Origin of the sequence: Legionella gresilensis (assembly GCF_900639865.1) — a bacterium.
GTDB classification, from domain to species: Bacteria; Pseudomonadota; Gammaproteobacteria; order Legionellales; family Legionellaceae; genus Legionella_C; species Legionella_C gresilensis.
This window is the reverse complement of record NZ_CAAAHX010000004.1, coordinates 57672-115342: the sequence shown is the minus strand read 5'-3', so window position 1 is coordinate 115342 and position 57671 is coordinate 57672. Positions and strand designations below refer to the sequence as shown.

Sequence of the window (57671 nt, the reverse complement as noted above, 5' to 3'; positions counted from 1 at the left end):
ACCATTGTTGCAGCTTTTTTAAGCGATGAATTAACTTTAGAAGCATTTAAAGAGCTATCGTCTTTAGAAGACTTTAGAAATTTACACTCAGTAAAATCTTATGGTAAGTTCTTCACATCTTCAGCCAATTCATCAGTAAATCAAACGGATGTAGCCATTCAAATTAATAAAACTAATAATTAAATTTACTATTACTGTCTAAGCCTAAATCGCTGGCTATTGAGCTCTAGCGGAGTCTGATAAAAATGACACAAAGCTAAACGAAATAGATTAGCTCGCTTAGCTAAACCTTGTTTGCAATAAATCATTACCTGATCATAAACTGCTTGTTTAAAATTCTCTATATCAACACAAACCCCATTTAAATTATCAATACTAAAATGAAATCGATAGCCCGCTGCTACTGATAAAATCCATTCAAGCGCTTGTGGTTTAACTTCAACTTGCTGAAAGAGCGCCTGTTGGTCAGGGGTACGGCCATCAGGAATATACCAATAGCCATAATCCACTAATGATCGCCGCTCTTTGCCAGCAATTAACCAGTGAGCACATTCATGGAGAGCACTACTAAAAAAGCCATGCGCAAAATAAATAGCATGATATGAGCGACTTTGATCAGCTGGAAGATAAATAGGCTCATCTATGCCCTTTATTAATTGAGTATTATACTTCTGTGCAAAACAGGCATTAAAGATGGTAATTAAGTCTTGATAATGATGCTCTTTCATGTTCAATGTTGTTACATTACCTTTAAGCAAAGCCCATTATAATTTGAAGACCTGCTGTAAAGGATTAAAATTTTAAAAGAAACTCAACTTTCTAGCTAGACAAGGTACCGCAGGTTACCTGCGGTAAATGATAAACACTATTTTTGTCTTTATTAATTTTTGTTTAATACCAATATTTTTCGAGTACCTGGCGTAGCTGGTAATTTAATGTTACTAAGCTTTTCATAAAGCTTGGTAAATAAAATAGGAAAAATACCATTCCCAGTTACATTAGCAGCTGTACCAAAGGGATCACATAGCAAATAAATAGCCGTAATTAAACCGATCATTTCATTAGAAAAGCCTAAGTGTGCTTCTAAAATAGGTGCTACTACAATAATTACCCCACCAGGCACAGCGGCAACTGCATATTTTGCTAGTGCTGTATAAAATGCAAAGATAACAAAGGTTGATAAAGATGGTAGCGGCATATGAAATGTTGATAAAGTCGCTAGCGCTAAAATAGGTATACCAATGGCACTGCCAATTGTGTGAATATTGATAATGGCAGGCACGAGCATTCTAGCTTTTTCTGCATTAAGATTTTTCTCTGTTGATAATAATAGTACTGGCATAGCCGCAGCACTAGATATTGTACTTAGTCCTGTTAAAGTAGCTGGTAAAACATTTTTTAAATAAAAAATGAATTGTTTAAATTTACCTTGGCTAGCCATAAGATACCAAAAACTTAAGTACAGCCAGTGCGTAAGTATAATTAAAATCAATATTGGACCATAGAGATGCAAAGAGGTATGTAAAACTTGCTCGTGTTCCAACTTAAATAGAAAACCTAAAATAAAGACAGGTAATAAAGGAATAAATACCTTTTTTAAGAAGTTATTGGCTAATCTATTTAATACGACTCCCATTTGCTTAGACCAAGTTGTTGGCCATAGTGAAAAGAAAATACCTGTAAAAAATCCAATTAAAAGAGCAATATCATTAGAAATTAGCTTTTTCAAATGAAGTTGCCAAGCTGGTAATAATTGGGTGGCTGTTGTTGTAGCTTGGGCTTTAAAATGAAAAAACTCAAGGCCTACAGATCCGGCAGTGTAACCAACCATTAACGCTGTAAAATTTGAAATAAATACACAAGTAATTAATAAACAAACAAAAAGGAACGCACCCTTTTGTAAGTTAGCTAAGCAAGAAAAAACAAAACTAAAAATAATGAAGGGCATGAAAAATTCAAGTATCGTTTTCATACTTAGACTAAGTGCATAACTGATTGATTTAATTTCAGTTGGTATGTATTGACCAGCTAACAATGGAAATAAAATTACAACCAGCAACACACAAAGTAATTTAAATTTCTTTAAGTCAAAAAGCATGTTACTCCTTTAATTTACCGTTAACAAAATGCCTAAAAACTACACGTATGTTTAATCTACGTCAATTAAAAATTAATCATCACTTATACATTGGCATTATTTTTAGAGCATGTTTAACTAGTGAAAAATAAGAAAATTAAGAATTAAGCGGTTGAATTTAAATAAAAATGATTAAAAATTTTGAGAAAATGCTAAATTATTCCCGTCTTTAAACGGGAATAACCAAATGGCTAAATTATTAACTATTACTTTCAATGAATGCACTTAACTGTGATTTAGATAAAAGGCCCATTTTAACGGCTTCAACTTGCCCATTTTTAAAAAGGATAAGAGTCGGTATACTCATAACCCCATATTGTGAGGGCATTCTAGGATTTTCATCGATATTAATTTTAGCGAAGGTAACATTTTCACCATGATTGGCGGCCACTTCTTCTAAAATTGGCGTCAAAGCGCGGCAAGGACCACACCATTCAGCCCAAAAATCAACAAGAACAGGCTTGCTTGATTTAAGAACCTCTTGCTCAAAATTTGCATCAGTAACAGTTTTAATATTATCACTCATAAAGAAACCCTCGCTAAATTAAAGTTGCTGTTAACCATTATAGATCACCACAAACCGCTTGCAACACACTTAATGCAACAATTGCTGCCGTTTCTGTCCGCAGGATACGAGGGCCTAGACTCATAGGTAGAAATTGCTGTTTAATAAGATAATCTAACTCAATAGTACTTAATCCACCTTCAGGCCCAATGATAAGCCCAATCTCAGGTATTTTTTGCTCTAAACCTTTCCAATTTTGCATAGCATCAGGAGTAAGAACAACATTTAATTTAGGCAGGGGCTGTCTTAAATATTGTTGCAAAGAAATGATTGGGTTAATTTTTGGTATTTTATTTCTGCCGGACTGTTCACAAGCAGAAATAGCGATAGCTTGCCATTGCAAACGCTTTTTCTCAAACCGCTCTGAATCGACCTTGACTGCACAATGCTCGGTAATCAAAGGAGTAATACTTGCCACGCCTAACTCAACAGCTTTTTGCACCACTATTTCCATACGTTCGCCTTTAGAAATAGCTTGCGCTAAATGAATTAAGCATGGCGATTCACGATTGACTTCTTGTTTAGATAAAATTTTTACTATAACTTTTTTCTTATGAACACTAACAATTTCCGTATTAAATTCGTAATTATTACCACAAAATAGAGTTAACCGTTCACCTGGCTGCATACGTAAGACAACCCCCACATGCTGTCCTGCTTCACTACTTAATTCAATTTGCTGACCTATTTCATATTCACCAGCTTGATAAACGCGTATTTTTCTCACCATTTAACCTACTTACATAATGCTAATAAAAAATAATGATGATTCAGTTTAATTACCATTTTCTGAGCTCATCACTTAGTATTTAATAACTTTAATAGATTTTGAGTTATCAACCATTAATAAAGAACTATGTTGTTTAATATTCCTAACTATTTTATCAGCACACGACCTAACTAATAATTCAATATCAGTCCAATAATCATGCTCTTTTCCTAAGCAAATTGCTCTAGCTCGCTGCATAACTAACTTATAGTTTTTAGGTAGATGTTGAATAGCCCACGTAGCTGCATCAGGTTTAGAGCGGATTGTAGCGGTGCTTACCGTACACCAAATACGGGCTAAAGTTAACAATACATTTCTTGTATCATGATTAAGTTCAACAATTAAAATATCTAATGCCTCTAGACTAGCCTTGATTACATCTGTATAAGGAACATAAGGTAATAATTGAGTGGGATTAGGTCCAAACAAGATATTACTGGCTAATATAACTTGGGTAATAATTAAAGCTAAATCTGGCATCTTGTTAGTTAACCAAGGCACATGATTACCAGATTCAAACTCTTTTCGTAACCACTCGCCATATTGAAAATCAAAAAGTGGCGGATAGCGCCATGGATTAATTTCAGATTTTACAACAATTGTTAGCTCAACAGAGCGCTTAATACCCTTTAAATATATACCTGAAATTTTCAGTAACTCAGTAATTAACTGAGCTTTATCTTTCGCAGTAGTAGAACGGCTAGCAACCACAAATAAATCAAGATCACTATATTTCTGCAAACCACCGATTATAGCTGACCCATATAAATAGACCCCAAGAAGATGGTCTTTTAATATACTTTCCAGTGCAGCTATGCATTGCTTAACTTGCTCTGCTGCGAGGTTATCGAGTGTCATAATCACATTTATTGCCTACCTCTTCTAAGTTAATAGTTAGTTAAGCCCTTTACCAAAGTAAGCTAATATTAATACAATTTCACTATCTCAGCATGTTATTTGCCTTAAATTAAATTTGTCTAATTTAATTCCCTATTTGACAAATTAAAGCTTACCAATTACCTTGAGCCCATTTATTTCATTCTTAAATGACGCTAAAACAAAAGCGCTGCAAAGCGTCAATGCTTTATGGGAGAATTAATGACATGAACACTACCCGTTTAGAATCTGATAGTATGGGCGAGATAGCTGTCCCCGCGGATCGCTATTGGGGAGCTCAAACTGAACGCTCGCTTCATCACTTTAATATTGGCCGTGATATTATGCCTATCGAGGTGATACATGCCTTTGGTATTTTAAAAAAAGCAGCAGCACTTACGAATGTTGAATTAGGAAAATTATCAGAGGATAAGGCTAAACTGATTATTCAAGCAGCGGAAGAAGTCAGCCAAGGTCTCTTAGATGATCATTTTCCACTGCATGTTTGGCAAACAGGTAGTGGGACTCAGTCAAATATGAATGTCAATGAAGTTATTGCCAATCGAGCAATTGAGTTGGCAGGTGGCGTTTTAGGTAGTAAGACACCTATTCACCCCAATGATATGGTCAACATGTCACAATCATCTAATGATACATTTCCGACTGCTATGCACATTGCAGCAGCTTTAGCTGTTTATCATAATTTATTACCAGAAGTCCGCCGCTTACGTGATGCATTAGTTCACAAGCAAGACGAGTTTAAAGATATTGTAAAAATTGGCCGCACCCATTTACAAGATGCAGTCCCTCTCACTTTAGGTCAGGAATTCTCCGGTTATGTTGCGCAACTTGATGCTTGCTTACATTGGATTGAAGCTGTTTTACCTCAATTATTTGAACTAGCAATTGGTGGTACTGCAGTAGGCACAGGACTTAATACTCATCCAAAATTCGCTACTAAAGTTGCAGATCATATTGCAACAATTACCGGCTTACCCTTTGTTTCTGCGCCTAACAAATTTGCTGCTTTAGCATCGCATGAGCCATTAGTTATTGCGCATAGTACTTTAAAAACACTTGCATGTGCATTAATGAAAATAGCTAATGATGTTCGCTGGCTTGGTTCAGGCCCTCGATGCGGAATCGGTGAATTAATTTTACCAGAAAATGAGCCTGGTTCTTCTATCATGCCAGGCAAAGTTAACCCTACCCAATGTGAAGCCATGACAATGGTCTGTGCTCAAGTAATAGGTAATGATACGACAGTTGGTGTTGCTGGTAGCCAAGGAAACTTTGAACTCAATGTATTTAAACCCGTTATTATTTTTAACTTCCTCCATTCTATCAATCTTTTAGTAGGTACTTGCCGCTCGTTTAGAGAATTTTGTGTAGAAGGATTGACTGCGCATCGCGAACAAATTAATTATTATTTAGAGAATTCTTTGATGCTTGTTACTGCTTTAAATCAGCATATTGGCTATGATAAAGCTGCAAAAATAGCAAAAACAGCCCATCATGAGAATACTTCTTTACTCGATGCAGCGGTTAAACTCGGTTTTCTAACTGAAGAACAATTTAAAGAATATGTTAAACCTGAGGAAATGATAGCGCCAAAATAAAAAATGTAATTGTTCACGGGGATATAATTAAGGAATATGACGACTTGGTCTTTCCGCGCAGGCGGGAATCCATTTATATGCAGGCCCAGTGCAAGTGTTAGGATGGATTTCCGCCTGCGCGGAAATGACAAAACTCTTAAGTTGACACCATTAGTTGTAATTCCTGTAAATAAACACTTACTTGCTCCACATTATTACTAAAAATCCACTCAATACCTCTATTTAATTCACGATATAAGCAATTTTTTGAATCAATAAATCCTACGCCTATTTTCTGGTGCGCTTTACGTAATTGATTAATTTGTGATTGCCTTAATAATAAATAATGAGGCAAAACACCTCCGTATCCTTTTTGTATGCTTAAATTGCAGAAATGAGCAACATTATTATGCAGAGGAACTAATAAGAGAGATTTTTTAGGAAAAGCGTGTTCAATTAGACTAAAGATAGCTTCATCTAGAGCAAGTAAATGATAATCTTGAATGGGAATAAGTGACTCTAACTCTTGAATAAGCGCTTCCACCTCAAAAAAAGGCGCTTTTATTTCGATAAATAAATGCATTTTTTTACCGTACTTTTCAATTACTTCCGTAAGTGTCGGTACTAAAGGTACTGCTTGCCTAAGTTCATTTAAGGATAAGTCATTAATTGTTAAATTCTTATTCCATAATCGCTTTAAAGTGGGGTCATGGTTAACAATAAGTTTTTTATCTGCTGTCGCTCGTATATCAAATTCAATACCCCAACAACCAAAGGTAAGTGCTTTCGCAAAAGCGATATCCGTATTCTCTAGACAAGACTGCCGATGATTATGAGCACCGCGGTGTGCAATTAACTTAGCCTTCTTTATTATATCGGCTTGTGGTTTAGTTTGTGGTTTACAAGCGAAGTAAGTATCAACACCCTTACAAAGCCAATCAAGCAGCATCATAAATTATTCCAATAAGCCATATTATATACTTAGCTTATTTATTATAAATATACTCTTTATAATAAGATATGCTGTTTACCCTAATATCTTTAGATCAGCTCAGAAATATTGATTCAGAGCTATACTTTAAAAAAGTTAGAATAGCGGTTGACAGTTTTATGGTTCTTCAGTAACTTACGCTGCATAAATGCCGAGGTGGTGAAATTGGTAGACACGCTAGCTTCAGGTGCTAGTGGAGGCAACTCCGTGGAGGTTCGAGTCCTCTTCTCGGTACCATTTTCTTATTAACTAAGCTTTATTTATTTTCCCCAAAGCCTGCCCATACTGAATAATACTGCCTGCTTTAATTGTATCAAGCCAGTCTACTTGTTGACCATTAGCAAACAGTAGCACCACTGTTGAGCCTAATTTAAAGTAGCCCATTTCATCCCCTTTATTGAGTATTTTAGGATGGCTACGATAATCAAAATGCTGTTGTTTTTTAGCACGTGCAAGTTCTCCATGCCAACTCGTTCCAATAGCGCCAACAATAGTTGCTCCAACTAAAACCATGGCCATTAAACCAACCTCTGTCTCGTAAAAAGTCACCAGTCGTTCATTGCGAGCAAACAATTTCCGAACTACCCGCGCCGTTGTTGGCTGCACAGAGAATAATTTGCCTGGAATATAAACCATACTAAGCAAGGTTGCTTTTAATGGCATATGCACTCGATGATAGTCTTTAGGTGACAAATATAAAGTAGCAAAACGCCCTTCAATAAATTGATCACTTAGATTCCGATCACAAGCTAAAAATTCCTGAACAGTATAATAACGACCTTTTGCTTGTAATATTTGGCCTTTATTAATTTTACCCAACTCACTTATAATACCATCAACAGGCGAAACAATATCAGCTGCAGCTAACGGTCTTTTTTCAGGTTTTAATTGCCGAATAAAAAAATCATTAAAACAGGCATAATTTAGAGGATTTTCTTCGCAAGCATCACTCATTACGATATTATATTTTTGCACAAACTGACGAATTAAGTGATTTTTAACTACAGGAATTTTTACACCAGCAAGCAAACCAGCAAAATTAGTTAAAGCATGCTTTGGTGTAAAATATTGAGGTAGGGTTTTTAAATAATCAGCAAGCATAATAAACATCAATTAAAGTATAGGGCATCATAACGGAAAAAAAAGCACTTTGTCATGTTTTATAAATATAAATCAGCAATTTCCTCTACATAGTTAGCATTAGATTAATTCTTACTCAGCAAGTTTACCTTACTTAAGCATTTACAACCGTAAAAATCTATGGCTAATTAATTATAGAATTAATTTTAAAATTAATGACAGTTCATAGGAATAATAATTAACATAGTCACATAATTTTTGCATATAAACCTATAAATAAGCATTATTTTATTAAATTTTAGTATCCCTGTTCATTTGTTTAGAGGAAAACCCGCATGTTTAATTAACATCATCAGGAGAGTCTTATGCATGAAGGACACTATAAGCTACCTTACCGCCCTATGCCTGCTCAATCAAGATTTGGCCTTTTTGGTTGGCCTCTTCATCATGAAAGTTGTTATCTACCAAATGAATTACTATTCAGACAACGTGTGCTTACAGCGCGAGCTACAAGCGGACTTGATGCAGATTTATTACAAACAAGCAGTAGCTGGTTTGCAGAAGATAAACAAGTTGCCTTTATTAATGAAAATGAGAACTCCTGGTTTCTAAATAATGAATTTCGACCGCGCCATGAACTTAGTTCGGATGATTTTCATATTGGCTTGATTGATAATCAACGTTTAAATTGGCCGGGATTAAGCACACTTATGCGTAATATTGGTGATTATCTCTTAATACGGAATAGTCGTCTGGCACCTGAGCATTTTAATCAACCTATGAATTATGTCTTGCTCGACGCTGTACAAATATTAAAGCGATTAGCTACGATTGATAATCCAACTTACGTTGCCCAACAGTTACAATTGTTACGGCAATATTTACGTGCTATAGAAATACATATCCCTCCAACAGCAGGAAGCGATCGATTATTTTTAGCAGATTGCCGCTATAGTATTGAGGTTAAAGTCGAGTCTGAAATTATCCATAATCTCATCACTCAACAATTAGAAAAACGCCTTCATGCGGTAAAATCTCAGCTTAATAAAGTTGGAGAGTTACGTCATATTATTTTGCACTTTGCTTTAGCTGAAGAGCCTGTTAACCCACATCCGTATTGGGAGCTCTTTATTAATAGTGAATCTTTAGACTCCAATGCTCAATTTCCTACCTTAGCTGCAAAAGCCTGTGCGACTGTTAATCAGGCTGCGTTAACAGAGTTTGCCCTAGACCCTACACTTTTACCAGTCACTGTTAGTGAGCAAACCTTAGATAATTGTCCGGAATTTAAGTTTATAGAAAATTTACCTAATGAAGTAAAAGCAGCATATGGTAAAGGTATTGCTGACCTACAAGAAATCGTTCGTATTCAAATGATTTTAGACAAGCTCTTACAAACATTTGATCGAGCAGGCGAAGTATTTACAATGATTCAATTTAGTGAGGAAATGCATAATTTATTACAAGGTATAGAGCAATTCATTCAACGATCAGAAAAGAATATTTTGCTCGTTCTAGAGGCAAATACACAAGCGTACCATAAATATATTCAAGAAAAACAAGATTTAACTTGGTGGGATAAATTTGCAAAAAATAAACAAACTCGTATTGATAATTTTATTACCAATCAAGATAACCTTGCCCGCTTTTCAACAACGCCAAGTGATTTACATTTAGCCAGTAATGAGTTACTCGGACAAGTTAACCAAGTTATTAATCATTTAAATCAGCAAAAAAATCAAAATGAACAACTTAAGTTAATTAGTGATGTCAAAAATTTAATAGAGCAACTTATAGATTCTATGCATGCTTGGGTAAATCATCAACGTATTTCTCAGGGTTTACCCATAATACCCAAAAAATTAAGCCTTTCATTAAATACAGATAACAGCCAAAATAGGCAAAGTAGCCAACTTCCTCCAGGAAAATCATTCGCTCTTAAGTCAACTCATAACACATTGTTTAGCCAATCAGACAGAGCTAAGCTTAATATGTTAGCGACTAATGGGCCTTTACCTGAATTAAATACAACGCATAAGTCTTGCTATCCTATTAATCGACCTTCACTTCCTGCTAATCCAAACTCTACATTTAATAGGCAAGATAACTCATCTATGATCTGGATAGCTAGTTTTCTTTTTCTATTACCTATTAGTCTTTTAATATTAAAAATTCTTTATGATAAATGGCAAGCTCACCATAATAATTTAACTTATGAAGAAATTAATAAGGAGAAATTTTCTAAGTTACTGAATCTTGCAGCTGATAAACTAGCTATTTTGGCCCATATAATAGAAGGTACTGATAAGGATGATGAAATTCAACCATATATCAATACCTTAGAAAATCTAAAAACTAAATTAGAGCCTACTACAAATGATGTTAAAGAGTTAAAAGAGCTTATTAAGGATGTTAATTATCAAATTAAATCTAATACTCAACTCCTAACAAATGGGTCTACTAATTCTTTAGGCTTATAAAACATTTACATTCGTCTCGATAGGCTTAGGATGCCCTGTTAAAGCAGGGCGCGCTTCCCAAGTCTGATTTTTTGCATAAGTTGCCAACGACCGTAAATAACATTGAATGTGCGTATCATCTCTAGCGACTTGCATAACCAATTGTGCGTCTAGATTAGGCCCTTTACTAATAGAAATAGTTGTTTGCATTATCTTTAATAATAACTTAAATAAAATTGTATTAAAGGAGTTATCTTTTATTTGACCTTGCGTAAAGATATTAGCAAGAATACCTGCATTAGAATGGTTTCTGTCCTTTAATGCTTGATATATATCCTCACTACGACTTCTTTTACTAAATAAATTCCACGTATACGGTTGGTATTGGCTTAGTGCTTTTTTAATTATATCTTCAAAAGCTGAGCGATCTAAACTATCTACCCATTTATACATCCATTTATTAAAACGAGCGAATGAGGAATCCGAATATAAATGTGTAAATCTCGGATCTTCTTTAGCATATTTGATTGCATGTAATGTATAAATATTTTCATTAAAATTTCCACGCTCACAGGCATATTCAACGCTGATTAAATTGACATCTATGGCGCCTAAAGTCTTATCTTCAATACTACTAACCGTATAAGAGCTTATCGTTTTCGAAACAAACAATGTCATTAGGTGTTTTATTAATTGAGTATTTAAAGAAGTACTAGAATGCCCACCAGAACTTAATATAAAAGCCAATTTATTTGCATTATCATCTGTACTGGTTTTTAAATATTGAGTTACTGGCTCTTCTCGATAGCGATTAGATAGAATATTTAATGAACTTGCAGAATAGCATTCAGTAATAATAGATGATATAGCACCATTGAACGTTTCTTTATCTAATTTATTAACCCAATCAAATAAGGCTTTAATTGCTTCTGAAACGACTGCTTCATGTGTATGAGGAATCTGTAACAGTTCTGCATAATTATGCCTAACCTTATTCTCAATAGGTACGTCTACAGAACTTAGGTGTCTTTGGAAATTAAAAGTACCATAGAGATTTAAGATTTTACTCATTAATTCACCAAATTTTTTAGACCAGCCGGACCAACGTGGATCCCCTAAATAATGGTAAATTTTATTTTCATACTTCTCAATGGCACCCGATACAAGCCGACAAAATTCCTGGTTTTTCTCTGCAGTAAGCTCATGTCTCTCTAACTTATAATAATCTAATGCAGCTTTTTTTAAACTTTTTCTAAAGCTAATTAACTCTCGCAAACCTAATAAAATACCATTTTCTTTATCACAATCAGTTGTATTCGGATCGATATCTAGATCATTTTCTTCTAAAAGTTGAGCCGCTTGAATTAACTTTGGATCGTCTAATGTAATGTTCGTTTTGTTAGTTTGGGATAAAACGATAGGCTTAATACTTAATTCATCAATTAAATCTTTAGTTAATTGCTTAGCTTGCGATAAACTATCTTTAATTAAGAAAATAAGCGAATCCCGCCAAACCTGATGATATCTCTGCTCTATTTTTACTGGCTGAAACCAAGCTTTAGGATTAAATAAAAAAGCGTCCCTATCTGAGGACTTTTTAATATAAATAAAATCCTCATCATTTTTTTTATCAGAGACATTTTGATGAGCATCCCAAGCCTCTTTCATCTTCTCATTTTTCTTATCAACTTGGGACATGATCTGTCCCATGGCAGAGGGTTTATTACGAAGATAATCACTGAAAGATACCACGGAGGCGCCACTTTCATTTTTAGGGCAGCCTGGGTAGAAAACAACAGCTTTGTATAACTGTTGATAACGATCGTATAAAACCTTCATCATATGATCAACAAAAGTTTCTTGCCCTTCAAATCTTGGCTGAAAGTAAGCTGGGTGGACTCGTCTTAATTCAGATCTTTGCTTTTCATCTAGACAGGAATAATCAAATTTAATATCCCCAAAATAATGTTCCAGCCGAGCACGTAATAATTCGGGATCAAAAAGAATAAGTTGCTTTAAGAAAGCATTAAACAGTTGATCTTGAAATGAAATAGTGCCTTTTTCTGTGAGAAGACTTGGATTAGTAGCCAGCTTTTGAAACTCAGCAAAATTTTTATAAATCTTAGCGACATTACCATTTGCAGGAATTGTGCGAGCTGGAGAATGAGTTCCCGGCAGCGAGTTAGGCAAATTATCTAATTGACTTCCTCTTATACGCATCAATATTTCTGGTGGATCCTTTAAAAAACTATCACTTAATCGTCCTCCTTTCATGATGTAGGTAATATCATAAAAGCTCATATCACGATCAATTAATCCTTTAGTTGATATATTTTTAGGGTGTTCGTCATCTTCGCCAATTGTAAGTAATATGGCTATGAATTCAGCAAAATTTTCTAAAAGAAGTGATTCTACACTAGGACATACTAACTCTTTCTCTTGAGGATCAGTAGGCGTAGGATCAGTCCACTGTAATAAAGGTTTAAAGTCAGGAATGGCAATTGAGATAGTGCCAATAACTTCATCTTGGTCATTTAACACCAGTCGTTCTTCAGCTACTCGATCGACAAAAGTGCTCATAAAAACACTACTGGCAACAGAATACTGAGCTAGTATTCGTGGATATGAGGGAGCGAGAGGTTTATAAAATCCTTTTTTTATCTCGCCAGCTGTGTCGATAAACTCGACCTTGAAAACTTCATGGCCTGAGGTAGGCACCGCTTCTCCGGCGCTTTTAAAAACTAACTGGCCATATCGTAAAGCCTTACTTGGCAAGGGCATGGCTCTATTTCCTTATTTTCTGGTATCAGCAGAATATATTCATATTAAGCAGAAAATGCATATTTATTCAATAGTATTTTTAATAACAAACATGCACCGACTTAAAAAGATTTGCTAACATACTAATCATTTGCTGACTACCAATGTTTATTTTAAATTAAATTTGCTTAAAAAATAACAACTTAAATTTTATTCACTTAATATGATATTAGCACTTTTTTATAAAAAAGATGGCATCTATTCACATCTTGTCTAATTATACAAGTGACATTAAAGCTAACTAGTTAGGTTTTTAAAGTAGGTTTAAGTTGCTCCGTAATGTTAATGTCTAATGCTTTTATTTTTTCGCCAGAGGTAGTGTGTTGAAAAAAGAAAAAGTCTCCTGAACGTTTATAATGACAAATATTAGCTAGGCTGCCTGTTAATAATAAAGCAACTATATTAGTAATGATAGCTAATGTACATCTTAGCCAGGGATGATAATCAATATTAGCAACAGCTAAAAAGGGCTGCTCTGCTTCTTTAATTGCTTTAAGTAAATGTTTTTCTGAATTAGGAGAATTAATTTGCTTAAATATTATCGAGTACATCTTTCTGCGGTAAATTTTTTCTTCTTGTTCAATCTTGTCTAACTTATCGGGCAACTCTTGCCTAAGCCGTGCTCTAATTTTATGACATTCATATTCAAGAATATTTATTACGTTTATAAAAAGAGCTTTTTCTTTGTTTGTTTGCATTAAAAACTTTACTAGTTCCCTATTGTTATCAGGCTGTAAAGCCTCTAATGAATTCATTATTTTTAAGGTGGTGAGAAATTGATACACAAAATAGGAACTTGATTTAGCCTCTAGTTGTGTAAGATCTGCTTGTAATATATCTATACTACCTGTTGTAAGACCAACATAAGCTACTTTCATTAAGTCTGACTGTAAAGCTACTTTTTGCTTTTTAATAAAACTAGTTAATTGAAACAGTTGTTCTTTTTTAAAATCATCTACGAACGGTGCAACTGATTGTTTATTAAGATCTAATAGTTCAACAGCCTGACAAAAGGATTTTATATGAAAATTAGTTTGGTTTTTTAAAAAAGCCAGAAAATTAATAATAGTAGGTTTGCTTGTTTCAAACATCGCTAAGTTATTAATGATAGGTAATAACTGAAGATTAGTAAGCAAGGAAGAAATGATATTGCTATTAAAACCTAATTTAAATAAATTATGACAAACTTGAGCTTGCTCAGTAGTTTGACATAAAAGTGCTAAATTAATAATGTCTTGCCAAGATAGGTGGCTAGTATAAAAACCTTCTGTTAAAAACTGAGCGAACTCGGTGGGACTAAAAATTTTCTCTAAATTTAAATTTGGATCCTGCAAAACATTTATTAGATCCCAAAGAGAAGAAATATCTCCTATATAAAATATTAATTTACATAAAAGTGTTTGCTTAAATGTCTCTTTTGGTAACCCTTCTTTTAAATGCGTTAACCAATTTAAGTTGCGCCATATGATTTCACTATTCCTACCTGCTTCATTAATTTTTTCATAAAAGGCGGCAAATTCATTATGGTTAATAAGAAACAATAAAGACGAAATGGATTCATCACTTAAAGCATTTTTAAGGAAAGAAGCTTGTAAACTATCAATTTTAGCAAACAAATGCTTTGCTAATAGTTTATTTTGTGTTAGCAGATCCCATTTTTCGATTAATTCAATCTGATCTAAGAGTAATAACAGATCGCACCATCGTCTTGCCTTTGTTACTTTGAATTGTGGTAAATGGCATATATTTTTGTAGAGTAAGCTTGTCTTATCTAAACAATTAAAAATTTGCGAGATAGACAGTCTTACTTCTAGCTGTTGGGCTACTTGTAATGCTTTATTGGAGAAGACTTTTTCAGGTGATTCTTTTAACGTGGTAAGTAATGATTGATTATCTTGATAATTATCACTTAAGGCTACATTTTGTAAAAATTGGCCAATAATCTCGAAATTAGGGTTTATTTGGCCATCGGGCATGATATTTAAATTAAGAAGACGAGAAAGGAAGGGATGCTCAAGTAATGCCGTAAAAATTACTGGCTCAGTAACTGAAATTAAATTTCCGGTTTTAGCCTTTTTATTTTTAATAAAGGGGTGCGGATGAACGCTGGTTAAAATGTAAACTTGGCGTTGGTTTGATGCTAAATTCGTATGCTTTATAAGTCCAATCATCCACTTGGTTGGATCATCACGCCGATAATATATATTTAAACCACTTAAAACTTTATTTTGATCTATAAAGGCAAAATGCAGATTAACATTATTATTGTAATAGTCAGTTGGTTGCTCATTTTCCTTAAAAAAAGGTTCCGGACCAAAGATCAAAAATAAGTTCCCTGCCGACATATTACCTTGACTATAATGCTTATAATCACTTTTAGTACAATCTAACCAGGCATTAATATGAGTTTGACAGTTTTCTTTACTACCAAAAAATAAAGTACGAAATAAATCTATATCAATATCTTTGCTAGTTGTTCCAGAGCGTAACAATGCTGACAAGCCAAACGCTGTATAAATTTTGTCACTCGTTCCTCTAATGAAATACAGCATACTAATTACATTTAACTTTAGAAAGCCGGCATTATAGCTTAACTTCACTTCTAAATAAGTTAAATTTTCGAAAAATTTGTTTACAATTTAGCATCTTACAAACCAAATCCTACACAAGTTAAATTTATGATTAGAATAGGAGAAAAGTTTGTTTAATTAGAGCATAGTAAATTAGCCTATTATAAGCTTATTGAGCGACAGTTAAGGTATTTAAACCTTTATCTAAACTCGCGCATTTTAATATGTAAAAGAGTTCCTAGAAGCACCCTTTTGTTTATCTTGCATTTTGTCAATCTTTTTATTCACCATGTCAATAAAATTTATAATAGTCCGTTGGTGGCTCCACGTATAGGAATCTGTTTTTTGCGGCTTTTCTTCGTCTAATAGCTTTAAAACTTTACTTACTGCTTGTTTAATTTGCTTAATTTGTTCTGGATTTAAAAGTGTGTCTGTGCAATTTATTTGTGAAGCCTTTCTTAGTTTCTCTGACGCACTCTTTATCACGCTATTAGGCAATTTTTCAAAACCTTCTATTAATTCATCTGAAGTTCTAAGGTCAAATTGTGGCGTTCCATTATCTCGATCTTCTGGGTTGTAATCCAAATTTATACAACTTTGCAAATTTACCCCATCTTTTACCCTCCTAAAAAACTCCGGTGAATGGTTAGTGATAATTTCAAATTCCTTGAATTCAGAAAACCACTCAGGGTATATTTTCGCCAAATTGTCATTAATCTGTATTAAAAAATCTTTTATGTCCATACTACTTATCTCAAAAATAGACTAGCTATACGCCAAATTTAGTTTTTTTATTTTACTATATAAATATTAATTAAACATTAAGAAATAAAATAGAACAAAATCAAGCTTGCATATCTAAAAATATCTGTAACTTCTCATGACTAATTAGAGCCCAAACTAATCAAAAAATTTATCAACTTACTTCTTAGTAATTTATTTATCATAAATTAGCGTCAAAAAAAAAATCCATTAAAAAATGGCTGGCGGTAAAATAAAAGATTAGGGGTCACAAGAAATTTTAGATATTTGATTTAATTTTAAAATGAACCTGTAAATGCGAAAAAATATATCATTTTCTGAGCATTTACAGGCATGTTAGAAAAGAATTTTTTAGAGTAGGCCTAACTTTAAATAATTAAAACCTTAGCCCCTGGATTTGCTTTTACCCAATTAGCTACATATTCAATGTAGTTATTTTTACCAACCGCAATGCATCCACGCGTCGAGCCTGGTAAGTTATTTAACCAATTAAACAACATAAACGACTGGGTAGGCCCATGGATCCCTACATCTCTACCGGTATATCCTGCAGCTAATTGTTGCGGTGTTGGATAAAGAATAGGAATAAAGATTTTAAATTGAGTAGATTTCCGTGGATAAGCTAATCTATACAAACCAATGGGTGTTTTATTATCACCTGACTTTTTTTTACCAACCCCTTTGTATCCAAGAGCCACTTTAAACGACTTGATTATAATGCCATTTTTACAAATATTTAAAACTTGCTCTGAAGTATGGACATTGATTCCATTTAATAAAGGGCAAGTTGCAATACTAGCAAATGAGATAAACGGAAAAAAAATAGAGAGCAGTGAAATAATTGCCTTTATTTTCATAAAAATAGATAAATATTATTGTAATTGGTTGATAATTATTCCATGAAATTTATTTTATTTATACTAAATTATCTTAAAAAGATAAATATTGAACAGATTAAGTCAACTAAGCATAAATTTATCAGCTTAAAAGCACCTAACCTTTAACTCATATCCTTTAGCTTTAAGGAAGTATTACAGGCATATAATTAGAAACCAAAATTTACATGGTTCTGTCATTTATACTGATACAATTTCTGCCACTAGATTTAGCTTTATACAACTCAATATCAGCCAAAGTTATTAGTTCTTCTCTCATAATAAGAGATACTTGAGTGAATAGCATTGATAAAATTTTCTCACGTATCTGAATTATATAAAATGGAACCCTCATTTAATTTTTCAGCAAATTGCAAAGCTTTTCTTAGCCACATAGTTCCTTGACTTTTATTACTCTCTTGTAAGTAAATCAAACCAAGATAATAGGCTGCTTCTGGAAAATTATTTTTTATATACAAAGCCTTTTTTAAGGAAGTCATTGCTGCATTTGCGTCTTTAAGCTCCAGTTCAATTAACCCTTTAAAAAAGAAACCTTGCTATATTAATTACCGACTATCCCTTATCCTTAAGCTTAACTTACTAACAACAAAAGATAATCATCATACATCCTTTTAGGAGCCTTCTATATGAACTCTAACAATAAAGCAAAAAAACAAACAGGCGCCTGCTTATGTGGCCAAGTCAGCTATGAAATTGAAGGTAAGTTTGATCTATTTTTGTTTTGTCATTGTACATATTGCCAAAAGGATACCGGTACGATACATGGCGCAAACTTAATATCGCATTCAGCAAAACTCAATTGGTTAAGTGGCGAAGAAAATACCAAAACCTTTAATTTAAAGGGAACGAGACATACAAAATGTTTTTGCCGAACCTGTGGCTCAGCTTTACCCTATATGTATGAAGGTAAAATGCTTGTTTTACCTGCTGGCAGTATCGAATTCGAACCGCCGATAGCCCCTACTGCGCATATCTTTTATCAAAGTAGAGCTAAATGGGAAGATGAATTAGCTGAAATTGAAAAATTTGCTCAATTCCCTAATAGCTAAGAACAGTAAAATTAGCGCAGCCTTGATTATACTACGCTAGCTCTTACTTGAAGTATTATGTAGAAGAAAATTTCATCATTGCTAATCCGAAGATTATAAAGGCTGCAGCTATAACTCGTGATGCGTTAGCTGGCTCACCAAGAATTATAACCCCTATTAAAAATGCGCCAACCGCTCCGATACCTGTCCATATTGTATAAGCTGTGCCAAGAGGAAGTGTTTTCATAGAGATAGATAAAAGAATAAAACTAGCTACCATTGTGATAATAGTTACCACGGACGGTATTAGTTTCGTAAAGCCCACAGATTGCTTCATCATGAATGACCAAACAATTTCAAGGATACCTGCAAGAAAAAGATAAACCCAAGCCATATTTTACTCTCGTTAAAAGTCGGGTCGTCCCGTATTATTTACCCAAGATAGGTGAGGTCGTCCTCAATAACTATATATCATGAAATACTATGATTAATGATTACTAATAATAAAGAAATTAAGCAATCATATTCCCAGCTACATAATTTATGGTCAAAAAATCTAAATTGAGGAGTTGTTGTATGCGTATGTTTAAACAAGTTGAAAAACCTGCCCAAGTAGTTTTTCCACTCGAAGCCTTTCAATCACTTGCAAAATACTTTTTACATCACTTAATTGCGGCAGTACCTGTTATCAATTCAGGTGATAAATAACTGAAGCTTCTTGGGAGGCAGCTGGACAAATTTCTCAAGAACAGATGCAAGATTTTGTAAATAATTTAAGCCAAAGCTTATTTAATCAAATACAAGACGTTAAAATAGTTCAAGGGAAAACACCCACTGAACAAATGTCAATTTATGAAGTTGCTTCCTATGCGAAAAATGCAAAATTTCCAAAGTTATGTATACCTGGTATTAACTTAATACAGCCTGTAGTATTTTTAATTCCTAAAGGGCGAATAACCTTCGATGATGGATATACAAAAGGTAATGTATATAATCCTAATACAAACTTTAAATACAACACACCGCTACTACTAGAAGATTCATGCAATAAGAATGAACTTACTATATAAGGACAATTTTTGTAAAGGTTTACTTAATCGGCCTAGCCAAAGCTTTGATGATGTATTTCTACCTTTCAGACCTACCTAGCTATTTTAACTTTACTAAATTTCTATCTTCAACTTAAGCTATTTAAATCCTGCCTACGTTCTGCGCTTGTTCGCGGAATCCAGGATACAACTCTATCGCTAGATCCCGCGGCTAAACCGCGGGACGTAGGTACAGAGAAAACTAAGCTATTTAAATCCCGCCTACGTTCCGCGACTTGTTCGCAGAATCCAGCGTCCAACTCTAGGGTTAGATTCCACAACTAAACTGCGGGACGTAGGTATGAAACTCATTTATACTATTACTATTGAATTTAGTTTTAATCAGGAAATAATTTTTAATTAATGCCATCTTTATTGTTTAATTTGATTGGTGCCGGCCGCTTAGGAAAGAATCTAGCGCTTAGCCTTATTTCTTCAGGGCAAATTTCTTTGGGAGCAATTCTTAATAAGAAATTTTCTAATGCAGAGCAAACTCACTCACTCGTTAAGCAAGGTAAACCTGTAGCTTCTATAATGGATTTACCATCAGCAGATATTACTTTTATTACAACCCCTGATGACGATATTGCGCCCATTGCTTTAGAACTTGCTCAGAAAAAAATTATTTTACCAGGCAATATTGTTGCTCATTGTAGTGGTGTTTTAAGTTCTGAAGTCTTAAAGCCATTGCAAGATCAAGGCTGTTATATTGCAAGTTTTCATCCATTAAAGGCGTTCAGAGCAGATTTATTTGATCAAAATTGTTTTAAGGACTGTGATTGTGCAATTGAAGGTGACGAACGAGCCATAGCAATTTTATCAACACTTTTTAAACCTTTAGGGGCCAATCTAGTTACGATCGACGCGAGTAAAAAAACACTTTATCACGCGGCAGCGGTTCTTGCTGCTAACCATTTAGTTACCTTAGCAACACAAGCTATAGAATTATTTGTTGAAGCTGGTATTTCTGAGCAAGAAGCAAAACCAGTTATTACGCGTTTAATGCAAACAAGTCTTACCAATATTCAATGCGCGCCTAGTTTAACAGCAGCTCTCACCGGCCCCTTGGTGAGAGGGGACATTAATACCATCGCAAAACATATTAACGCACAAGAAAATTTATCAACTCTATCTTTATACAAATTACTTTCACTAAAAGCACTTCCTCTAACTAACTTATCTTTAACCCAAAAAAATTTATTAATTAACCTATTAACTGAATAATTTTTACTTGAAATTAATTTTATTTCTCAACATGTTATAGCGCCGCCCACTAAGTTTTAGACAAGACGCAAGTGAGCGAGGCGAAGAAGTATACAATTAAATACATGATTGAGCTGATCGAACTTGCAACGAAGTATAAAGCTTAGTGTCCGGCGCTATAGTTTTAATTTTCAGATTTAGCCACACGCAACGCAGTCACATTCTGTAAGCCACGGGGCAAACAATTACCTCGCCGGCCTCGCTCACCTTGATAGTGCTCTAAGTCAGCGGGTTTTAGGGTATAATGACGCTTTCCAGCATAAACAGTTAAAAGATCTTTTTTACTTAAAACTTGCACGTCAATTAAGTACTCTTCACGCTGAGCAGCTTTGGCACTTGGTATATTAATCAATTTAACCCCTTTGCCTTTATTTAAAACTGGTAACTCTTCTGCTGAGAACACTAATAAACGGCCCACATTGGTTACACAAGCTACATTGGCAGCTTCTTGCTGATTAATCAAACGTGGCATTAAAACCAAGCTATTCTCCGTTAACTTTAAACAGGCTTTACCATTGCGGTTTTTAACATATAACTCATTTAATTGTGCTATAAAACCGTAACCGGCATCACTTGCAAGTAAAAAATAATCTTGCGGATCACCAGCAACAAGAGCCTCAAATGTTGCGCCATTAGCAGGATTTAATTTTCCTGTTAGAGGTTCACCTTGTCCACGGGCTGAAGGCAATACATGCGCTGGTAAGGTATAGACTTTGCCCGTACTATCAAAAAAAACAATCTGCTGATTACTGCGTGCATTTATTTGAGCTTTAAACGAATCATTAGCTTTATAATTTAAATCTTGCCCATTTACATCATGACCTTTAGCTGCACGAATCCATCCTTTCTCAGATAAAATAATAGTGACTGGTTCATTAGGTATAATATCTGTTTCTTTTAAGGCCTGTGCTTCGCTTCGCTCTACTAGAGGTGACTTGCGCTTATCACCGTATTTATTTCGATCAGCAATAATTTCATTCTTAACTAATTGCTTTAAAGCATTTTCACTTTCTAAAATTGCTTGAATTGAATCACGTTCCTCTGATAATTCATCGAGTTCACCTTTTAATTTTATTTCTTCCAGTTTTGCTAAGTGACGGAGCTTTATTTCCAGGATCGCTTCAGCCTGTCTTTCACTTAGCTTAAAACGCTTCATCAAACCTTGCTTCGGATTCTCATCTTCGCGAATTATTGCAATGACTTCATCAATATTAAGGAATGCAATGAGCAGTCCTTCTAAAACGTGAATGCGATCTAATATCTTATTTAAACGATAACGTAATCTTTTCTCAACAGTGGTCAATCTAAAGCTTAACCACTCAGTTAAAATAGTTAATAAGTTTTTTACTTTAGGCTTACCATCTAAGCCAATCATATTAAAGTTAACCCGATAGCTTCTCTCTAAATCTGTAGTAGCAAAGAGATGTGACATCATGCTATCAATATCAACTCGATTTGATTTAGGTATGATAACCAAACGAGTAGGATGCTCATGATCAGATTCATCACGTAAATCTTCAACTAAGGGAAGTTTTTTTTGCTGCATTTGTGTGGCTATCTGTTCTATTACTTTGGCACCGGAGACTTGATAAGGGAGCGCTGTAATTACAACTTGATGTCGTTCAATTTTATATACAGCCCGCATTTTGATTGAGCCAACACCAGTCTCATACATTGTTCGAATTTGAGCTGTAGGTGTAATAATTTCAGCATTTGTAGGAAAATCTGGTGCTTTAATGTGTTTGCAAATTTTATCTAGGCTAGCATTTGGATGATCAAGTAAATAGGCGCAAGCATTGGCAACCTCAGTTAAATTATGTGGTAAGATGTCTGCTGACATACCGACAGCAATACCGGTTGCGCCATTTAATAAAACATTTGGTAGGCGTGCTGGTAGCAAAGAAGGTTCTGTTAATGTACCGTCAAAATTATCTACCCAGTCAATTGTGCCTTGTTGTAACTCTGATAGTAATAAATCCGCGTAGCCTGATAATCTAGCTTCCGTATAACGCATCGCTGCAAAAGATTTAGGATCATCAGGTGATCCCCAGTTACCTTGGCCATCAACAAAGGGATAGCGGTAAGAAAAAGGTTGAGCCATGAGTACCATTGCTTCATAGCAAGCTACGTCCCCATGTGGATGAAATTTACCTAATACATCTCCAACCGTGCGTGCTGATTTTTTATGTTTAGCTGTTGCTTTAAGACCAAGTTCTGACATAGCGTATACAATACGTCTTTGCACAGGCTTCAAACCATCAGCAATATTTGGCAAAGCTCTATCTAAAATGACATACATAGAATAATCAAGATAAGCTTTTTCAGTAAACTCTGTAAGCGATTTTTGCTCAACGTTAGATATCATCATAAAAAACACACTACTTAAGATTAATTGGAAGTTAATTCACACCCATTAAACTATTATCCCTTTATAATTAAATGACTATGATTTCAAATAGGGTAAATTTATTAACTGTGACTAAATAGTAATTAAAGAATTAAAGCTTGGGCTAAAACAGTTATTATTATCGCAAAATAATACATAAATTACTATGTTTTAAATTAAGTCAATTATTGCCTTTATCTGCAGCTTAATTCTATCTGCTATGATTCTTTATATATTTATTTATTTATTAAAGTATATATTATGAAAACTCAAAGGGGATTAGCTGTTACCACTAAGTCTCGACAAGTAATAGACGCCATCAATTATTTTAATAGTGAAATTTTAAACTCGGGAGCCCATGCTGACATTATCCTTAAAGCAGCCAAAGATCATCCCCATAGTTTGCTTATTCAGGCTTATGCTGCTGCTTTTTACCTTTATGCCCAAGAAGATGAACCAACCAAAGTAGCGCTACAAATTCTTAAAGAGGCAGAAGTACTACTGTATCAATCAAATTTACGAGAAAGATTAACCTATTATGCAATTCGTGCCTGGGCTTATTTAAATTACGAGTGTGCAATTACTCTACTTACCAGTATTGTTAAACAATTTCCTCAAGATGTCCTAGCGTTGAAATTTGCAGAATGGCTTTTTTATTGCACGGGACAATCTTATCAAAGCCGGTACTTCCTTAACTTATGTAAAAGTTGTATGAAACAAAATCAACACGATCCGGCTTTTTTATCTAGTTATTCGTTTGCACAAGAACTATGTGGACATTATGCAAAAGCTAAAAAAATTGCTAAACAAGCAATAGATATAAGTGAATCTACTGTCCCTTGGGCGTATCACACTTTAGCTCATACCTATTTGCTGGAAAGTAATGTAGAGGAAGGGATTCAGTGTTTAGAAAGTTTACCTTTAATATGCCCAGAGATTTTACCTCTTTTAAAAGGACATAATACATGGCATCTCGCATTATTTTATCTGGCTAATCGCAATCAGGAGAAAGTTTTAGAACTTTTCCCCTATATTTTTGGCAGTTTACCTAATACTGTTTTAGAGCAAATTGATGCTATTTCATTGTTATGGCGTATGGATTTAGCAGGCCTGCCACAAGATAACTATTTTCAGCAAATTACGCCCTATCTTGATTCCCATCCTTTTGAACATTACATACCTTTTAACAATGTGCATTTTATTTATTGTCTTGTGCGAGCTGGTAAAAATGATTTGGCAACTCAATCCTTACAATCTATTAACTCTTATGCTTCTACCTTAAATTCAAAACATGACCGTAATTTATGGCAAAATATTGCTTTTCCTTTATGTGCCGGTGTTAAACACTTTGCAGAAAAAGACTATCAGGCTGCCTATGAGTTAATGCAGCCCGCTATCCGTAACTGCTTTCAATTAGGTGGAAGTGATGCGCAAAATGAAATTTACACACAAACATTTCTATGCTGTTTATTAAAAACAAATCAATACCAAAAAGCACAGGATTTCTTTTTTACCTACCTTAACCATTATAAAAATACTTCTTTAGCAGATTATTGGTTTCAAAGTTAGCCTCATAAAATATGAGGCATAACAATCTTGCTTAAGTTTCAAATAAGCTTAAAGCTTTTTTATCTCATCATAGTACAGTTTTCTTCAAAGTTTTGATTACTAACTGTTGCCATAAGCTTTTTAAGTAAAAATACGTCAATTTATCAGCAAAATTATTAATTTAATTATAAATTTAACTAAATTTTGATTATTTTAAAACCTGGGCCTGTAACCCACCCTTTTTTGAGATATTTCTTATAGTTTAAACCGCAATTAACTTTAGGTTAAATTTATTATTATACATATACTTGTCAATAAAGGATGACAAGGATTAGTCTGACAGGAAGTCAAAGACAAGGGACCAGTACAGGATGTGCTTCGCCGCAAGGATGCGGCTTTTTACTTGATTATCTGCTTAGACGTCAATATTCTCTGCTTCTAAGGCATTACTTTCAATAAAATCACGCCGCGGTTCAACATTATCTCCCATTAGCGTTGTAAATATTTCATCAGCCGAAATAGCGTCTTCAATACTAACCTGCAACATGCGTCTAACAGTCGGATCCATTGTAGTTTCCCAGAGTTGTTCTGGATTCATTTCACCAAGACCTTTATAACGCTGAATAGATTGGCCACGTTTTGCTTCTTCCATAAGCCACATTAAAGCTTCAGCAAAAGTTTTAATTGCTAAGACCTTATCACCTCGTTTTATGTAAGCGCCTTCCTCAATTAGATTTATTAATGTTGAACCTAATTGAACTATTTCTCGGTAATCTTTAGAGCCAAAGAATTCAGCTGTAAATAAAGAATAATTTTCCAAACCATGTTGAGTAATAACAACTTGGGGTAAATAGATATCTTGTTCAGCTAGATGAATAACCTCAGCCCGATACTGTAATGCTTTATTACTTATATTAACTAGATATTGATTTAACTGTTCAACCCACGCGGTAATAGGCTCTTTCTTAGTAAAATCTTGTCCTTGTAAACTTGGTAAGTAAGCTAGTTGTCTTAGAAGATCTTCATTATAACGCTTTGCAAGTCGTTTAATAATCTTTTCTAATTTCCTAAATTGCATTACTAATTCTTCTAAAGCTCTTGCTGATATTGATGGGGCATCTTTAGACGGATATAACTCCGCATTATCAAGTGCACTTTGAGTCAAGTGCTCAAATAACGCTTCGTCATCTTTTACATATTGTTCTTGTTTACCGCGTTTAATTTTGTAAAGTGGTGGTTGAGCAATATAAATATATCCTCGCTCAATTAGCTCTGGTGTCTGACGGTAAAAAAAGGTAAGTAATAAAGTACGAATATGTGAACCATCAACGTCGGCGTCTGTCATGATAATAATACGATGATAGCGAATTTTATCAGGATCGTATTCATCTGGGCCAATACCGCATCCCAATGCGGTTATTAAGGTAGCTACTTCCTGCGAAGACAGCATTTTATCGAATCGTGCTTTCTCTACATTAAGGATTTTTCCTTTAAGCGGTAATATAGCTTGGAATTTACGATCACGACCTTGTTTAGCAGAGCCTCCTGCTGAATCCCCTTCCACAATATATAATTCAGACAGTGCAGGATCCCTTTCTTGGCAGTCTGCTAGTTTTCCAGGTAGCCCAGCTATATCTAATGCGCCTTTACGTCTTGTCATATCTCGTGCACGTCGCGCTGCTTCACGTGCACGTGCAGCATCAATCATTTTACCAACAATTGCTTTAGCACAAGCTGGGTTCTCTAGTAAGAAATCATTAAACTTTTCACTTACAAGTGATTCGACTATGGATTTTACTTCCGATGAAACCAATTTATCTTTTGTCTGCGAAGAAAATTTTGGATCAGGTACTTTTACAGAAAGAACAGCAGTAAGCCCTTCACGTGCATCATCACCTGTCGTGGCTACTTTGGCTTTCTTTGCAAACCCTTCTTTTTCAATATAATTATTTAAAGTACGGGTTAAACCAGCTCTAAAGCCAGCCAAATGTGTACCACCATCACGTTGCGGAATATTATTTGTAAAGCAAAAAATATTTTCTTGAAAAGAATCATTCCATTGCATAGCTAACTCAACTACGACTTCCTCTTTATCTGCAGTAAATGAAAAAACCACAGGAATAATAGGTGTCTTATTACGGTTAAGATGCTCAACAAATGCTTTTATTCCGCCTTCATAACGAAAAGTATCACGTCTTTCGGTACGTTCATCATATAAGTGAATACAAACACCTGAATTTAAAAAGGAAAGCTCCCTTAAACGTTTTGCTAAAATTTCATAATGAAATTCAATATTATTAAATGTATCAGCACTTGGTTTAAACCATACTTGTGTACCTGTGTTAGCTGCTTCGCCTGTGACTGATAGGGGAGCATCTGGTACACCATGGCGATAGTGTTGCTCATGTGTTTGACCATTGCGCCGAATCAATAAATGAAGTTCTTCTGATAAGGCATTTACTACAGAAATCCCTACCCCATGTAAACCGCCTGAGACCTTATAAGAGTTATCATCAAATTTTCCACCAGCATGAAGAACAGTCATGATCACTTCTGCTGCTGAGCGGCCTTCTTCTTGATGTATATCAACAGGAATACCACGGCCATCATCCTTTACTGTGATCGATTCATCAGCATGGATAATTACATGAATTTCTTTACAATAGCCGGCTAATGCCTCGTCGATTGAATTATCAACTACTTCAAAAACCATATGATGCAGACCTGTACCATCATCGGTATCGCCAATATACATTCCAGGCCTCTTTCTTACTGCATCTAATCCTTTTAACACTTTGATATTAGACGAATCATAATTAGCATCAATGGCCATAAATATCCTCTTACCTAATATACATTTTACCAAAAATGATTATATCATTATTTGTATAGGGTTTATATCACTTACTAACAATTTGACAGTTCTAGATACTGTCCGTTTGAAAACGCTATAAAACAAGTTTTTTTAATTTGTTTCACGTGAAACGTTTTTGTTATTTTATTTACTTAGTAATATTGCCTTGCTCCATGTGAAGAATTTGATGAGGGAAATCAAAACCTGTAATTATTTTCGATCCTTTACGTAAAGTAATAAAAAATTGATCTTCGCTTTTAACAATATATTTTAATAAACGTTGCAAATGTTCCTCATCTAACTCTGAAGTAAAATCATCAATCAAATGGACGCAACTGCCTCCAAGCAAAGCAGTTTGAGCAAATTTTAGGGCGAATAAAATCATTTTTTGTTGACCGCGGGAAAGAAAATGTCTCACTTTTATATCTTTACTCATAATCGTTAAATCAGCTTGATGAGCGCCATAGTGAGTTTGACCGCGAGCTAAATCAACTTCATAACTTGCAGCAAGTATAGTTTCTAAATTTCTACCTTCATTACGCCTATCCCACCCCTTATAATAGTTTAGCAAACATTCAACGTTTGTTAACTGAGGTAAAATAATTTTAAAGGCTTCCATCAGCTTTAAAAAATAGGCTTGCCGATAATCATTTAATTGTTTAGCAAGTGTAGAAAGTATTTTATTCCATGGAATTAATGCCGTACTAGCTGCACGTTGTTTTAATAGGGTATTACGTTGCTTTAATGCACGCCGATAATCCTTCCAAATTGTATGATAAGGATGTTCCACGTGAAACAATCCCCAATCAAGTAAACTTCGGCGTATTGCAGGGCCTGCATCAATAATCTGAAATATATCTTGATAAATAACCTGACAAGGTAAAAAAAAAGCAAGCTCACTGCTGGTTAAACAAGGCTGTCCATTTATGCGAGCCATAGTAGAAGAGCGCAATGATTTCTGAATACTTACATATTGATTATCAATTGTATTAGCGAAAACAACTAAACTATCTTGCTCATGTGAAACTAAAGCTGAAATTTCGCGGCTTCGGAAAGAATGCCCACTAGCAAGGAGATAAATGGCCTCAAGAAAAGATGTTTTACCACTACCATTATCACCCGTGATAAAATTCAAATGTAAATGGAGATCAAGTTTGGCGGAAGAAATATTACGAAGATTTGTTATTTGAATATCATTAAGCTTCATAATTTCATAGGCATAATGATATATTGATAATGTTCGTCTTCTAAAGATTCAACTAAAATACTACGGTCAGTAGTAGACATGGATAATCGAACTAAATTACCAGGTAAAATGTTTAAAACATCTAAAAGATAACCAGCATTGATACCTATTTTAAGCTCTTGACCATCAACATTAGCTTCTAACGATTCTGTTGCTTCTTCCTTTTCTTGATTATTAGCTACAAGGGTAACGCCAGAAGGTTGTATATGCAGTAAAACAGCGCGTGACTTTTCATGAGCAAGAATCATTATTCGTTGCAACGAACGTTTTAAGAGATCTTTCTCAATTAAAATGAATTTATCATTATTGGTAGGGATAGCTCTTACATAAGGCGGAAATCTAGCTTCGATTAATTTTGAATTAAATTTATAATCGGCTGTAATTAAACAGAAGTAATTTCTTCCAGCAATAACACTAATTTCTTCATCATCAACAGAATTGAGAAGACGAAGCATTTCTTGAATCCCTTTGCGTGGAATTAATAAGCGCTGACTTGGAAAATTTAAATCTGACAAATGTCTACAAATAGCCATCCGATGGCCGTCTGTTGCCACGGTAGTAATCGTATTACCTTCAAGTTCAAAAAGTAGGCCATTTAAAAAAACTCGAACATCTTGCTGAGACATAGCAAAATGAGTTGATTGCAATAACCAAAGTAATTCTGCCCTAGGTAACTTAAGTTCAATGTCAGGCTGTTCTTGATCACTATTAGGAAATTGTTCTGCTGGTAATGTTGCTAATTTAAACTTACTACGGCCTGCCTTTAAAATCACAGCATTTTCATCTAACTTAATTGTGGGGATAGCCTCATCATCAAGAGAGCGAATAATATCAATAAACTTTTTAGCAGGAACTGTAATTTCACCTTCAGTAAGACAATCATGACAATTTAAAAAGGCTGATATTTCCATTTCTAAATCAGTTGCAGTCAGTACCAAGCGTTTTTGTTTAATTGAAATTAAAATATTAGCTAAAATTGCAAGTGATTGGCGTTTATCAACAGCACCTGCCACCATGAGTAAACGTGGAAGTAATTCATTCTTAGGAATAGCAATTTCAAACATAATAATTCTCAATTAAGACGATAAAATACGCATAAGATTTTTAAAATCCTCTGCAAAATCATTGTCAATTTGGATCAGTTCTTTAATTTTACGGCAAGCATGTATAACTGTAGTATGATCTCGCCCACCAAAATGATCACCAATTTCTGGCAAACTATGGTTAGTTAAATCTTTGGCTAACGCCATCGCCATTTGCCGAGGCCGTGCGATAGATCGACTACGACGTTTAGAAAGCAAGTCAGCAACCTTAACTTTATAATATTCAGCTACTGTTTTCTGAATATTTTCAATGGTAACTAGTTTATCTTGCAGGGCAAGTAAGTCACGTAAGGCTTCATGGACAAAATCAATAGTAATAGGTTTACCGGTAAAATGAGCATTAGCAATAACACGTCGTAAGGCACCCTCTAACTCTCTGACATTAGAGCGGATACGCTTAGCAATAAAAAAAGCCACTTCATAAGGTAATTCAATATTTGATTGCTCGGCTTTACTAATCAAAATAGCTACCCGCGTCTCTAATTCGGGGGGTTCTACAGCAACCGTTAATCCCCAGCCAAAACGAGACTTCAATCGTTCTTCAACACCTTCAATCTCTTTAGGATAACGATCACTGGTTAAAATAATTTGTTGTTGACCTTCTAAAAGAGCATTAAAAGTATGGAAAAACTCTTCTTGCGAGCGATCTTTACCAGCAAAAAATTGAATATCATCAATTAAAAGAGCATTTAAAGAACGATAAAAACGTTTAAATTCATTAATAGAATTTGTTTGAAGTGCCTTAACCATATCTGCTACAAAACGCTCAGAATGCAAATAAAGAACTTTTGCTTCAGGATTATGTTTTAAAATAGCATTTCCAATAGCATGCATTAAGTGAGTTTTCCCTAATCCAACACCACCATAAATAAATAAAGGATTATAGGCGTCGCCTGGCCTTTCAGCAACTTGTAGAGAAGCCGCACGAGCCAATTGGTTCGAATTGCCTTCAACAAAGCTATCAAAAACAAATTTTTTATTTAAATAACTATTTTTATAATCAGCAGTTTTATTAGGCGGAGCTTTTGGAGTAGTCGTTGATACTGCAGAAGCAGGTACTTTATCAACAGTAACTGGTTGAGCTATTTTTGTTCCTACTTCTATACTCACTGACGATATTAAATCACCCCCAAACTGATGTACTAACTCTTTAATACGGTTATAAAAATTTTTTTTAACCCAATCAACAACAAATTTATTTGGAGCTAAAAGAATTAAGCAATTTTCTTGTAGTTCAGCTTGTAGAGGCCGTAACCAAGTATTAAATTGTGGGGGAGGATATTCTTCTTCCAAAAGCTTTGCACATTTCTGCCAAACAATTGCAGACACAAAAAACTCCTCAAGCAACAATGGTTGCTAGTAATAGACAACCAAAAAAGTTAAATACTGCTACCGAAGCCAGTTAGCAAGTAAATTAAATTACTTTGCTATTAATACAATAATAAAAATTAATAACAGCGTCATTACCTTTTAAATTGCTTTATAAAGTAAAAATTATGAACACTAAAATAAAACAATTTATAGGCGGGTCGATCATTATACCTGGCAAAGAATAAAAATATAGTTTTCGAGATCGACTTTTCTATATTACAGCATAGTTGCTTAATATTTGATAAAATTGAATAAAAAATCATTCAACTCCAAATTGAAAGCCAATCAAACTACTAATTACATGAGGTCTGTTGATCTAACTAAGCAAAAATTAGTCAATTTAAATGGATATACAAACACTAAATAGATAAATCTAAACTACATTTCCAACACTGAAGAATAACTTTGTATATCAAAGAATAATGTAGCGCAAAAAAGTTTAGAGATAAAGCGATCTGATAAAGGAAAATTAAATTTTTTTAATGCAAATTAAAATTAGTAAATAATATTGATTCATAAGCCGCATACATCGTGAAAAAATAATAACAAGATTAAAGTTAAACTCATACAGGGACAATTTAAATCCGCCAATAAAATTAAAGTAGCTAACAGTTATATATAAATAGTTAAACCTTCTATTTTATTAGTTACCATACTTATCTGTTTATAAAAGCAGAATATCCCCCTAAAAACTAACCCAAAAATTAACTAAACATGGGGACAATTCACAAAAATAGCCTAAAAATACTTAAATTAAATTTTTATTAAATAAAACAGTAACTACTTAAATACTATCTATCACCAGGATAAATTTAACATAACTCTTTGTTTTAAATGAATTTTTATAAATTATTAACAGAAAATTGCTACTTAATAATCATAACAAATTTAAATACTTATTTAATTATTATAATTATTGAGTAAATTCCAGGTGTACATAATTAGTTCAATTGAAAATAAAAGGAGTACTAATATAGTGTTAACAAAGAATTGGTTTAGTAGGGTAAAGGATGTGAATAATTACACTTATTTTAATACAGTTTAAAAACTATCTTAAAGTATTAATCATTAAAAACACCTATTCTCAACAGATCTATATTTAATCTAACCTATTGTATAATTATAATATTTTAAGGTTATGCACAGAATTTTTTGTGCTAATAATAAAAAATAAATAAATATTTAAGATTTAATTATTATTACAGAATAAACTTTTAACCCTTTTTAAAAGTATTTACTTAAAAGCTCTGCAAGGCTATTTTTCATCTTAAATTGGCTATGCATGTTAATCACACCATAGCTTGTTGTTTCAGATGGTTTGACAGAACTTGTAAAGTTTTCTATCATTGCCCACCTTTGAATTAATTTAAGTAGGTCTTAAATGAAGCGTACATATCAGCCTAGTAAGCTAAAACGCAAGCGTGATCATGGCTTTCGTCAACGTATGGCAACCCGCGGTGGTCGCTTAGTATTAAAACGTCGTCGTGCAAAAGGTCGGAAGCGTTTATCAGCTTAGTGTATAGTTTTGACAAAAAACGACGCTTAATCGCGAAAAGTGATTATGATTACGTATTTACCCAAGCCAATAAAGTTATAACCCCGGAATTAATTATTTTATATCGACAAAATTCCTTGGGCTATGCAAGATTAGGGCTTGCTTTGTCAAAAAAGAAAATAGCAAAAGCATGTCAACGAAATAGACTCAAGCGTTTAGTGCGTGAATTTTTTCGCACGCAGGATTTACCTGCAGTCGATATCGTTTTTTTAGCAAGACATGGGGCAGGAAAAGTAGAAAATAAGTTAATTATTGCACATTTAGGTAATGCATGGAAAAAATTAAATGCTTTCTACGTCAATTGACTAGTTTTCCAATAATCCTTTATCGATTATTTATTCGCCCTATGTTAAGGCCAAGTTGCCGCTTTTATCCTAGCTGTTCTGAATATGCCTTATCAGCAATTAATCATTTTGGTGTTTTTAAAGGCATAAGGTTAATGTGTTATCGTTTACTCCGTTGCCATCCTTGGTCAGCAGGAGGTTACGATCCTGTGTTACATAATGAAGAGAAATCTTAATGGATATTCGACGAGTTGTATTATATTCAGCGCTTGCGCTAGTTATTTATTCTTTATGGTCTGCTTGGCAGCAAGATTACCCTGCTAAACCTGCCACGACAGTGACTTCTTCGGGTAACATTAATAAAAATACTAAAGATAGTTTATTACCTAATATCAATAGCAGTCAGACAACTAACTTAAATCAAGCAAGTCAAACTACAAATACCCAACAAAATTATTCAGCTTCTCGGGCTATTCAAGTTAGAACTGATGTATTGTCTGTTTTAATTGATAAAAATTTTGGTGATATTACTCAAGCTAAACTTTTAAATTATCCTGTAAGTGTAGAGGAGCGCCAGACTCCTATAACTTTATTGTATGATAAGCCTAACGAGCGTTATACAGCGAATAGTAGCCTCGTGGTAAATAAAAATGGCGATGTTGAAAATCTTAAAATAAATTATAACTCACCAAAACAAGACTATATTCTTGACCCTAATCAGAAACAATTAGTCGTAACATTAACCGGACAAACAGATACAGGCTTAGAAGTAGCCAAAAATTTTGTTTTTACGCCAGGGAGTTATTTAATTGAAGTTAATTACCAAATCGTAAATGCAGGTCAACAAGACTGGCAAGGTTATATGAATACCCAGCTAGTCCGTACTTTACCCGCTGAAGATCAGTCTAGTCTATTTCATATTGGTTCTTATACGGGCGCTTCTTATTCTAATCCAGAGCATAGTCGTTATAAGAAGGTGAGCTTTAAAGATATGTCTAAGTCTAATCTTAATGTTGATGTGACAGGTGGCTGGATAGCAATGCAGCAGCATTATTTTCTTAGCGCATGGGTACCAGAGACAAAAAGTAAAAATCTTATTTATACTCGTAATGCTAATAATGATTATACCATTGGCACAATTAGTCAGCCTTTAATTGTTAAGCCAGGTGAAAAAAAGGAACTAGGTTCTAAATTATATATTGGACCAGAAACCACCAGTACTTTGAGTGCCATAGCACCTGGTTTGGACTTGACCGTAGATTATGGGTGGTTATGGTTTGTATCTTCCGCTTTATTTTCGATTATGAAAGCTATTCACTCTGTAGTGGGTAATTGGGGATGGTCAATTATACTTGTAACAGTGCTTATTAAGCTGGCCTTTTTTAAATTGTCTGCAACAAGTTATAAATCTATGGCAAATATGCGTAAATTGCAGCCCAAGTTGCAAGCCTTACGCGAGCGATATGGCGATGATAAAGCAAAAATTAGCCAAGCCACTATGGAGCTTTATAAGCAAGAAAAAGTTAATCCATTTGGTGGCTGTTTACCTATTTTAGTGCAAATTCCCGTATTTATTGCCTTATATTGGGTTTTATTAGAGAGCGTGGAGTTAAGACAAGCGCCATTTATTCTATGGATTAAAGATTTAGCGACAGCTGATCCCTATCATGTATTGCCTATCATTATGGGCGCTACTATGTTGATACAACAACGTTTAAATCCAGCTCCACCTGATCCAACACAAGCTAAAATAATGATGTTATTACCTATTGTGTTTACGGCATTATTTTGGAATTTTCCAGCTGGCTTAGTATTGTACTGGATTGTGAATAATACTTTATCCATTCTGCAGCAGTGGTATATTACACGCAAATACAGTGATAATCGGCCCACCTCTAAGAAGCAGCTTATGACAGCAAAATGAGTGTTTTTCAAGATACAATTATTGCGATAGCTACTCCACCAGGCCAAGGTGGGGTAGGTATAGTAAGAATTTCTGGCCCTTTGGCTTACTCAATTACTCTTAAATTAACAAAGCGCACAAATATCAAGCGACGTACGGCTACCTACACTAATTTTTTTGACAACGAAAGCAGATTAATTGATCAAGGTATTGTTATTTATTTCAAAGCGCCTCATTCTTTTACGGGTGAAGATGTAGTCGAGTTACAAGGGCATGGTGCGCCTCTTATTTTAGATTATTTAGTACAGCAAGGAATTTCCTATGGCGCGCGGCTTGCTAAACCTGGTGAATTTTCAGAACGAGCTTTTTTAAATGAAAAAATTGATTTAACCCAAGCTGAGGCAATTGCAGATTTAATTCATGCAAGCTCTTTAACGGCTGCGCGTCTGGCTCTACGCTCTTTGCAAGGTAACTTTTCTCAAAAGATAAATGAACTTAATGAAAGGATTATCAATTTGCGACTGTATGTTGAAGCTGCAATTGATTTTCCAGAAGAAGAAATTGATTTTTTAGGTGATGGTAAAGTTAGCTCTTTACTTAATGAGATTATAGTCAGCCTTACCGACTTAAGACAAAACGCTTCGCAAGGTGCGATGTTGCGAGAAGGACTATCCATTGTTATTGCAGGAAAGCCCAATGCAGGTAAGTCAACATTAATTAATCGTTTAGCTGGGCGTGAAGTAGCAATTGTAACAGAAGTAGCTGGTACGACACGGGATGTAATGCGGGAATATATTTTATTAGATGATTTACCAGTTCATTTTATTGATACCGCTGGTTTAAGAGAAAGTAACGATATAGTCGAGCAAGAAGGTATTAGACGAGCTTGGCAAGAAATTAGCCAAGCTGATTGCGTATTGTTAATGATCGATGTTAATCAAAATGAGGAAGATAATGAGCTGAATAAGACAATTTTAGCTCGTCTTCCTATAGGTGTTCCCCTAATTAAAATTTTTAATAAAATTGATACTATACACCACCAAGTTAAACAAGATGATAATGCTATTTATTTATCGGCTAAAACGGGCATTGGTATTGATCTCTTAATTAGTAAAATTAAATCGGTAGTTGGCTTTCAACCAACAGAAGGGCAATTTTTAGCACGTAGAAGGCATTTAGATGCTTTAGATAGAGCAAAAGAATTTTTGCTAATTGGGCAACAGCAATTAATTGACACGCGCGCAGGCGAATTATTGGCTGAAGATTTGCGGCTAGCTCATCAGTGCTTATGTGAAATTACAGGGGAATTTACCTCAGACGACTTACTTGGGAAAATTTTTTCTAGTTTTTGCATAGGTAAATAAAAAAATAATCAATTATTTATCAGAAGCTTAGTCAATTATTAAATAATTAATTGACTCTACCTTATGATGTTATCAATAAATCAAAATGAAGAAAAAAAACACAGAAAATGATTGTCTGATAGTTAAAAGAATGTTAAGTTGTATTTTTTTAAACTTCTTGTACTTTTTTTGTTTGGACTAAATTATGCCCTTTTCAAAACAATATAAAGCTTTTCGCGATGATAAATATAGTTTTTTTCAAAATACTTCAGACAAATCAATTGAGATGATTGATATGCAGGTAAGAGAAAAAAGCTTTAAATTTTTATCCGTGAATAAAGCACTTATTGAACAGGAATTTAGTCAACTTTATGCTAGTTTAAGTAAAAATAAAGACAAGCAGGAAGAGTTTTGGCTCTATTGTTATTATTGTTGTTCCATGCTTGAAGCTTATTATCTTGATTATGATCAACACGCTAAAGTGGCTGAATATAGAGATCTACGTGAGCAAATTTGGCAAGAATTAGAAGAACATAAAGAAAACCCCAATAAAGAACAGAAAGTTGCTCCAAGCTTTATTAAAGAATTAGGTCAGAAAGTCAGCAGTGATTTAAAAGATCTTGCTACTAGTGTTAAGCATGCTTCTAAATTGCGCAATGAAGTCGGCCTCTTAAATATGGGTCGTATGTATTGGACATTTTGTCGTTTAACGTTAACTAATTCGTTTCAACATTTAGCTAAAAATACGCATTGGTTAGAGCAATTAAGCAAATGGATAAATAAACCTATTGATGCTGAAAATATAGTTAAACAGCTTGAAACACCTAATGAAATTATGCGGGCATTAAGTGTGGGATTCTTTGTTGCTCGCTTTATTATCAATGCTGGTATAGTGCTTAAGCATACGTTTTCACCTACGGATGCTGAAAAAGAACTCAGTAAATGGGAGCGTTTTAGCAAGGAAGTATCTAAACGTCATGCTGAATTTTTAAATGATATTGTGTGGGCAACGGTTAACGGGATAACCAATTATGCAGAGTTTTTCCATATTTCTGCTACAGCAGCAGGTTGGATTACAGCTGGTTTTCTAATGTTTGACGTTGGATTATTGCTTTGGCGCCATCATCTTGCAGAACAAGAGTATTTGCGAAAGAAATCAGAGTATCAGGAAGAGTTTAAACACTATGAACAATTATTGGTGGATGCTGCTAAGAATAACAATCAAGTTGAAGTATTTAGGTTAAAAAAACACTGCGATTTAATTAAAGAACAGCAAAAAGAACTTGAGTTAAATTGGAAAGTAAATAGTTCAACTTTTTTATTTAATACTGCTGCTGCATTGTTATTGGCTGCAGGATTTAGTGCAGCAATGATCGTAGGCTTTCCTGTATTAGTCCCATTATCTTATGCTGTTTGTACCATCGCCGTTACGATGTATTTATCTGCACCTGTTTATAGTCAATTTAAAGATAAAAAATTACGGCTAACTCAGGCAGAAGTAGATAACGCAAGTGAAAAAGATATGGCTTTGGCATTGAAAGAGTATCAAGCAGCGCGACAAGAATTTATATTAACCATGGTTAAAAATGCAGTTTTACCCGGGGTTATGATCGCTACTTTTGCTATCTGCTGGGAAGCTGCTTTAGTATTAACGGCAGTTTATCTTACCTATAAGCTTTATGAGGCTTATGAAAAGCATAAGGCTAATAAGCCTCAAGTTAAAATGGTAGAATTTGCAGGTGATCCTGAATCAGAAAAAAATAAGGTAGTACAAGAGCCTGAAGAAGATGAAGATATTGGATCTTATTTGAGCTGTTGTCCTACTTAAAAAGGTGATATTTAAAGAACTAGGTCAGTTCTCATTATAATAAGTACTTAGAAGAGCTGCCCTGATTAATAAAAATCTATTTTCATCTGATTTTAATACCTGCAAAGAAAAAGCAGCGAGGGCAATCGCGAGCTTTCAACAGAAATCCTCAAAGCGTTGACTAAAGCTTATAGGGTAGGCTATATCAATATTTTGCTTAATTAATTTTCCTATAAAGTTTAGCGATTTAATTTACTGGATTGATTAGATTCTGGAGCAACTGTCGCATCTTCTTGTAAATCAAGTGAGGCGTTTTCCACATTAGGTGAAACGTTTAATAGTTTATTTCTTTGTGTTTTTAATTTTTCTATTACTTTTAATAACTTAGGTCTTTCTTTTACTAATTCAGATCGTTCTTCTACAAATTCAGGCTTTCTTTCTACCTCTGCTGATACCATTTCTTTTACTAATTTATAAATTTCTTCGTCTTGAGGGGAGAATGGCTTGTAACGCTCATCTAGGCGAAATATAGGCGGCCCTTCAGAATAGTCTATTCTGCCATAATTAAATAATAGAGCGTAGTTTACTCCTAATTCGTAAACCTCTGAGCTTGCTGTTGATCGTGCTGAATGTTGTGGATCAAAATAACCTGGTGTTCCGCCTGCTCTAGCCTTTATTCCTTGAATAACCGTTTTTTTTATTTTTACGGGCTCTTCATAAGAATCATAGGGTGACAAATCAGCTTCTTCTTTACTAATAATTTCACCCTTCATATTTTTCCAAATATATTTTTCAGGGATTTTTACCTCTACCTCCATTAGTGCAATCTTTGCCATATTACCAAAATCAACCAAATTTCCTTTATACTGACCATTAGGTTGTTCTAAAACTAAAATATTTTTGGGATTCAAATCACCGTGATAATAGCCTGAATCTACTATTGGATTGGATCCTTGAAGATTTTCTCCGTCCCTGTCAAATTGCAAACCCTGATGTAATTTTTGTAACTCTTCAGCTGTAGAAATGGCGATATCAAGATAATCTTGGAAGGTATATTGGTCTTTATTTTCGGAATCTATAATCTTTGAAAGGGGTATACCGCAATAATCCATAAGGATATAAAAATAGGTATAAATTTCGCCATTATCATCTTTTCTTTCCATTTGAACAATGTCTTTCATAGATGTATGGTTAAGTATTTGCAAGCCTATAAGTTCATGCTGGGCTTTCTCTTTCACTTCAGTTGGTTGAAAATCAAATCTATCACCATGTCTTCTTCTAGTAGGTGCACTGCGTGAAGCTCGTGGTATTTCTTTCTTTTCCGAAATAAAGAGATCATTTTCCGAGGATGCTTTATTAACCTTTTCCTTTTTTTCTTGGAGAAAGATACTATTTTCAGAAGATGCTTTATTAACACTGTCGGCTAAATTGCTAGTTGACGCAGGACCTTTCATAATTTTCAGTACTTTTTCGCCGTCTTTATGTTTTAATAGATATATATCTCCATATGATCCTTTCCCTAATTTATTTTTTACTTCATAACATACACCGTCATATTTAAAATAGGTTTTATTATCTGGCGGACTATGAAATTCGTATAAGCCGTCAGGTTTTTCACTTAAATATTCTTCATACCTTTTTCTATAAAACTCTGGCTCATTTTTATGTAGTTCTTCCATATCATCTCAAAACTAATTACATGCTTTATATTATAGTCAATAGTAATTAATTTGCTCAATTTGATCTTTTTTAACATTTATTGGCTTTAATGATATACTTTGAAAATGTTTTCTGATTTGAACTTATTTACAATAGAAACAAGTAATAAATACTTCGCATTTTAGGCAATGCCTTATAGTAGGGTATTAGAGTGTTAGTCTCATTTATATTTAATTTACCCTAACTTATCTACTTATCTACTTATCTTAATTAAGTTGAATATTATGTTTGCTTCGATAATCCAAGACTCTCTTATCCATTACTTTATGCCAAAGCGGTGGAATTAAAGCTAAAAAAATCATACCTAAATAGCCTGTGGGTAATTGAGGGCTTTCATCAATATGTTTTAAAACTTGGTAAGGTTTAGCACCATTTAAATGGTGATCAGCATGACGTTGTAGCTGAAATAATATAACATTACTGAGCCAATGATTGGCATTCCATGAATGTTGAAAAGAAACTTTTTCATATTGACCATTAGCTAGCTTTTGTCTCTCTAAGCCATAATGCTCGATGTAATTCACAGTCTCTAATATAAAGATAGCTATCATTGCTTGCCCTATAAAGAACAGTAAAGCAGACCATCCTCCTAAGATATAACAAAAGACACTTATTGCTAAAGGTGCAAAAATAATCCACCAAAATTGGTTATGGTAATCGTAAAAAGATCGTTGATTTTTTTGCAGCCGATTTTTTTCAAATTTTAATGCCCAAATGAAAGACTTTATAAAGGCTTTAGGAAAAAATTGATAAAAATTTTCACCTAATTTTGCTGTATCAGGATCATGAGGGGTGCCAACCCAAATATGATGGCCACGAACATGTTCAATGAGGAAATGTCCAAAAAATACCATACTCAGTAATACCTTACCTGCAAATTGTTCAAATGTATTATTTTTATGAACAAGTTCATGTGCTAGATTGATACCTATACCACCCGTTAAGGCACCAATTGAAAGGCAAAAACCTAGCCACTCATACCATATTAAGGTATGGGTACTAACAATATAAATTGCTATTGATAGAAAAATGATTTGGACTGGGACATAAATTAATGTGACGGCTTTAAAATACCAGTCTTTCTTTAATGATTGTTCTTGCTGATCATTAGGGTTGGCATAATCTTGTACTAAATAATCAATAAAAGGTACAAGAGTAAATAGTAAAAAGGTTGGCAAGAAGTTATAAAGACCGCCTAGAGAGTAGCCTAGAAAAGGTAAGAAAACTAATAAAAAAACAAGCATAAAACTAGTTTTTTTTATCCAGGTCATAAGGTTATCATCAATTAGAGTGTTATAAATAAATTATAGTAAATATTAGATTATTAATTTACCTATTGCAGCTTGTCTTGATGTTATGTATCGATTCAATTGACGCTGAAGCACAAGTAGGTTGGGCAAAGCATAGCGCAGCCCAACCTACGCTTGCTTTCCTAATTTTCTACTTAGTTTGTAAATCCAAAGCTAATTTATATAAATCATTTTTAGCTGTGGAAGAAAGTGAGCTAGCGATTTTGACAGCTTGTTTTAAAGGTAACTCTTTAAGTAACGTAGTTAATAGCTTTTTATCTTCTTCATCTAATTTAATCAAAGGTTTGGCAGGTAAAATAATAACGAACTCGCCTTTAATGTGAGCAGCATTTTCCTCGAGCCAAGCTTTAATTGTATTACCATTGCCATAGATAAAACGCTCAAAAGTTTTAGTAAGTTCTTTAGCTAGTACAAATTCATAATCGCAGCCATATACCTCAAGAATGGTATTAACACACTCAAGTATCCTATGCGTTGATTCATAGAGCACAACAGTATATTCACTTTGTGATAAGGATTTTATTTTAGTTAATCGAGCTTGCTGTTTAGCAGGTAGGAAGCCGATAAATAAAAAGTTATCACATGGTATGCCTGCTGCGCAAAGAGCGGTAACTAAAGCGCATGGGCCAGGAATAGGAATTATTCGGATGTTAGCTGTTCTGGCTAATTTGACTAACAGAAAACCTGGATCACTAATTAAGGGTGTACCAGCATCGCTAATTAGAGCAAAATTTTCACCCATTTTTAGAGCATTCAAAATAACTTCACTCTTTTCATGTTCATTATGAGAATGAAAAGACCATACTGGCTTGCTAATCCCAAGTGCTGTTAACAAGGGTAGGGAGTGTCGCGTATCTTCAGCTAAAATAGTATCAACCTGTTTTAAGGTGTTAATCGCTCGCTGACTAATATCGTCTAAATTACCTATTGGCGTTGCGACAATATAGAGTATACCTTGGGTGGTTGCTGAAGTATTATCCATCGTTTATCCTATTGCATTCATACGATTTGGATTAGCGTATGCTACCAAAATTCTTAGTTTTTAAACATAGAAAGTCATGACTAAGAAGGTAAATCTCACGCCTATTATTGGCTAAATTTGTAAATAAGTTTGTCTAAAAAATTAAATTTAAAGTTAAGTGAAGGATCTATGTCAAGACAGCTAGGTTTAGCGGCAGAGGAACAAGCTTGTAATTATCTTCTTAAACAAGGATTAGTTTTACTGGCCACTAACTATCAATGCCGTTGGGGAGAAATAGATTTAATTATGAAAGACAGGGAATATATAGTATTCATTGAAGTGAGAGCGCGAAGTTGTGCCTTATTTGGTGGCCCTTTTGCCAGTATTACAGCAGCTAAAAAAAATAAAATTATAAAAACGGCTAATCATTTTATTTTAACTAAAAACTGGACAGATAAATATCCAGTACGCTTTGATGTAATTGGTATAGAGCAGCAAAAACTGCAATGGCTGAAAGATGCCTTTTAGTGCGCAATCTTCCTCTTAAATTTAAACTAGTGTTTTATATTTATTTAAGTTACATTTTGCCTAGAAAAAGATAAATAATAAATTTGATATCCCTTCCCAAGTATAAGTATATCGCGAAAATCAAAGCTTTGATTGGGTAGAAAATTTGATGCAAAAAGCCTGGAACTATTAGTTATGTCGCAAATGGAAGAAAGAGTTAAACAACTTTTTGGTATGAGTATCGAAAATCAGATTTCTGCTGCTGACTCTTTATCAGCGCTAATAGCAAAAGCTGGGGCTCGTTTAGTTAACTGCTTATTAAATGATGGCAAAATATTATTATGTGGAAATGGTGGCTCTGCCGCTAATTGCCATCATTTCTCAGCTGCTATGCTTCATCACTTCGCAGTGGAACGTCCAGCATTACCGGTATTTAACTTGACCGGTGATACTTCATCGGTTACGGCCATAGCAAATGATAGTCATTATGAGCATGTTTTTGCCCGCCAAATTCAAGCTTTAGGCCAAGAGGGTGATATTTTGATGGTTATTTCAACCTCGGGTAACGCAGATAGTATTTTAAATGCCATTAATGCAGCTAATGATCGTGGTATGGACACTATTGCATTGAATGGTCGAGATGGCGGGGTTTTGGCTAATCACTTAGGCCCGGAGGATATTGAAATTCGCGTTGTTGCAGATAATGCAGCTTTAATTCGTCAGATACATTTATTTATATTACATTGTTTTTGCGACTTAATTGATCAATCTTTATTTGGGCAAATGTTGGAGTGACCATGAAGTGCCGTGCTGTAATTTATTTATTAATTAGTAGTTTACTTTGTAGTTGTGTAGCTGCTGTAGTAGCTGGAGCCGCTGCAGGCGTAATTGTCTATGATCGCCGTTCATTAAAATCAATAGAAAGTGACTTGCGAATATTTCACTTAATACATAAAGCAATTATTGATGACTCTCGTTTTAATAGTTCGCATATAAATATAGTTAGTTTCAATCAAATTGTCTTGTTAGTTGGCCAAACGCCTTATCCATCCTTACGAATTAATGCTGAAAAATTAGCTCAAAATACCCCTGCTGTTCGCCGTGTGTATAATGAATTAACTATTGGCGAGCCGCTTCCTTTAAAACAAAATACAACAGATGTTTTCATTACAGGCCAGGTTCGAAGTTTTATGCTTAGTCGAAAAGGTCTAGAATCTGGCTCTATAAGGGTTGTTACTGAAAATTCAGTTGTTTATTTAATGGGTATAGTAACGCATGAGCAAGCTGAGTTAGCAGTTGACGTTGCTAGACATGTAGAAGGTGTTCGTAAGGTGGTTAAGGTATTTCGCTATATTACTTAATTTCCATGTTGAACTAGGCTATGTAATGTTAGGTAAAAAAAGGATTACAATTGCATAGCCAGCATAAAATAATTTGTATATTAAACTCACTTTAGTTAATAGTGCTTTTAAGTAAAGGATTTGCTAAACATGCATCGATGTGGGTTTTATTTATTTATCATTTTAACTTTTTCGCTATTAACTAGCTGTATAAGTAGTTTATGGACCGGCGCTACCCTTATCTATGATAGACATAATGTCTATAAAAAGGTTTATGATTATCAACTTGCCTTACAAGCTAATCAGGTTTTATTTCAAGATCGCCTATTAAAACAAGAAGGTTGTTATCTAGATTTAGCTGTATTTAAAGGAGATATTTTATTAGCAGGTCATTTGCCTAATAGTAAATTACGCCACTTAGCTGAAGTACGATTACGCTCTTTAGAGGGATATCGAGAACTATTTTTACAAGTTGCCGCTTATTCAGCACCAGCAAATGACCTTACCGATACCTGGCTCACCACAAAAATAAGAAGCCAAATATTAGCCGATGCTGAAATTAACCCTAATGACTTTAAAATTGTTACCGTTGATAATATCGTTTACGTTATGGGCGATGTTAGACCTAATCAAGCAGAGCGAGTATTAAATTTAGCAAAAAATACAGAAGGCGTTGTGCGAGTTGTAAAGCTAATGCGTTATTTAAATTTAAGTGAGACGCCTGCCGGTTAAAGTCTGTGGCCTTTTAAAAAGGCCACAGGGCAACCGACCCAAACCAGGAAGTGGCTAACCTGGGAGGTTAAGGTTAACTTTATCAATGGTCGTGACCATTATCCAGTCGTTTGCGTATTTTTCTTAATTTAATTGTGCCCGTAAAGTTAGTAAAGTCTTCATGGGCTTCTCCATTTTCATATTCCATAATTTTGACGGGATGGGTTCTGGAATGTTTACGGTAAGGTAGGTGGTTTTTATTGTGTTTATGGTATATACTATCACCGTAACGATTGAGCATTTTTTCGCGCATGCTGTACGCTGTACCTTGTTGCTTCTCAGACATAATATATTCCTATCATGAGATTAATTTAAAGTTGAAACTAAACACAAACTTACTATTAGTGCCATAATGGCTAGAGTAAATAATGTTATTAATTTCAATGGCAATAAAAAAAACAACCTCAATTTAACTATAGCAATTTGCTTTTAATTTACCAAATGCTAGGGTAAGTAGGTAATAAGTTAGAGTAAAGAGTAGCAAAATTAGAAATTGGCGTTGCTTATCCAAATTGATTACTTTATAATCCGCGCCTGAAAGGTAGGTACGCTAAGTGAAAGATGAACAAGGTCTGAGCCGAATTAGGCGCTTACTGTTAGTTCAATTAACAGTTTGGGCCATAATTGCATTGGGGTTGCTCACTGCTTTAGGTAAGCAAGCAGCTTTTTCTGCATTTTTAGGAGGCTTAGTCGCTTTTTTGCCTTCAGTGATATTTGCAAGAAAATTATTTAAGTATCAGGGGGCGAGAGCAGCAAGGCAAATAGTTAGAAGTTTCTATCTTGGGGAATTTCTAAAAATAATATCATCAATTGTACTGTTTACCTTGGTTTTTATATTTTTTGAGGTAACTCCTCTGGCATTTTTTTTAACATATATAGTTGTGGTGATGACGCATTGGTTTGCTCCACTACTGGTTGATAGTAAACAGAATAGGCCCGAAAGTGACTGAAATGGCATCAAGTACAAATTATATTAAGCACCATTTAACCTACCTGACTTATGATCTTAAAACGATGAGTCTAGGTTCAACCGGTGGTTTTTGGACCATAAACCTTGATACGTTATTTTTCTCTGTGGTTTTGGGATTTATCGTATTAGGCCTTTTGTATATTGGCGCCCGTAAAATTACGACAGGTGTGCCCGGCAAATTACAAAATTTTGCGGAATTAATGCTTGAATTTGCTGATAATCAAGTAAAAGACTGTTTTCATGGTAAGAATAAACTAATTGGGCCCTTAGCATTAACTATTTTTACTTGGGTTTTCTTAATGAATTTTATGGATATTGTGCCGGTTGATGTTTTACCTATTATGGCAAAATCTGTGGGGATTCATTATCTAAAAGTAGTCCCTACTAATGACTTAAACTTAACGCTAGGTTTAGCATTGTCAGTATTTTTCTTAATCATTTTTTACAGTATTAAAATCAAAGGGATAAAAGGGTTTGCAAAAGAGTTAACTTTACAACCGTTTAATCATCCTTTGTTTATTCCATTTAACATGTTGTTAGAGCTAGTCGGCTTAATTGCTAAACCTATTTCTTTAGCGTTACGGTTATTTGGTAATTTATATGCAGGTGAGTTAATTTTTATTTTAATTGCTTTACTAACACTTAATGTTACAGCACAGTCATCTATAGCAGGTACTGCAACATTAAGTGTGGCCCAATTCTTGTTATCACTTGGTTGGTCGATTTTCCATATATTAGTTATTACATTACAAGCATTTATCTTTATGGTCTTAACAATTGTTTACCTCAGTTTAGCTCATGAAGATCATTAGTTCGTTTTAATTTCATTGTTCATTTAAGGGGATTTATATGCAAGCTGCAAATTTAATCGCGCAAGTTCAAGGTATGACTGTTATTGCAGTCGCATTGCTTATTGGCCTTGGTGCTTTAGGTACAGCAATAGGTTTTGGCCTTTTAGGAGGTAAATTTCTTGAAGGTTCAGCACGCCAACCAGAAATGGTTCCTATGTTACAAGTAAAAATGTTTATTGTTGCTGGTTTACTTGATGCTGTAACAATGATTGGTGTAGGTATTGCTTTGTTCTTTACTTTTGCTAACCCTTTCCTAAGTAATTTAGGTTCTTGATAACAAGAGGCGCCTTTGCGTTTTAAAAGTTACGGGGGAGACTGCGTTGGATATTAATTTTACACTGATTATACAAATGCTGGTATTTGCAGTATTTGTTTGGTTTACGATGAAATTTGTTTGGCCTCCTTTGGCAAAGGCTATGGAAGAACGCCAAAATAAAATTGCAGACGGCCTTGCTGCGGCCGAACGAGGTCGCAAAGAGCTTGAATTGGCACAATTTCGCGTTAAAGACGAAATAAAGCACGCTAAAGCGCAAGCTTCAGATATTATTGAGAAGGCGACAAAGCGGGCTGCACAGCTGGTTGAAGAAGCTAAGGAAGATGCTAAGCAAGAGGCAAATCGTCAAGCTAAAATAGCGCATGAAAAGCTACAGCAAGAAATTAATCAAGCTAGAGAAAACTTACGTAAACAAGTAGCAGAATTAGCTGTAGCCGGAGCTGAAGTTATTCTTCAGCGCAAAATTGATGAAAAAATAAATAATCAATTGCTAGATAGTTTAATTGAAGAGATTTGAAATTTTAGATAAAGAGATTTGACATCATGTCTGAGTGTGTAACGATTGCTAGGCCTTATGCCAAAGCTGTTTTTGAATATGCGTTTAATACCGGAAAATTACGACGCTGGTCAGATTATTTACGTAATTTAGCTTTATCGGTATTAGATGAAAATGCAGAGAATTTCATTGATAACCCTGCATCAACAATAAAGCAGCATATTGAATTGCTGATCGCTACTGCAGGTCAAGTTGATTCCGAAGATGCTACCTATCTGAAAAACTTTATTACTCTGTTAGCAGAGAATAAACGTCTTAAAGCTTTGCCTGATATTTTTAATATATTTGAAGCAATGCGTGCGGAACAAGAAAAAACGCTTACAGTCAATGTAATTAGTTATTCAGAATTATCTCAAAATCAGCAGCTAAAATTGATTGATTCACTAAGCAAACGCTTACAACGTAAGGTAACTTTGCAAATTACAATTGATAAAACGCTTATTGGTGGTGCTGTAATTCAAGCTGGCGACTTAGTAATAGATGGCTCAGTCCGTGGTAAATTAGAAAAACTTAGCACCAGTTTGGCCGCATAAATTAAGAGGATAGATTTCATGTCAGAACAAGTTGCATTAAACCCATCTGAAATTAGCGAACTAATTAGACAGAAAATTGAACAATTTAATGTTGTCTCAGAAGCAAGAAATGAAGGTACAATTGTCAGTTTAAGAGATGGAATTGTTCGCCTTCATGGTCTAGCCGATGTAATGCAGGGCGAAATGATAGAATTCCCTGGCGGTATCTATGGATTAGCGCTTAATTTAGAGCGAGATTCAGTAGGTGCTGTTGTGCTTGGCGATGCTTCAAGTTTATCAGAAGGTCAAAAAGGTAAATGTACAGGTCGAATTCTTGAAGTTCCAGTAGGTGAAGCTTTATTAGGTCGAGTTGTTGATGCATTAGGTAACCCTATTGATGGCAAAGGTCCAATTAATGCTAAAAGGATGTCTCCTATTGAAAAAGTAGCGCCTGGCGTTATTTCTCGTCAATCAGTTGATCAACCTGTACAAACTGGTTTGAAAGCTATTGATGCCATGATTCCTGTTGGCCGTGGGCAGCGCGAATTAATTATTGGTGATAGACAAACAGGTAAATCAGCGATTGCTATTGACGCGATTATTAACCAAAAAGGTACAGGAATTAAATGTATTTACGTTGCTATTGGTCAAAAAGCTTCTTCTATTGCTAACACTGTACGTAAGCTTGAAGAACATGGCGCAATGGAACATACCATTGTTGTTGTAGCAAGTGCTGCCGATTCTGCCGCATTACAATTTATTGCTCCTTATTCTGGTTGCGCTATGGGTGAATACTTTATGGAGCGCGGAGAAGATGCTTTAATTGTTTATGATGATTTAACTAAGCAAGCTTGGGCATATCGACAAATTTCTCTGCTTTTAAAACGTCCTCCAGGTCGTGAAGCTTACCCTGGTGATATTTTTTATCTACATTCAAGGCTTTTAGAGCGCGCTTCACGTATTAATGCTGCAGAAGTTGAGCGGTTAACTAATGGTGAAGTAAAAGGTAAAACCGGATCACTTACTGCCTTGCCTATTATTGAAACACAGGCAGGCGACGTATCTGCTTTCGTACCAACAAACGTTATTTCTATTACCGATGGTCAGATATTCTTAGATGTTGATTTATTTAACTCTGGTGTTCGTCCAGCAATTAATTCTGGTCTCTCTGTATCACGGGTAGGTGGTGCTGCTCAAACTAAAATCATGAAAAAGCTTGGAGGCGGTACTCGTTTAGCATTAGCTCAGTTTCGTGAGTTAGAGGCGTTTTCACAATTTGCTTCTGATTTAGATGATGCAACTCGTAAACAGTTAGAGCGGGGCCAACGTATTACAGAAATCATGAAGCAGAAGCAGTATTCTCCTTTATCTGTAGCAGACATGAGTGTTTCTTTATTTGTAGTTGAAAAAGGTTATTTAGACGATATTCCCACTGCTGAAATTGGTAGCTTTGAAGCTGCTTTGCGAGCATTTATGCATTCTTCTTATGCTTCATTAATGGATAAAATTAATGAAAGCGGCGCTTACGATAACAATATAGAAGCGGAACTGAGTAAGGCGGTAGAGGAATTTAAACGTACAGGCAGTTGGTAAGTAATAAATAAGCTTGTAGTTGGTTTAACATCCAACAAATAAATTAAGGTGAGTATATGCCTGGAGCAAAAGAGATTCGTTCGAAAATTGCGAGTACAAAGAATACTCAAAAAATTACGCGAGCGATGGAAATGGTTGCAGCAAGTAAAATGCGAAAAACGCAAGATAGAATGCGTGCATCTAAACCTTATGCCACTAAAATATATGATGTTGTTAAACATATTGCGCGTGCCAATTCAGAATACCGTCATCCTTTTATGACGGCACGAGAAATTAAGCGCGTAGGTTTAATCGTTGTGACTTCTGATAGAGGTTTAGTGGGTGGCTTAAATGCCAATCTATTACGTGAAACTGTGCGTATAATGCGTCAATGGCAGAATGAGAATAAAGAAGTTGATTTATGTGTTATAGGTCGTAAAGGTCAAGCTTTCTTCAAACGGGTAGGGGGCAATATTATTGCTTCAGCTGATCATTTAGGTGATAAACCTAGTGTCAAAGATTTAATTGGTATAGTTAAAGTCATGCTGGATGCTTTCTATGATGGTCAAATTGATGCTTTACATATCGTATATAATGAGTTCATTAATACAATGACTCAAAAGCCTCTCATTAAACAACTGCTTCCTCTTCCTGTAGCAGAAGAAGATAGTCAAGGCTTAGGGCATTATTGGGATTATATTTATGAACCCGATGCTAAAGAATTATTAGATGCTTTATTGGAACGCTATATTGAATTACAGGCTTATCAGGCTGTTGTAGAAAATATCGCTTGTGAGCAAGCAGCAAAAATGATTGCTATGAAGAGTGCGACTGACAACGCTGGTGAATTAATTAAACAGTTTCAATTGGCTTATAACAAAGCTCGGCAAGCTGCCATTACGCAAGAGTTAGCAGAAATTGTCGGTGGTGCATCCGCTTTATAAGAGGGTAATTTTATGAGTTTAGGTACGGTAGTTGAGATAATTGGTGCGGTAGTAGACGTTGAATTTGATCGTGATAACGTTCCCAAAGTTAATGATGCGCTGCAATTGGATAATGAATTAGTACTTGAGGTACAGCAACAATTAGGCGACGGTGTTGTGCGTACGATTGCCATGGGTTCAACTGATGGACTTAAGCGAGGCATACGTGCTACTAATTCAGGACAACCAATCCAAGTACCAGTTGGCAAGAAAACATTAGGCCGAATTATGGACGTTCTAGGGCGTCCCATTGATGAAAAAGGTCCTGTTGATGCTGAAGAGCTCTGGCCAATACACCGTAAAGCGCCAAGTTATGAAGAACAAGCTGGTAGCCAAGAGCTATTAGAAACTGGTATTAAAGTTATTGACTTACTCTGTCCATTTGCTAAAGGAGGAAAAGTAGGCCTCTTTGGTGGTGCGGGTGTTGGTAAAACGGTTAATATGATGGAATTAATCCGTAATATTGCTATTGAGCATAGCGGTTACTCAGTATTTGCTGGTGTTGGCGAGCGAACTCGAGAAGGAAATGATTTCTATCATGAAATGAAAGATTCAAACGTACTTGATAAAGTATCGCTTGTTTATGGTCAGATGAATGAACCACCTGGAAACCGTCTACGTGTAGCTTTAACGGGTTTAACCATGGCTGAAAAATTCCGTGATGAAGGCCGCGATGTACTTCTGTTTATTGATAACATCTACCGATATACTTTAGCAGGAGTGGAAGTCTCAGCGTTATTAGGACGAATGCCTTCTGCTGTAGGTTATCAACCGACGCTAGCTGAAGAAATGGGTATGTTACAAGAACGTATCACCTCTACAAAAACAGGTTCAATTACATCAATACAGGCCGTGTATGTGCCTGCGGATGACTTAACCGATCCATCGCCTGCAACTACTTTTGCTCACTTAGATGCAACAGTTGTATTATCACGTCAAATTGCTGAGTTAGGTATTTATCCGGCAGTGGACCCACTTGATTCTACCTCTCGTCAACTTGATCCACTTGTTGTAGGGCAAGAACATTATGATACGGCCCGTCGTGTCCAGCAAACTTTACAACGATACAAAGAATTAAAAGATATCATTGCTATCTTAGGTATGGATGAATTGTCTGAAGAAGACAAACGTGTTGTTACCCGTGCGCGAAAAATTCAACGCTTTTTATCACAACCTTTCTTCGTTGCAGAAGTATTTACTGGTTCTCCAGGAAAATATGTGCCATTAAAAGATACTATTAAAGGCTTCCAAGGTATTCTTGCTGGTGAGTATGATGATTTGCCCGAGCAAGCCTTTTATATGGTTGGTAGCATTGAAGAAGCTGTAGCTAAAGCAAAAACATTATGAGGCAAGTAGATAATATGGCAAATACAACTCGTTTGGATATTGTCAGCGCAGAACAAGAAATTTTCTCAGGCCCAGTGGAAATGGTTGTTGCTACTGGCGAATTAGGTGAGGTTGGTATATCACCTGGACATGCGCCTTTGCTTACTGTGTTAAAGCCTGGTGAAATTAGAGTTACGCATCAAGGCGGTGAGCAGGAAATCTATTATGTTTCTGGTGGCATGTTGGAGGTTCAACCTTATCACGTTTCTGTTTTGGCAGATGTCGTTGAGCGAGCAGAAAACCTAGATGAAACAGCTGCACTTGCGGCGAAAGCTCGCGCTGAAGAAGCGATGTCTGGTAAAAATGCAGAGTTGAATTACGCTTTAGCTGCAGCGGAGTTAGCAAGAGCAGTAGCGCAAATTCGAGCCATACAAAAATTGAGAAAAACGCTGAAATAAGTAAAACTCATTAAGCACTTTGCAATTTAAAATTATAAAAGGCAAAGTGCACTCTAAGTTAACGTACTCTAAACTATTAACAAAATTATACACAACTTACCCACAAGCCTTATTTTTAAAATACATTTAAATTCAATAACTTAAATATAAAAATTTTTTATCGCGCAAATAATCATAAATTTATACACATTTAATTTATAAAAACACATTAGATGAATTACCGCTATTCTAGTAAATTTTTATCTGCTTTGAGTAACATTTATAAATTAAAAGCTAACTATAGCGCCACCCCTTAAGTTTTAAACAAGGCGCAAGCGAGTGAAGCGAAGAGGATTGTACATAGAAGTACTATGCTTTGCCGAACGCGCTTGCAACGCAGTATAAAACTTAGTAGACGGTGTTATATTTATCACAACTGATATAGAGAAATTCCTAAAATGAAATAATGTAGCTACACTCTTAGAATGCTTACAACTAAGTATAGTTAATGTGAATTTGACATAAAATATATTTATGTTTGATCTGGATCCGGTACCAATGCTTTGCATTTTACGGGATAACGTTCGTTTAACGCCATAAAAGAGTCTAAGACTCTTTTATGGCGAACTCACGTTAGTTAGAGAGCACTTTATGAATTTATCTAAAATACCTTTTGTAAAGCCTTTTACTTATCCTGGGTTTCGTTTCATATTTATTTCAGAAATATGTTTCTTTACAGCCGTCTGGATGGCAGGCATGGTATTTGGCTTAATTGCTACCCATATTAAAGGTAATTCTCCTTTTTATGTAGGTTTAATAGGCTTTGGTTTTAATTTACCCATGCTATTTGGCCCTTTAGTAGGAGCGCTTGTAGATAGATATCAACGGCCTCTTATTATGAAACTAGTTTCTTTAAGCGGACTCTTTGCAGCGCTTTTTATGGCAATACTCTTATTATTTGGCTGGCCAAATTTTTGGCTAATGTTATTTTTAGTCATTATATATGGGTTTAGTCAGTCTTTTTATTTTCCTGCTATTGTAGCAAGTGTGTCTGATCTTATTGCCGATGAGAATGTAAAAGGAAGTGCTACTAGCCTAATTAACTCAACCAATCGCGTAGTTATGTTTTTTGGCTATGGATTAGGGGCGCTTCTTATTACTTATATAAGCGAAGGGGCAACTTACTGGTTTAATGCGTTATTATTTCTTTTAAGTTTTATTTTCTTATTAAATATTCCTCATAAAGTAGAAAAGCACATAGCTAGAAAGTCGGTTCTACAAGAAATGCTTGCTGGTTTATTTTATGTAAAAAATTCACTGCCTGTGTTTGTTATCATTACCTTACTAGGTTTTATAGGATTATTAGGATGGCCTTATCTATTCTTAGTGCCCGTAGTTAATCGCTACTATTTAGGCGGTAATGCAGGAACATTAGGTTTATTATTAGCTATAGGAGGGATAGGGGGAACTATTGGTGCTTTTTATATGTCAGCACGGAAAACAGTTTTAGGTTTAAATCGAATATTCCTTGTTTCTTTTTTAATTTTAGTAATTAGTATGTTCTTATTAGCTTTTTGTCGCTCTGTATGGCTAGCGCTACCCGTGCTGCTCTTAATTGATTTTGGTTTAATGGTTACTCTAACTGCAGGTATGGTCTTTATCCAGCAAATTGTCCCTGTGGAATTCCAAGGTCGAGTAATTGGCATTATTACTATGGTAAGTTTTGGTACTATTCCTATTGGTAGCACTTTATTTTATGGTGTGGTTGGTAGTTTTTCTAATGTCATGATTGCTTTTGGTGTTGCCGCAATCATACTTTTACTCGTCTTATTTTGGTATATAAATAAAATTCCTAAGATTCGTCAAAGTGTAGCTCCCATTTACTTGCAAAAAGGATTAATTAAACATGTTAATGAGGCTGGAAGTATATAATAAGTAATAGCTAGATAAGCTTTGTAGTTAGCATGTTAAATTAAAAATTTGAGTATTAAATATGAAAAGCAGGGATGACTTAACCATAGAAGAAAAAGTGCAGGTAAAGTTAGCTGACTTAGTCTATGACTATCTAGGTTATGGACAATTAGCCGAGTTTATTACATTTAGTATTGTGACAGCTATTTTATGGCAGAAAGAACATAAACTTATTTTATTAGTTTGGTACATAATTAGCGTTTCTTTTTGTGGTCTGCGCTATGTTCTTATTCACTTGTATCGAAAATCATATTCAATGCACTCACAAACTCTAAAGAAATGGCTTAACTTGCTTGCTTTAAGTGCTTTTATTGCTGGAATAAGTTGGAGTCCTTTAGGCACTTTCTTATTACCCGAAACAAACAGCGTTGCACAATCCTTTATTATTATTACTCTGCTAGGTGCCATTTGTGCAGCGAATATTTTTTATTCTCCAGTTAAATTTGTTTACTTTTACTTTCTTATTCCAGCGTTTGTGCCTCATATTTTGACATTGATTTTACTAGGAAGAGATTATTATCCTTTAGCATTAGAGGGAATTATTTATTTAGGTTTGATGCTGATTTTATCTATTAGTATTCATCGTTTATTGGCTGAGTCTGTCAGGTTAAACTTGGAAAATATTGATTTGCGCCATAAGCTTTACTTACAGACAATTCATGATCCTTTAACTGGCTTATTTAATAGGCGTTTCCTTGATGAGATGTTGAAAAAAGATCTGGCTAAAGCTAGCAGAGATAAATCTAATTTAGTTGTTGCTATGTTAGATTTAGATTATTTTAAGCAAATTAATGATAATTATGGGCATGAAGCAGGTGATGAAGTACTACGGCAGGCTGGTAAATTACTTAACCATTATTTTAGAAAAAGTGATACCGTTTGCCGCTATGGCGGCGAAGAATTTGTTGTTATCCTACAAAACATGAATTTAGAAAACGCAATCCAAAAGCTAGACAGTTTTCGCTTAGAATTTAAAAGCAAAACTATTAAATTTAAGCAGTAAGTTTTACCTAAAATAACTATTTCAATTGGCTTAGTGGAAGCGCCTTCATCTGAAAAAGTAACTATACAAAATATTATAGAATCTGCAGATAAAGCATTATACAGAGCTAAAAATTTAGGAAGAGATCGTATTGAAATTTATTGTGATGACATAACTAATAAAAATGTCCAATTATAGACCTATTTATAAAGGATTTATCGTATCTTTCGCCTTATATCGAGCGTTATTTACTATTGTATGTACTGGAAAATAATCAAGTTCAATGGGCTGATTTAATTGTTTAATAAGTTCAAGGTGGTCGGCCTCTAGTGGTTCCATTTGTAGCCAAAATTCCTGCTGTTCTTTATTTAAAATCCAAGGCATGCGATTATGAACCTTTTTAATAACATCATTAGCTTCTGTGGTTAATAGGCAACAAGAAGGTAAGTTATTTGTTTTTTCTTCAGTTTTCCCTCGCTCCCAAATTGCAGCAATAGCAAGCAATTTTTTATCTTCTCGGGTTATATAAAAAGGTTGCTTTTTAACGGAATCTGCTTGTTTCATATGATGCCATTCGAAAAAACCACTCATCAGCATAAGGCAACGGCGATGTTTAAAACTTTGGCGAAAAACAGGTTTTTCAGCTACGCTTTCTTGGCGCGCGTTAAACAATATAGTATTTTTTTCTGTTTGATACCACGGAGTTATACCCCATTTCATTTTTTCAGCTAGCAAACCTTGCTCTGTTTGCCTTAAGCATAGTACTTGTTCCGTAGGTGCTATATTATAGCCTTGTGGTAAAGAATCAATGGCCACTTGCCCAAATTGCTCTTTTAAGCGTTCAGCATTAATTTCTAGAACGAATCGTCCACACATCCTTTTCTCCTATTGATTAAATCGTTTAGAGGGCTTATTCCTCAGTAATTTAATCTTTTTATTAAAACTTAATTTTATTGTATAATATTAGTACAGGGTTATATTTTGGAGTTGTTTATGCCCCGTACAGAAGAGGAAATTAATAATTTGTTAGGCTCAGCAGCAATACCAAATAATTATTATGAAAGTCTAAAGCCACAGTATCGTAAATTACTTCTTGATTTAATTGAAAATCAGAACGTCGCTAATTTTATTGCAGGCTATCCAAACGGTCCAACAATTATTCTAAATTTCATTGCTGGATTAAAACCTCCCTTAGGTGATACAGCTATCAATACTTTATCAACAATATTAGAACAAAAAGAGCTGCGTAACACGATTAATAGCAAAGGATTAACTGCGTTAGACTTACTCTGTAACTTTATTGCAAATAATGTCAACGAAAATATAATAAAGCTAAAACAAGACGCGATAAATTATCTGGTAAATACTATACCTACACAAAGGCCCAACTCCAGTTTCTTTAATAACACCACAAACACTGAACGAGGTTTTGGCCCTGAAACCGGAAAGCCTTCTAGGCCGTAACGTAATAATAACGCAGTAAATTGATAAAGTATAATAGGCCAAGTTCATAACAAGTTTAATTAAACTATCTATTTGTATCTTTTGGCGCTCTATTTTACATATTGTTAGTAATTTAAAGCATGCCAAATTTCACTCTGAGAGAAAATTACGTAATAAGGCTATATTTATGAGGATATCAATGAAATGAATAGTGAATTTGCACAAATTAGTTCTTAGGTTCCAGTCGCGCTTGCTGCTGCGCTTACTCCTAATAAAAGTGGCTCTCTTTCTTCTACGGTCGATTCCTGTTCTATACTTGGTGAGTAAAAAAAACTAGAGCGATTAATTTTTCTTCCTGTGTTCTTTTCCACAGCTGCTACATCATCTTGTTCTTGTTGGAACTGCTGATAGGCATGTTCATTAAAGTTAATTAATGTAGGCGCCTTGGGCTCCTGTCTATTTACTAAGACGTTAGTTAAGGCTATTAAGAGGAGGCTAGTAATTATTACAGCAGCACCAATGCCAAATGGCATATAGACAAGTGCAATAAAGACAAGTGCAGGAATTAAGACATTGCTTACAATAGATTTAGCTAATTTAAAATTTTGAAATAAAATTAGTCGTTGATTATAGTCTACTTCTGCTTCTAATCCCTTAATGCGTAAATAAAGCTGCTTACGTTGATTTTCTGAATCTTCATCATCATTTTGTAACTCTTTAAATTCTTTATATAATTGCTTTAAATTCTTATCTATTGATTTTTTTGATTTCTTTAATTTACTTATTTCAATGCCATAAGTGATAGCAGCATAAAGAGTAGTGAAGGCAAAACATAGTGCGGCTCCTACAATGCCTGTTGATAATAAAGCAGTATGACCTAATAC

Annotated in this window: 52 protein-coding genes, 1 tRNA gene and 2 pseudogenes (2 of these 55 cut by a window edge); 31 read left to right on the top strand and 24 right to left on the bottom strand. The window is 34.7% G+C overall.

Features of this window, described 5'->3' with window-relative positions; genetic code table 11:
- A protein-coding gene (locus E1P04_RS05815; protein ID WP_131781983.1) for a hypothetical protein crosses the window boundary here: on the top strand, positions 1-183 show its final stretch. It extends 1485 nt beyond the left edge of the window; only the last 183 of its 1668 coding nucleotides appear in the window; its start codon lies beyond the left edge, outside the window; its stop codon occupies positions 181-183.
- 8 nt (positions 184-191) lie between these two features.
- On the opposite strand, the gene E1P04_RS05810 is transcribed toward E1P04_RS05815, so the two are convergent.
- The 5 genes from E1P04_RS05810 to E1P04_RS05790 form a co-directional block, all read right to left on the bottom strand.
- The gene (locus tag E1P04_RS05810; protein WP_131781982.1) at positions 192-728 is read right to left on the bottom strand and encodes an elongation factor P hydroxylase; all 537 of its coding nucleotides are present in this window, start codon (positions 726-728) and stop codon (positions 192-194) included.
- Between the two features lie 152 nt (positions 729-880).
- Complete coding sequence (locus E1P04_RS05805) at positions 881-2098, bottom strand: cation:dicarboxylate symporter family transporter (RefSeq protein ID WP_131781981.1); 1218 nt, start codon at positions 2096-2098, stop codon at positions 881-883.
- Between the two features lie 238 nt (positions 2099-2336).
- Complete coding sequence (gene trxA, locus E1P04_RS05800; protein WP_115329452.1) at positions 2337-2663, bottom strand: thioredoxin; 327 nt, start codon at positions 2661-2663, stop codon at positions 2337-2339.
- Positions 2664-2700: 37 nt separating this feature from the next.
- Positions 2701-3429 carry a 16S rRNA (uracil(1498)-N(3))-methyltransferase gene (locus E1P04_RS05795; protein ID WP_131782211.1) on the bottom strand — a complete coding sequence of 243 codons (729 nt, stop codon included), beginning with the start codon at positions 3427-3429 and terminating at the stop codon, positions 2701-2703.
- Between the two features lie 75 nt (positions 3430-3504).
- Complete coding sequence (locus E1P04_RS05790) at positions 3505-4329, bottom strand: aminoglycoside adenylyltransferase domain-containing protein (RefSeq protein WP_131782210.1); 825 nt, start codon at positions 4327-4329, stop codon at positions 3505-3507.
- A 245-nt stretch (positions 4330-4574) separates the two neighbouring features.
- Between E1P04_RS05790 and fumC the strand changes: the two genes are divergently transcribed.
- Positions 4575-5966, top strand: a complete 1392-nt coding sequence (gene fumC, locus E1P04_RS05785; RefSeq protein ID WP_131781980.1) for a class II fumarate hydratase — start codon at positions 4575-4577, stop codon at positions 5964-5966.
- Positions 5967-6102: 136 nt separating this feature from the next.
- On the opposite strand, the gene E1P04_RS05780 is transcribed toward fumC, so the two are convergent.
- Complete coding sequence (locus E1P04_RS05780; RefSeq protein ID WP_131782209.1) at positions 6103-6894, bottom strand: glycerophosphodiester phosphodiesterase; 792 nt, start codon at positions 6892-6894, stop codon at positions 6103-6105.
- A 192-nt stretch (positions 6895-7086) separates the two neighbouring features.
- Here E1P04_RS05780 and E1P04_RS05775 point away from each other — a divergent pair.
- Positions 7087-7173 (top strand) — tRNA-Leu (locus E1P04_RS05775).
- A 12-nt stretch (positions 7174-7185) separates the two neighbouring features.
- On the opposite strand, the gene asd is transcribed toward E1P04_RS05775, so the two are convergent.
- On the bottom strand, positions 7186-8037 hold the full coding sequence (gene asd / locus E1P04_RS05770; RefSeq protein ID WP_131781979.1) for an archaetidylserine decarboxylase: 852 nt from the start codon (positions 8035-8037) through the stop codon (positions 7186-7188).
- A gap of 344 nt (positions 8038-8381) precedes the next feature.
- On the opposite strand from asd, the gene E1P04_RS05765 reads away from it, so the two are divergent.
- Positions 8382-10496, top strand: a complete 2115-nt coding sequence (locus E1P04_RS05765; RefSeq protein WP_131781978.1) for a hypothetical protein — start codon at positions 8382-8384, stop codon at positions 10494-10496.
- Here E1P04_RS05765 and E1P04_RS05760 read toward each other — a convergent pair.
- The 5 genes and pseudogenes from E1P04_RS05760 to E1P04_RS05740 form a co-directional block, all read right to left on the bottom strand.
- On the bottom strand, positions 10491-13256 hold the full coding sequence (locus E1P04_RS05760) for a hypothetical protein (RefSeq protein ID WP_131781977.1): 2766 nt from the start codon (positions 13254-13256) through the stop codon (positions 10491-10493). The genes E1P04_RS05765 and E1P04_RS05760 overlap by 6 nt on opposite strands.
- Before the next feature lie 284 nt (positions 13257-13540).
- Positions 13541-15847 carry a hypothetical protein gene (locus tag E1P04_RS05755; protein WP_131781976.1) on the bottom strand — a complete coding sequence of 769 codons (2307 nt, stop codon included), beginning with the start codon at positions 15845-15847 and terminating at the stop codon, positions 13541-13543.
- A gap of 237 nt (positions 15848-16084) precedes the next feature.
- Complete coding sequence (locus E1P04_RS05750; protein ID WP_131781975.1) at positions 16085-16609, bottom strand: hypothetical protein; 525 nt, start codon at positions 16607-16609, stop codon at positions 16085-16087.
- 386 nt (positions 16610-16995) lie between these two features.
- Entirely contained in the window at positions 16996-17484 is a 489-nt protein-coding gene (locus E1P04_RS05745; protein ID WP_131781974.1) for a L,D-transpeptidase family protein, read from the bottom strand.
- 338 nt (positions 17485-17822) lie between these two features.
- Positions 17823-18038: pseudogene (locus E1P04_RS05740) on the bottom strand (hypothetical protein); the annotation flags it as partial.
- A gap of 111 nt (positions 18039-18149) precedes the next feature.
- On the opposite strand from E1P04_RS05740, the gene E1P04_RS05735 reads away from it, so the two are divergent.
- Positions 18150-18572, top strand: a complete 423-nt coding sequence (locus E1P04_RS05735) for a GFA family protein (RefSeq protein WP_131781972.1) — start codon at positions 18150-18152, stop codon at positions 18570-18572.
- A gap of 55 nt (positions 18573-18627) precedes the next feature.
- Here the strand turns inward: E1P04_RS05735 and E1P04_RS05730 are convergent, their stop codons facing one another.
- Positions 18628-18945: a DMT family transporter gene (locus E1P04_RS05730; protein ID WP_131781971.1), complete on the bottom strand. Its 318-nt coding sequence runs from the start codon at positions 18943-18945 to the stop codon at positions 18628-18630.
- 182 nt (positions 18946-19127) lie between these two features.
- Here E1P04_RS05730 and E1P04_RS18215 point away from each other — a divergent pair, with 182 nt between their 5' ends.
- The 3 genes from E1P04_RS18215 (at position 19128) to E1P04_RS05720 (ending at position 20863) form a co-directional block, all read left to right on the top strand.
- Positions 19128-19259 carry a hypothetical protein gene (locus E1P04_RS18215; protein WP_282433102.1) on the top strand — a complete coding sequence of 44 codons (132 nt, stop codon included), beginning with the start codon at positions 19128-19130 and terminating at the stop codon, positions 19257-19259.
- Positions 19260-19303: 44 nt separating this feature from the next.
- Positions 19304-19621 (top strand): hypothetical protein, encoded by a 318-nt coding sequence (locus tag E1P04_RS05725; RefSeq protein WP_131781970.1) that lies wholly within the window; start codon positions 19304-19306, stop codon positions 19619-19621.
- 381 nt (positions 19622-20002) lie between these two features.
- Complete coding sequence (locus tag E1P04_RS05720; RefSeq protein WP_131781969.1) at positions 20003-20863, top strand: Rossmann-like and DUF2520 domain-containing protein; 861 nt, start codon at positions 20003-20005, stop codon at positions 20861-20863.
- Between the two features lie 163 nt (positions 20864-21026).
- Here the strand turns inward: E1P04_RS05720 and parC are convergent, their stop codons facing one another.
- Positions 21027-23270 (bottom strand): DNA topoisomerase IV subunit A, encoded by a 2244-nt coding sequence (gene parC, locus E1P04_RS05715; protein ID WP_427853177.1) that lies wholly within the window; start codon positions 23268-23270, stop codon positions 21027-21029.
- Between the two features lie 279 nt (positions 23271-23549).
- Here parC and E1P04_RS05710 point away from each other — a divergent pair, with 279 nt between their 5' ends.
- On the top strand, positions 23550-24857 hold the full coding sequence (locus E1P04_RS05710; protein WP_131781968.1) for a tetratricopeptide repeat protein: 1308 nt from the start codon (positions 23550-23552) through the stop codon (positions 24855-24857).
- A 394-nt stretch (positions 24858-25251) separates the two neighbouring features.
- Here E1P04_RS05710 and gyrB read toward each other — a convergent pair whose 3' ends face one another.
- The 4 genes from gyrB to dnaA form a co-directional block, all read right to left on the bottom strand.
- Complete coding sequence (gene gyrB / locus E1P04_RS05705; RefSeq protein WP_131781967.1) at positions 25252-27669, bottom strand: DNA topoisomerase (ATP-hydrolyzing) subunit B; 2418 nt, start codon at positions 27667-27669, stop codon at positions 25252-25254.
- A 169-nt stretch (positions 27670-27838) separates the two neighbouring features.
- Complete coding sequence (gene recF / locus E1P04_RS05700) at positions 27839-28897, bottom strand: DNA replication/repair protein RecF (RefSeq protein ID WP_131781966.1); 1059 nt, start codon at positions 28895-28897, stop codon at positions 27839-27841.
- Positions 28894-30000 carry a DNA polymerase III subunit beta gene (gene dnaN, locus E1P04_RS05695; RefSeq protein WP_131781965.1) on the bottom strand — a complete coding sequence of 369 codons (1107 nt, stop codon included), beginning with the start codon at positions 29998-30000 and terminating at the stop codon, positions 28894-28896. Before dnaN ends, recF begins: the two co-directional genes overlap by 4 nt.
- Positions 30001-30012: 12 nt before the next feature.
- Positions 30013-31368: a chromosomal replication initiator protein DnaA gene (gene dnaA / locus E1P04_RS05690; RefSeq protein ID WP_131781964.1), complete on the bottom strand. Its 1356-nt coding sequence runs from the start codon at positions 31366-31368 to the stop codon at positions 30013-30015.
- A 1423-nt stretch (positions 31369-32791) separates the two neighbouring features.
- On the opposite strand from dnaA, the gene rpmH reads away from it, so the two are divergent.
- The 6 genes from rpmH to E1P04_RS05660 all read left to right on the top strand — a co-directional run bounded on the left by rpmH (position 32792) and on the right by E1P04_RS05660 (position 38323).
- On the top strand, positions 32792-32926 hold the full coding sequence (rpmH, locus tag E1P04_RS05685) for a 50S ribosomal protein L34 (RefSeq protein WP_115303963.1): 135 nt from the start codon (positions 32792-32794) through the stop codon (positions 32924-32926).
- Positions 32926-33270 (top strand): ribonuclease P protein component, encoded by a 345-nt coding sequence (gene rnpA, locus E1P04_RS05680; RefSeq protein ID WP_131781963.1) that lies wholly within the window; start codon positions 32926-32928, stop codon positions 33268-33270. Before rpmH ends, rnpA begins: the two co-directional genes overlap by 1 nt.
- Positions 33237-33485, top strand: coding sequence for a membrane protein insertion efficiency factor YidD (gene yidD / locus E1P04_RS05675; protein WP_131781962.1), 249 nt, complete (start codon positions 33237-33239; stop codon positions 33483-33485). The genes rnpA and yidD overlap by 34 nt, the downstream gene beginning before the upstream one ends.
- Positions 33485-35173, top strand: a complete 1689-nt coding sequence (yidC, locus tag E1P04_RS05670; protein ID WP_131781961.1) for a membrane protein insertase YidC — start codon at positions 33485-33487, stop codon at positions 35171-35173. Before yidD ends, yidC begins: the two co-directional genes overlap by 1 nt.
- Entirely contained in the window at positions 35170-36516 is a 1347-nt protein-coding gene (mnmE, locus tag E1P04_RS05665) for a tRNA uridine-5-carboxymethylaminomethyl(34) synthesis GTPase MnmE (protein ID WP_131781960.1), read from the top strand. Before yidC ends, mnmE begins: the two co-directional genes overlap by 4 nt.
- Positions 36517-36700: 184 nt before the next feature.
- Positions 36701-38323 (top strand): hypothetical protein, encoded by a 1623-nt coding sequence (locus E1P04_RS05660; RefSeq protein ID WP_131781959.1) that lies wholly within the window; start codon positions 36701-36703, stop codon positions 38321-38323.
- 218 nt (positions 38324-38541) lie between these two features.
- On the opposite strand, the gene E1P04_RS05655 is transcribed toward E1P04_RS05660, so the two are convergent.
- The 3 genes from E1P04_RS05655 to rsmI form a co-directional block, all read right to left on the bottom strand.
- On the bottom strand, positions 38542-39981 hold the full coding sequence (locus E1P04_RS05655; protein WP_131781958.1) for a protein kinase family protein: 1440 nt from the start codon (positions 39979-39981) through the stop codon (positions 38542-38544).
- 246 nt (positions 39982-40227) lie between these two features.
- The gene (locus E1P04_RS05650) at positions 40228-41292 is read right to left on the bottom strand and encodes an alkane 1-monooxygenase (RefSeq protein ID WP_131781957.1); all 1065 of its coding nucleotides are present in this window, start codon (positions 41290-41292) and stop codon (positions 40228-40230) included.
- 169 nt (positions 41293-41461) lie between these two features.
- Entirely contained in the window at positions 41462-42313 is an 852-nt protein-coding gene (rsmI, locus tag E1P04_RS05645; protein WP_131781956.1) for a 16S rRNA (cytidine(1402)-2'-O)-methyltransferase, read from the bottom strand.
- 168 nt (positions 42314-42481) lie between these two features.
- On the opposite strand from rsmI, the gene E1P04_RS05640 reads away from it, so the two are divergent.
- The 4 genes from E1P04_RS05640 (at position 42482) to E1P04_RS05625 (ending at position 44871) form a co-directional block, all read left to right on the top strand.
- Positions 42482-42820: a YraN family protein gene (locus E1P04_RS05640; RefSeq protein ID WP_131781955.1), complete on the top strand. Its 339-nt coding sequence runs from the start codon at positions 42482-42484 to the stop codon at positions 42818-42820.
- Between the two features lie 174 nt (positions 42821-42994).
- A complete protein-coding gene (locus E1P04_RS05635; protein ID WP_131781954.1) occupies positions 42995-43594 on the top strand; it encodes a D-sedoheptulose-7-phosphate isomerase in 600 nt (199 codons plus the stop codon).
- A 2-nt stretch (positions 43595-43596) separates the two neighbouring features.
- The gene (locus E1P04_RS05630; RefSeq protein WP_131781953.1) at positions 43597-44160 is read left to right on the top strand and encodes a BON domain-containing protein; all 564 of its coding nucleotides are present in this window, start codon (positions 43597-43599) and stop codon (positions 44158-44160) included.
- 129 nt (positions 44161-44289) lie between these two features.
- Positions 44290-44871, top strand: a complete 582-nt coding sequence (locus tag E1P04_RS05625) for a BON domain-containing protein (protein ID WP_131781952.1) — start codon at positions 44290-44292, stop codon at positions 44869-44871.
- 82 nt (positions 44872-44953) lie between these two features.
- On the opposite strand, the gene E1P04_RS05620 is transcribed toward E1P04_RS05625, so the two are convergent.
- Positions 44954-45196: a hypothetical protein gene (locus E1P04_RS05620; RefSeq protein WP_131781951.1), complete on the bottom strand. Its 243-nt coding sequence runs from the start codon at positions 45194-45196 to the stop codon at positions 44954-44956.
- Positions 45197-45464: 268 nt separating this feature from the next.
- On the opposite strand from E1P04_RS05620, the gene E1P04_RS05615 reads away from it, so the two are divergent.
- The 11 genes and pseudogenes from E1P04_RS05615 (at position 45465) to E1P04_RS18295 (ending at position 55542) form a co-directional block, all read left to right on the top strand.
- Positions 45465-45860 (top strand): F0F1 ATP synthase subunit I, encoded by a 396-nt coding sequence (locus E1P04_RS05615; protein ID WP_131781950.1) that lies wholly within the window; start codon positions 45465-45467, stop codon positions 45858-45860.
- Position 45861: 1 nt separating this feature from the next.
- A complete protein-coding gene (atpB, locus tag E1P04_RS05610; RefSeq protein WP_131781949.1) occupies positions 45862-46692 on the top strand; it encodes a F0F1 ATP synthase subunit A in 831 nt (276 codons plus the stop codon).
- A 37-nt stretch (positions 46693-46729) separates the two neighbouring features.
- On the top strand, positions 46730-47005 hold the full coding sequence (gene atpE / locus E1P04_RS05605; protein ID WP_028385819.1) for a F0F1 ATP synthase subunit C: 276 nt from the start codon (positions 46730-46732) through the stop codon (positions 47003-47005).
- Positions 47006-47051: 46 nt separating this feature from the next.
- A complete protein-coding gene (locus tag E1P04_RS05600; RefSeq protein ID WP_131781948.1) occupies positions 47052-47522 on the top strand; it encodes a F0F1 ATP synthase subunit B in 471 nt (156 codons plus the stop codon).
- A 26-nt stretch (positions 47523-47548) separates the two neighbouring features.
- Complete coding sequence (locus E1P04_RS05595; RefSeq protein ID WP_131781947.1) at positions 47549-48094, top strand: F0F1 ATP synthase subunit delta; 546 nt, start codon at positions 47549-47551, stop codon at positions 48092-48094.
- An 18-nt stretch (positions 48095-48112) separates the two neighbouring features.
- The gene (gene atpA, locus E1P04_RS05590) at positions 48113-49666 is read left to right on the top strand and encodes a F0F1 ATP synthase subunit alpha (RefSeq protein ID WP_131781946.1); all 1554 of its coding nucleotides are present in this window, start codon (positions 48113-48115) and stop codon (positions 49664-49666) included.
- Positions 49667-49722: 56 nt separating this feature from the next.
- Positions 49723-50589, top strand: a complete 867-nt coding sequence (atpG, locus tag E1P04_RS05585) for a F0F1 ATP synthase subunit gamma (protein WP_131781945.1) — start codon at positions 49723-49725, stop codon at positions 50587-50589.
- A 12-nt stretch (positions 50590-50601) separates the two neighbouring features.
- Positions 50602-51975 (top strand): F0F1 ATP synthase subunit beta, encoded by a 1374-nt coding sequence (gene atpD / locus E1P04_RS05580; RefSeq protein WP_131781944.1) that lies wholly within the window; start codon positions 50602-50604, stop codon positions 51973-51975.
- Between the two features lie 14 nt (positions 51976-51989).
- Positions 51990-52412 (top strand): F0F1 ATP synthase subunit epsilon, encoded by a 423-nt coding sequence (locus tag E1P04_RS05575; RefSeq protein WP_131781943.1) that lies wholly within the window; start codon positions 51990-51992, stop codon positions 52410-52412.
- A 630-nt stretch (positions 52413-53042) separates the two neighbouring features.
- The gene (locus tag E1P04_RS05570; RefSeq protein ID WP_131781942.1) at positions 53043-54323 is read left to right on the top strand and encodes an MFS transporter; all 1281 of its coding nucleotides are present in this window, start codon (positions 53043-53045) and stop codon (positions 54321-54323) included.
- A 61-nt stretch (positions 54324-54384) separates the two neighbouring features.
- Positions 54385-55542 (top strand): annotated as a pseudogene (locus E1P04_RS18295) (GGDEF domain-containing protein).
- Between the two features lie 6 nt (positions 55543-55548).
- Here the strand turns inward: E1P04_RS18295 and E1P04_RS05555 are convergent.
- On the bottom strand, positions 55549-56220 hold the full coding sequence (locus E1P04_RS05555; protein WP_131781940.1) for an SOS response-associated peptidase: 672 nt from the start codon (positions 56218-56220) through the stop codon (positions 55549-55551).
- Positions 56221-56337: 117 nt separating this feature from the next.
- Between E1P04_RS05555 and E1P04_RS05550 the strand changes: the two genes are divergently transcribed.
- The gene (locus tag E1P04_RS05550) at positions 56338-56808 is read left to right on the top strand and encodes a hypothetical protein (protein ID WP_131781939.1); all 471 of its coding nucleotides are present in this window, start codon (positions 56338-56340) and stop codon (positions 56806-56808) included.
- A 212-nt stretch (positions 56809-57020) separates the two neighbouring features.
- Here E1P04_RS05550 and E1P04_RS05545 read toward each other — a convergent pair whose 3' ends face one another.
- On the bottom strand, positions 57021-57671 hold the 3' portion of the coding sequence (locus tag E1P04_RS05545; protein ID WP_131781938.1) for a hypothetical protein. The gene runs 1329 nt beyond the window's last position; the window shows 651 of its 1980 coding nt (coding positions 1330-1980); its start codon lies beyond the right edge, outside the window; it ends in the stop codon at positions 57021-57023.

Bases quoted from the DNA above. Each gene is read 5' to 3' on its own strand.
- E1P04_RS05730 (WP_131781971.1), bottom strand. From the start codon at position 18,945: ATGGCTTGGGTTTATCTTTTTCTTGCAGGTATCCTTGAAATTGTTTGG.
- E1P04_RS05805 (WP_131781981.1), bottom strand. From the start codon at position 2,098: ATGCTTTTTGACTTAAAGAAATTTAAATTACTTTGTGTGTTGCTGGTT.
- E1P04_RS05650 (WP_131781957.1), bottom strand. From the start codon at position 41,292: ATGACCTGGATAAAAAAAACTAGTTTTATGCTTGTTTTTTTATTAGTT.
- asd (WP_131781979.1), bottom strand. From the start codon at position 8,037: ATGCTTGCTGATTATTTAAAAACCCTACCTCAATATTTTACACCAAAG.
- E1P04_RS05790 (WP_131782210.1), bottom strand. From the start codon at position 4,329: ATGACACTCGATAACCTCGCAGCAGAGCAAGTTAAGCAATGCATAGCT.
- trxA (WP_115329452.1), bottom strand. From the start codon at position 2,663: ATGAGTGATAATATTAAAACTGTTACTGATGCAAATTTTGAGCAAGAG.
- E1P04_RS05555 (WP_131781940.1), bottom strand. From the start codon at position 56,220: ATGTGTGGACGATTCGTTCTAGAAATTAATGCTGAACGCTTAAAAGAG.
- E1P04_RS05655 (WP_131781958.1), bottom strand. From the start codon at position 39,981: ATGGAAGAACTACATAAAAATGAGCCAGAGTTTTATAGAAAAAGGTAT.
- mnmE (WP_131781960.1), top strand. From the start codon at position 35,170: ATGAGTGTTTTTCAAGATACAATTATTGCGATAGCTACTCCACCAGGC.
- E1P04_RS05630 (WP_131781953.1), top strand. From the start codon at position 43,597: ATGAAGTGCCGTGCTGTAATTTATTTATTAATTAGTAGTTTACTTTGT.
- gyrB (WP_131781967.1), bottom strand. From the start codon at position 27,669: ATGGCCATTGATGCTAATTATGATTCGTCTAATATCAAAGTGTTAAAA.
- E1P04_RS05760 (WP_131781977.1), bottom strand. From the start codon at position 13,256: ATGCCCTTGCCAAGTAAGGCTTTACGATATGGCCAGTTAGTTTTTAAA.
- atpG (WP_131781945.1), top strand. From the start codon at position 49,723: ATGCCTGGAGCAAAAGAGATTCGTTCGAAAATTGCGAGTACAAAGAAT.
- parC (WP_427853177.1), bottom strand. From the start codon at position 23,270: ATGATGATATCTAACGTTGAGCAAAAATCGCTTACAGAGTTTACTGAA.
- E1P04_RS05755 (WP_131781976.1), bottom strand. From the start codon at position 15,847: ATGCTGTATTTCATTAGAGGAACGAGTGACAAAATTTATACAGCGTTT.
- E1P04_RS05570 (WP_131781942.1), top strand. From the start codon at position 53,043: ATGAATTTATCTAAAATACCTTTTGTAAAGCCTTTTACTTATCCTGGG.
- atpD (WP_131781944.1), top strand. From the start codon at position 50,602: ATGAGTTTAGGTACGGTAGTTGAGATAATTGGTGCGGTAGTAGACGTT.
- yidD (WP_131781962.1), top strand. From the start codon at position 33,237: ATGGAAAAAATTAAATGCTTTCTACGTCAATTGACTAGTTTTCCAATA.
- E1P04_RS05550 (WP_131781939.1), top strand. From the start codon at position 56,338: ATGCCCCGTACAGAAGAGGAAATTAATAATTTGTTAGGCTCAGCAGCA.
- E1P04_RS05745 (WP_131781974.1), bottom strand. From the start codon at position 17,484: ATGAAAATAAAGGCAATTATTTCACTGCTCTCTATTTTTTTTCCGTTT.
- atpB (WP_131781949.1), top strand. From the start codon at position 45,862: ATGGCATCAAGTACAAATTATATTAAGCACCATTTAACCTACCTGACT.
- fumC (WP_131781980.1), top strand. From the start codon at position 4,575: ATGAACACTACCCGTTTAGAATCTGATAGTATGGGCGAGATAGCTGTC.
- E1P04_RS05625 (WP_131781952.1), top strand. From the start codon at position 44,290: ATGCATCGATGTGGGTTTTATTTATTTATCATTTTAACTTTTTCGCTA.
- yidC (WP_131781961.1), top strand. From the start codon at position 33,485: ATGGATATTCGACGAGTTGTATTATATTCAGCGCTTGCGCTAGTTATT.
- E1P04_RS05620 (WP_131781951.1), bottom strand. From the start codon at position 45,196: ATGTCTGAGAAGCAACAAGGTACAGCGTACAGCATGCGCGAAAAAATG.
- E1P04_RS05735 (WP_131781972.1), top strand. From the start codon at position 18,150: ATGAACTCTAACAATAAAGCAAAAAAACAAACAGGCGCCTGCTTATGT.
- E1P04_RS05725 (WP_131781970.1), top strand. From the start codon at position 19,304: ATGCAAGATTTTGTAAATAATTTAAGCCAAAGCTTATTTAATCAAATA.
- E1P04_RS05765 (WP_131781978.1), top strand. From the start codon at position 8,382: ATGCATGAAGGACACTATAAGCTACCTTACCGCCCTATGCCTGCTCAA.
- E1P04_RS05575 (WP_131781943.1), top strand. From the start codon at position 51,990: ATGGCAAATACAACTCGTTTGGATATTGTCAGCGCAGAACAAGAAATT.
- E1P04_RS05595 (WP_131781947.1), top strand. From the start codon at position 47,549: ATGTCTGAGTGTGTAACGATTGCTAGGCCTTATGCCAAAGCTGTTTTT.
- rsmI (WP_131781956.1), bottom strand. From the start codon at position 42,313: ATGGATAATACTTCAGCAACCACCCAAGGTATACTCTATATTGTCGCA.
- E1P04_RS18215 (WP_282433102.1), top strand. From the start codon at position 19,128: ATGCGTATGTTTAAACAAGTTGAAAAACCTGCCCAAGTAGTTTTTCCA.
- E1P04_RS05750 (WP_131781975.1), bottom strand. From the start codon at position 16,609: ATGGACATAAAAGATTTTTTAATACAGATTAATGACAATTTGGCGAAA.
- E1P04_RS05710 (WP_131781968.1), top strand. From the start codon at position 23,550: ATGAAAACTCAAAGGGGATTAGCTGTTACCACTAAGTCTCGACAAGTA.
- E1P04_RS05810 (WP_131781982.1), bottom strand. From the start codon at position 728: ATGAAAGAGCATCATTATCAAGACTTAATTACCATCTTTAATGCCTGT.
- E1P04_RS05660 (WP_131781959.1), top strand. From the start codon at position 36,701: ATGCCCTTTTCAAAACAATATAAAGCTTTTCGCGATGATAAATATAGT.
- E1P04_RS05640 (WP_131781955.1), top strand. From the start codon at position 42,482: ATGTCAAGACAGCTAGGTTTAGCGGCAGAGGAACAAGCTTGTAATTAT.
- dnaN (WP_131781965.1), bottom strand. From the start codon at position 30,000: ATGTTTGAAATTGCTATTCCTAAGAATGAATTACTTCCACGTTTACTC.
- E1P04_RS05720 (WP_131781969.1), top strand. From the start codon at position 20,003: ATGCCATCTTTATTGTTTAATTTGATTGGTGCCGGCCGCTTAGGAAAG.
- E1P04_RS05635 (WP_131781954.1), top strand. From the start codon at position 42,995: ATGTCGCAAATGGAAGAAAGAGTTAAACAACTTTTTGGTATGAGTATC.
- recF (WP_131781966.1), bottom strand. From the start codon at position 28,897: ATGAAGCTTAATGATATTCAAATAACAAATCTTCGTAATATTTCTTCC.
- atpA (WP_131781946.1), top strand. From the start codon at position 48,113: ATGTCAGAACAAGTTGCATTAAACCCATCTGAAATTAGCGAACTAATT.
- E1P04_RS05780 (WP_131782209.1), bottom strand. From the start codon at position 6,894: ATGCTGCTTGATTGGCTTTGTAAGGGTGTTGATACTTACTTCGCTTGT.
- atpE (WP_028385819.1), top strand. From the start codon at position 46,730: ATGCAAGCTGCAAATTTAATCGCGCAAGTTCAAGGTATGACTGTTATT.
- rpmH (WP_115303963.1), top strand. From the start codon at position 32,792: ATGAAGCGTACATATCAGCCTAGTAAGCTAAAACGCAAGCGTGATCAT.